Genomic DNA, 57127 nt, shown 5'->3' on the forward strand with positions numbered 1-57127 from the left:
TTCAGCCTCGCCGTGTTCAGCGGTTGGGCGTTGTTCAAGCTCGCGCAGCAATGTCGCAAGCACGTTTGATGCAACGCGCGCATGGAAGGCGGCATGACCGGTCAGCTGTGGCGCTGCCGCCTCATCTATGAATCTTTTGACCGAGGCAATCAATTCGGAAGGAGAGGGGGCGTCATGCATATTAAAGCGCCTTTTCGAGCAGGTTCAGCAAGTCGATCTCTGTTTCCGAAACACGCCTGCCAATGGCGGCGCGCTCGACGCTCGGGTCACCACCAGACCGGAAAGCTTCATACATGATCATGCACATGATGCCCCATTTCAGGCTGCCCAACATTTCCCACCAGTCGATCTCTCGCGCTTCGAAGCGCGCGCCACCAGCTTTGGCATATGCGTCCAACAGCTCCTCGAGTTTTCCAAACCCGCCGACGCGGTTTTCAATCTGGCCAAACCGCCAGGAATTCACGCAAATCCAGGCGATGTCTTCGCGCGGATCACCGATATGCGCGAGTTCCCAATCGAGAACCGAAGCCAGTCCATGCGGGTCGACAATCAGGTTGCCCAGTCGAAAATCGCCATGCACCAGTACAGGCGCTTGGGGTGTGGGTTCATTCGCCTTCAGCCAGGAAAACGCCAGTTCAAACACCGGCCGAGGCAGGTCAAACCCCCGGTATATGTCTTCGTATTTCCGTATCTGGTCTGCGCCATTGCTATGTGGCAAATCAGGCAAGGCAGCCAAGTCGACCGCATGAATTCCCGCCAGCGCTTTACCACATTGTGCTGCGAGCAAAGGCCGCGCCGACTGATAGGCTTCGTCACGAAGGACTTTCCGGCCGATGGTTTCCCCTTCGATGCGATTCATAACGAACGCCTCGCCAAGGTTGCTACCTGGCGCGAAAACGCCCAGCACGCCGGGAACAGGCACACCGGCACGCTGGGCGCAACCTAGCAAAGCTGCTTCTGTCGCCAGGGTCACGGCTTCGGAAGACCGGGCTACAGATTCACCTCCCGGTACACGGCGCAGGATCAGGCGATGATTGGTCCCGCCTTGCGCGACTTCAAAGGCCCATGTTTCCTGGCTGGCGCCGCCGGATAATCGTTTCAAGGCTGCAATACGGGCACTTTCGCCAAAATCGCGCTGTGCCCAGCTTTCCAAAGCTCTTTCAATCTGATCTGTGCTTCCCATCTTTGACACAATCGCGCGGAACAAGAGGCAGGCCAAGGTCTTACGCAGAGTAACCTTGAGCCATAAATCGGGAGGGGCCTTATGGCTCGACGGAATGACCACGATGGCGGCCCTTTGTCGCCTGAAAAGCCACATCCTCAAAGCCTGTTTGCGTGGCTCAGAGGACGCTTTTTTGCCGGCATGGTCATTGCCGCACCCATTGCGGTGACGTTCCTGATTCTTCAGTTCCTTATTGGTGAAATCGACAAGCGCGTCGTACCGCTCATTCCGGCCGCGCTGAATCCCGAAACATATCTCAAATATGCAGTTCCAGGATTTGGACTGATCGTTCTCGTGGTTTTCCTGACCATTCTGGGCGCGATTGCAACCAACCTGATAGGGCGCTCAGTCATCTCTGTTGGCGATCGCATCCTGGGCCAGGTTCCGATCGTTCGGTCCCTCTATTCGGCTTTCAAGCAATTGGTGGAAGTCTTTGCCAAGGACAACACGGATCAGTTCAGCGAAGTGGTCCTCGTAGAATATCCGAAAGCGGGAACATGGTGCCTCGGATTCGTATCATCCTCTGCCAGGGGAGAGATCGGGGCCGCTTTGGGACAGGATTTCCTCGGCATTTTTGTCCCGACAACGCCAAATCCGACATCGGGATTCCTGATGTACCTGGACGCCCGCGAGGTAATCCGTCTCAGCATGACCGTTGAAGAAGGCGCAAAAATGATTCTGTCTGCCGGCCTTGTTGTTCCCGAATTTCCTCCACCGCCCAGGCCTGAGCCAAAGTCCTCCAAGACGCAGACATCTCAATCCGGCAAATAAGGCTAGCCAGCACGGCCCATTGGAACGCGCGGCGTCAGTAGCTCGCGGACGAGCCGAAGGGCCTGCCCGCGTGGACCGGCAAGATCGGGATCTGTTTCAATCACGGCCATAGCGTCCTTCTTGGCGATCGCCAGCAAGTCGGCATGACGTGACAGGTCTATCACGCGATAGTCGGTTGCGCCCGCCTGACGTAACCCGAGCATGTCGCCCGGGCCGCGCAACTTGAAGTCCGCCTCCGCGATCTCGAATCCGTCGTCGGTTCGCCGCAGTGTTTCGAGGCGTTCGCGCGCCATGTCTCCCAAGGGGGGGCGATACAGCAAAAGGCAGAATGAAGGCTTGTCACCACGCCCGACCCGGCCTCGCAACTGGTGCAACTGGGCCAGGCCAAAGCCTTCCGCACGCTCGATGACCATGATCGTCGCTTCGGGCACATCAACGCCGACCTCGATAACGGTGGTCGCTACAAGTATTTTTGTTCGGCCTGATCGGAAGCTCTCGAGAGCGGCGTCCTTTTCGGTCGGCTTCAATCGCCCATGTACCAGGCCAACCGGAACACCCAGCTGCTCTCCCAAGACCGCATGGCGGCCAACCGCCGTGGAATCGTCATCATCGACATCGACCTTGGGACACACCCAGAAGGCCTGCTCGCCACGCCGAACCGCGCGGCCAACGGCGTCGACGACTTCGTCTATCCTCGTATCGGGCACGGCCCTCGTCTCGATCGGCTTTCGGCCCTGCGGTTTTTCATCCAGAATCGTGACGTCCAGATCACCATGCACCGCCTGGGCCAGCGTTCTCGGTATCGGCGTTGCACTCATCACCAGCATGTGCGGCGACGTGGCCTTGCTCACCAGCCGCATGCGATCCTGCACACCAAAGCGATGCTGCTCATCCACGATGATGAGGCCGAGATTCCGAAAGCTGACCGATTCCTGAAACAGGGCGTGCGTTCCGGCAACAATATGGATCGACCCGTCTGCGAGCCCGAGAAGTGTGCCTTCCCGTATCGCGCCTTTGTCTCGTCCGGTCAGCGAAGCTACGACATAGCCTTGAGGTGAAAGCAGCTTGTCCAAGGTTTCGAACTGTTGGCGGGCCAACACCTCGGTCGGCGCCATAAATGCGGACTGGAAGCCACCGGCCGCAGCCTGGACGGCGGCCATTGCACCGACAAGTGTCTTGCCTGACCCTACATCGCCCTGCAGCATCCGGCGCATAGGGGACTGGCGCGCCATGTCTTCGCTAACCTCGGCGACGGCCCGAACCTGTGCTCCAGTCTGTCGATAGGGAAGGCTGCGCGCCAGACGCGATTGGGCAACTTGAGCTTGGGGTATGGGTGGCGCATTCCGGCGCTTGCGACTGGCCCGGGCAAGGGCAAACGCCGACTCGCGGGCCAGGGCCTCGTCATAGGCGAGCCGCTCTCGTCCCAGGTCGAACGCCGTCTCGTCATAGACTGGGGGATTATGCAGTCCGATCAAGGCATCCTTGAACCCTACCCACCCTTTTTGCATAATCAGATGCGCATCGCCCCATTCGGGCAAGCCATCTGGTACACTGCTCAGCGCCTGAACGGCGAGGCTGTGTACTCTTTTGTTGGTGAGACCTGCGGTGAGACCGTAAATGGGTTCGACCTCTGGGGGATGGTCTCCCTTGGCTGGATCCACAATGTAATCAGGATGAGTCATCTGGCGCTCACCCTTGAAGTCCTCCACGCGACCCGAGACGATCCGAACCGAGCCAATCGGGAACTGGCCCTGCAGCCACCGGCCGTCGGCCCGGAAGAAGGCGAGTGTGAGGAATCCGGTCCCGTCAAACAATTGGATGCGGTGGGGTGCCTTGTCAGAATAAGGCGCTTGATAAGCGTGAACTTCGCCCTGGACGGTGGCGACTTCTCCGAAAGCAACCTGGTCAAAGCTCGCTCGGACCCTGCGGTCGACCCAGCGTTCAGGCAGGTGGAGCAACAAGTCCCATATTGTTTCACCATCGACGAGCCGCTCAAGCAGGGGCTTCATCTTGGGCCCAACACCCGTGAGCGTATCCAGCCCGGCAAACATTGGAAAAAGTCGCTCGTCCCGCATGGAGTGACTCTAAGCGTGCGCATCAAGGCGCACAATGCGTGGTTTACGCTTCGTCCCTGAAGCCTATATCTGCGATAGACAAACAATTTCGGAGATTATGATGGAAACGCGGCGCCGCAAATTGACGTTTCGAGCCTGGCGACGCGGATTTCGCGAAATGGACCTGTACATGGGATCTTTCGCTGACAAATATCTCGCTGAGTTCAATGACGCCGAGCTGGATGAGTTTGAGCGGATATTGTCGGTCCCCGATTGGGAAGTTTACGCATGGCTGATCGGGCAGGCGGACGTACCTGCCAATCACAAGGGTCCCGTGCTGGACCAGCTTGTCGCTTTCCGCTACCCCGCGCAGGGCGGTTGAACGAGTCAGCCGCGTCCTGAAACCAATCTGGCTGTATCGCGATGACTCCCGTCGACCTTCTCAAATCCTTGAGCGGCCCGGCCAGCTTTTCTGGTGCGCCTTTTGGTGCTGATCTCATTGCGTTTTGCCGTGGTCTTGAGGCGCGCGGCGGGGTCGGCCTCTACATTGCGCGTGACGACAAGAGTGCGACGACGGCACGACGCCTCGCCCAGTTCATATCACCGCGTCTCGACAGCGTTGATCTGCCGGGATGGGACACGCTTCCCTATGACCGGGTCAGCCCGACACCCAGTGTTGCAGCTCGCCGCTGCGCAGGGCTGGCGCGTCTCGCGCGCTATGATCGCTCCCAAGGGGCGCTTCTGGTAATCACGACTGCGACTTCGCTGGTCCAGCGTGTACCGCCAGTATCGACTTTGCGTCGCGCATCATTCTCGGTCTCCATTGGCCAGACGGTCAGCCAGAAGGATCTGACCGGGTACCTCTCGGTCAACGGCTATGTTCGCGCCAGCACAGTGCGGGAACAGGGCGAGTTCGCCATTCGCGGTGGCATTATCGACATATTCCCGCCCACGGCCGGCGAGCCCTATCGCCTGGATTTCTTCGGCGACACGCTCGAGACGTTGCGCACGTTCGACACAGAGAGCCAGCGATCAACGGGCGATGCGAAATCTGTCGCCTTTGCGCCTGTCAGCGAAATACTGTTTGACGACACGATCCTTAGTGGTTTCCGCGAACGCTACCTTGCGACGTTCGGACCTCCGTCGGGTGATCAGATGTACGAATCCGCGCGCGCATCGATCCGGCGACAGGGTGTTGAATCCTGGCTGGCCCTTTTTCACGATCACCTCGAAACCCTGTTCGATTATATCGGTGACGATGCGCTCATAGGGTTTGGACACCTATCGCCGGAATCTGCGGCTGAACGCCTCACTCAGGCGCTGGATTACTTCAATGCCCGCCTCGACGCAGCCGGTGGAGATGCCAACGTTGCGCGTGTTCTTGCCCCGTCATCGCTTTACCTCGAATCGAATGAACTCGACCAGTATCTCTCGACCCGAGCGGTTGTCCGCTTCAATCCGGCAGAAGCAACAGGTGGAGCGTTCGATATGGGCGCGCGTTTGGGGAGGAATTTCGCACCAGAGCGGCTGCGGTCCGACGAAAATATCTTCGAAGCGGCAATTGCGCATGCCAAAGCGCTCTATGCATCGGGCAGGCCAGTAGCGTTCGCGGCCTGGTCCGCCGGGTCTGCCGACCGCTTGAGCAATGTCATGGCCGATCACGGCCTTCCCAACCTGGTCCAGGTTCACTCGCTTGAAGCCGTTCGCAAAACCGATTTCACGATCGTCGAAGTCCCGCTCGAAGCCGGATTCGTCACCACCGACCTCGCCGTCATATCCGAGGCCGACATATTGGGCGATCGCCTCGCAGCACCGCGACGCCGTCGCAAGTCAGCCAGCTTCATCACTGACGCATCCGCACTGTCACCAGATGATCTTGTCGTCCATGTCGACCATGGCGTTGGCCGCTACATCGGTCTGAAAACACTGGACCTGACCGGTGCGCCACACGACTGCCTCCAGTTGGAGTATGCCGGTGGCGACATGATTTTCCTACCGGTCGAAAACATCGACCTGATCAGCCGCTATGGCTCAGAGGAATCTGAAAGCCAGCTGGACCGGCTGGGTGGGGCAGGTTGGCAGACGCGCAAGGCCAAGGCCAAGAAGCGCATCCTGGAGATGGCTGCAGAGCTGATGGCGATCGCGGCCGAGCGTGCCTTGAAGCGCGCAGACGCGCTTGCTGCCGGGCAGGGGATGTATGAGGAATTTGCGGCGCGTTTCCCCTACGAGGAAACCGACGACCAGCTGAATGCAATCGAAGACGTCCTCGGTGATCTTGCGTCAGGCAGGCCGATGGACCGCCTCGTGTGCGGCGATGTGGGTTTCGGAAAAACCGAAGTTGCCTTACGCGCTGCATTCATGGCGGCGATGAGTGGCAAGCAGGTTGCCGTTATCGCTCCGACCACGCTGCTCGCGCGGCAGCACTACAAGACATTCTCGGAGCGTTTTGCCGGCTGGCCGCTGAAAGTCCGCCAATTGTCCCGGCTGGTCGGACAGCGTGAAGCAGTCGAAACCCGTGATGGCCTGACCGACGGCAGTGTCGACGTCGTTATCGGCACACATGCCTTGCTCGCCAAGAGAATCGACTTCAAGCGCCTTGGCCTTCTGATTGTCGATGAAGAGCAGCGTTTTGGCGTGAAGCACAAGGAACGTTTGAAAGAGCTAAAGGCGGATGTGCACGTGCTGACGCTCTCGGCCACACCGATCCCGCGTACATTGCAAATGGCGCTCACGGGAATTCGCGATCTGTCGATCATCGCGACGCCGCCTGTCGACCGGCTGTCGGTTCGCACTTACATCACCGAAGAAGACACAGTCACTTTGAGAGAGGCGCTGTTGCGCGAGAAATATCGCGGCGGTCAGGCCTTCTTCGTTGCGCCGCGCATCCAGGATCTGGATAAACTGGAAAACTTCCTGTCGACACAGGTGCCGGAAGTTTCCTTCATCGTCGCGCATGGCCAGATGGCGGCGGGGGAACTGGAAGACATCATGACCGCTTTCTATGATGGAAAGTATGATGTGCTCCTGTCGACAACGATCGTGGAAAGCGGCCTGGACATTCCACGCGCCAACACACTCATTATTCACCGCGCCGACATGTTCGGCCTGGCTCAATTGTACCAGCTCAGAGGTCGTGTCGGCCGCTCGAAGTTGCGAGCCTACGCCTATTTCACGACACCACGCGACCGGGTCGTAACAGAAATGGCTGAGAAGCGCCTGAAAGTCCTGCAATCCCTTGATAGCCTGGGGGCTGGCTTCCAGCTTGCCAGTCATGACCTCGATATGCGCGGCTCAGGCAACCTGCTGGGCGATCAGCAATCGGGACAGGTGCGGGAAGTCGGGGTCGAACTGTATCAGTCCATGCTGGAGGACGCCGTAAAGGCATTACAGGCAGGCGCGCGTGGAGAGGATGACGTGGTTGACGACTGGTCCCCTCAGATCAATCTCGGCGTGGCTGTCCTCATCCCGGAAGACTATGTCGAGGACCTGACAATTCGACTGTCCCTCTATCGTCGCCTGGCCGAGATCAGTACGGCGCCAGACAGGGAATCGTTCGCTGCCGAGCTTATCGACCGGTTTGGGCCTTTGCCGGAAGCGACGCGGCAGCTCCTTGAGGTCACCGCAATCAAGGTGCAGTGCAAGGCATTGGGAATTTCCAAGCTCGATTCCGGTGCAAAAGGCGCCGTCTTCGCATTCCGCCAGGACACAGTGATGGATCCAGCCCGATTGATGGAGCTTGTGCGGACACGTCCGAATGTCTTGAAGCTTCGTCCGGATTCGAAGCTTGTGCATTCAGGCCTCGGTGGTGAGCCGGAACGTCGGCTTGTCACCGTCAAGGCATTCCTTAAGGAACTGGAATCCGTATCTGGTCTGGTGACTGTCTAAGCGGCTTCCAGGCGCATGAACGGGCCGGTCAACCCCGCCTCCAGGAATGTCTGTGCCGTATGGAAAGCGCGCTTTTCAACGACACGCCAGTTCAGGACAAGCTCGGCGAGCCGATCTTCTTCCGCAATGGTTGTCGCAATGCGCTTGGCAAGCTGAACGCCGCCACGATACGTCGTCAGCGGAAGTGAAACGGCAATCGTTCCAGGTTCCACAACCGCTGCACAATCAGTTTCCCGCATCAGGTCCTGCGCGCATCGCGCGAGTGATGCCAACGCGTCTGTGTCAGCGCGCTGGTCGCCAATAAGCTTAAGGGTCATGACCGACAAGGATTCCGATCGCGTGTCCGCGATAGCGATCTGCCGTTCCAGATGCACTTCGAGGAAACGGCGAGAGAAAAGGCCTGTTATCCGATCGATCGCGCCTGCCGGTGTGGCTGCAGATGGTTGCAGGGGGATCGCCACCAGATACTTTTCGCTCAAGTCTACGATCCGATCAACAAACGCAGGCTCGCTATCCTGGCATTCAATAATATCGTCGCATTGCGAAAGAATGGAGCGAACGTCGCCAGGCTGGTGCGCATGGCCATCTATCAATGCCACGACAGGCAAGCCATTCAGCCAATCACCGGGAGCGAACTGATCCAGGATCCTGGAGTCGCGGTCTGTTGGGGTCATGTCCAGAAGTGCGGCTGTAAACCGACGATCGGTGAGGTATTCGCGGGTTGCTGTCCGGGTCAGCGCGGAGGTGAGAGATATGCCGCGCGCTGTCAGAGCTGCCTGCAGTGATAGGAACAGGGGAGAACTCTGACCTAAAAATATTAAGGCTGGGGTTTGCCGGCCAAGCGCAATGGTCTCAGCTCCGAAATCGCTGGCCGTTTCAGCGCGAATTTTTACTTCGAGCGCTCGAGCAGCGCGTCTCGCCATTGCGTTCAGACGCCCTTTGATCAGGGGTATATCCCGGTCTCGGCGAACTGTGATGGCGTCGGACAGGTTCAATCCTGAGTTTGCGACATCAAGAATAATAAGGGGACGCGAAAGCCCGGTCATACAGGCGTCCCGGCAGCTTTCAAGCGCTTCCACCCCAACACTCGCTATGTCGACAAGCAGCGGATCAGTTGAGCGAAAATCGATTACATCTGTGGCCTCGTAAGGACGCATTCCCCCGGTACGCAACCGCGCAGCGATAATCTTCAGCCGCGTGCCCGTTGCGGCAATTTCGATTGGTGGGTCCATGTAGGATGTATCAGACATGAATTTCTCTCGTCGTGACTTCAGTCGACGTTGGGACACCCCTTTCTTTTGCCCGGTTCGCTCTTAAGGTTCCGCTAATCAGGCCAGGTGGCCAATGTAATCAGGGAGAATGTGATGGCGAGTGGTCCACTTGACGGAGTCAAAATTGTCGAATTTGCAGGAATAGGTCCCGGGCCGTTCTGCGGGATGTTGCTCTCCGACATGGGCGCGGATGTCATCCGCATCGACCGGCCGGGAAACGGCAAGCCGGGCCGGGCCGCTGATGTCATGAGCCGCGGACGTCGTTCGATCAGCCTGAACCTGAAAGATCCTGCCGATGTCGAAACCGCGATGAAGCTGATCGAGAAAGCGGATGGCTTGATCGAGGGCTTCCGTCCCGGTGTGATGGAGCGTAACGGGCTCGGTCCCGATGCTGTCCTCGCGCGCAATCCAAAGCTCGTCTACGGTCGCATGACGGGTTGGGGCCAGTTTGGTTCGCTGTCACAGGCCGCAGGTCACGACCTCAACTACATCGCCCTGACGGGCGCCCTCCATGCGATGGGTCGTAAGGGAGAGCGCCCAAGCCCGCCGCTCAACCTGGTTGGAGACTATGGCGGCGGCGCGCTTTATCTTGCGATGGGCCTGTTGGCCGGGATCATCAACGTGAAGAATGGTGGCAAGGGCCAGGTTATCGACGTAGCCATGACAGATGGGGCCGCATCGCTTGCCACCATGTTCTTTGGCATGAAGGCCATGGGCATATGGACCGATGACAGGGAATCCAACCTGCTGGATGGCGGTGCGCATTTCTACGATACGTATGAATGCAGCGACGGGAAATGGGTGTCGATCGGCTCAATTGAACCGCAATTTTATGCCCTGCTTCTGGAAAAGACGGGCATCACGGACCCTGAATTCAACTCCCAGATGGATCGGTCGAAATGGGGCTCTCTGAAAGCCAAGCTGACTGCTCTGTTCAAGACGAAGACGCGGGATGAATGGTGCGCTGTCATGGAGGGAACCGATATCTGTTTCGCACCTGTCCTTTCGATGGCTGAAGCGCCAGGCCACCCGCACAATGCTGAACGAAAGACGTTTGTCGAAGTGGAAGGCGTTATCCAGCCCGCCCCGGCGCCGCGTTTTTCCGAAACCCCGCCTGAGATCCAGCGTCGACCTGCGGGTGTCGGCGAACATACCGATGAGATCCTGCGCGACTGGCAAGTCAGCCGCTAATGAGCGCACTGCCTGGCACCACAGGCCGGCGGCGGATCTACCTGATGCGCCACGGCTTCGTGGACTACACATCTGAAGCGGTCCGCAAGGCGCGGGATCCGTCAATTGCGGTGCTGACACCGCAAGGGGAGGATGAGGCCCGCGCTGCCGGTATCGCACTATCGGAGGTGCACTTCGATCTGGCGATCTGTTCCGGTCTGGCTCGCACGCGGCAAACCGCAGAAATCGTTCTTGCCGAGCACCCTGATGCGCCCGCTCTTGAAGAAGAATGCCGTCTCGAAGAGGTGCGTTCAGGTCAATACATCGACTTCCATTCAGCTGCCCATCTGGCTGCCACAATGACATTCATGTTCGAACAGGCTGGTGAACCCGGAGCCAGCTTTCTTGAGGGCGGTGAAAAGTTTTCTGACGCCCTGGCACGAATTCAAAGCGGCCTGAGTGATTTGTTATTGCGTCCTGGCTGGGCCACTGCGCTGGTGGTGGCTCATGAAGTTGTGAACCGAATGGTGCTGGCATCTGTTGTCGGGGCGCCGCTTGGGGCAAGCGCCGGTTTCGAGCAGGATACTGGCTGTATCAACATCATTGATTTCGATATGGTGCCGGACGAAAGCGGACAGGGGACACGCATTGAACGGGGAGTGATCAAAGCGGTCAATCTCACGCCAGCAAACTATCTGAAGAACGGCATGAACCTAAGAAGTCTGGAAGCGATATTCACACGTCCGAACGCCGCCGATTAGACGCTTGCGCAGACTCGCCTCTCAGGTGAACAGAACATAACAATGGGGCACGGATCGGTTCAGGTAGGACCAGTTATAAGCATTCTGTCGGTGCCGCGTTTTAAGGCTTTTTGCCGGGACAAAGTGCCGACGTCCTTCTTGCTTTACCTTGGCCGCCCTTAGGGGCGGCCATTTTCTTGCGCGGCTCGCTTTGCGCGATAAGGTCGCCAGAACGAATTCAATGGCGAGGGCGACAAATTGAGAATTGCACTGACAAGCGTACTGGTTCTGGCAGCGGCGGCGTGCTCGCCCAAGGCTGTTGAGCCTGAAATGGCTCCGACCACGGCTCCGGAGACAGCTTCCGAGCTTCATGAACGTCTTCTGGTGATGGATACCCATCTCGACACGCCTGCAAACTTTTCAAAGCCCGATTTTGACATCCGGGCTGACAATCCGAGCGTGCTCGGCAGCGTTCAGGTTGATCTTCCGAAAATGCAGCGTGGCGGCCTGGATGGCGGCTTCTGGGTCATCTTCACGCCGCAAGGGCCGCTGGACGCGGATTCCTATGAGGCCGCAAAGCAGGCAGCACTCACCCGCAGCGATGAAGTACAGGCAATGGTTTCTGCCAATCCAGATTCGTTTGAGCTGGCCTACACAAGCGCCGACGCAGCCCGTATCGCAGCGTCCGGCAAGCGAGTCGTCTATCAATCCATGGAAAACGCATATCCCATCGGTACCGATCTTGCGCTGGTTGAGACCTTCTATGACCGGGGTTTGCGCATGATCGGGCCGGTTCATTTCCGGGACAGCCAGTTTGCCGATAGCGCGACAGACCTTTCCGCAAATGACTATGGTGGCCTAAGCCCGCTCGGCGAAGACCTCGTCAAGGAGGCGAACAGGCTCGGCATGATCCTTGATGGTTCCCACGCTGCTGATTCGACGGTCGACGACATGATCGCTCTGTCGACAACGCCGCTCATCCTGTCTCATACTGGTGTCAAAGACGTCTATGACCATCCGCGAAACATCGATGATGCCCTGATGCGCAAGATTGCAGACGACGGAGGCGTCATCCAGATCAACGCTTATGGCGGCTATCTAGAACCACTTGAGCCTACAGCGCAGCGGCAAGCTGCGCTGGATGCGCTCCAGACGGAGTTTGACGGTATCTCACCGTTGACGGCGGATGACGAGACCCGCGAGCGGTATTTCGCGCGCATGGAGGAGGTTGACGCTGCCTATCCTGCGCCGCAGTCGACATTCGAAAAATTCATCGAACATCTGTTGCATGCTCTTGAGGTGGTCGGCCCCGACCATGTTGGTATGGGCGCCGACTGGGATGGCGGTGGCGGCGTCAAGGGAATGGAAGACGTGTCTTTCCTGCCTAAAGTGACAGAACGCCTGCTCGCTGAAGGGTATACAGAGGCCGAGATCCAGCAATTTTGGAGCGGGAACATGCTACGCCTGATGGAGCAGGCCGAGAAAGCCAAACAGGGTGCCTCTGTCGAATAGGGCAGGGGAATGCATAATTCGCGGACTTGGTGATGTTCAGACCTTGCAAAGCCTGTTGGGCGTCTGTAATAGGCCCGTTCCAATTCACACGCTGAAATGCGCTTTAATCCGGATACCTGTCATGGCAGTTCCAAAGAGTAAGATCTCCAAGTCCCGTCGCGGCATGCGCCGCTCGCATGATCGGCTTGATTCCAACACTTATATCGAAGACGCCCAGTCCGGCGAGCTTCGTCGACCACATCACATCGACCTGAAGACCGGCATGTACCGCGGCCGCCAGGTTCTTGAGCCCAAGGACGACATCTAGTCAGGTTGCGCATTTGCACGCACAAGACTATGGCTTCCAGCGCCTCCCGCCATACGGCAGGGGGCGCTTTTCACATCTGACGCTGAAAACTTAATGAGGGGCACAAGCTGGCCATGAGCGAGATCATCGATATTCACGCACGCGAAATTCTCGACAGCCGGGGTAACCCGACCGTGGAAGTGGACGTAACCCTCGAAGACGGTTCCATGGGCCGCGCGGCTGTGCCATCCGGCGCATCGACGGGCGCTTATGAAGCCCATGAACAGCGTGACGGCGACAAATCGCGGTACGGCGGCAAAGGTGTCCTCAAGGCTGTCGACGCCGTGAACGGCGAAATTGCCAACGAACTTGAAGGCCTGGATGCTTCCGACCAGCGCCTGATCGACATGATGATGATCGATCTGGACGGGACGGAAAACAAGTCACGCCTTGGCGCCAATGCCATTCTGGGCGTGTCTCTCGCTGTTGCAAAAGCGGCTGCCGAAAGCGCTGCCATGCCCCTTTACCGCTACATTGGCGGCGCCAATGCGCGCGTCCTGCCGACGCCGATGATGAATATCATCAATGGCGGCGCACACGCCGACAACCCGATCGACATTCAGGAATTCATGATCATGCCGGTCAGCGCGGAAAGCCTTGCTGATTCAGTGCGTATGGGCGCCGAAGTCTTTCATGCACTGAAAAAGACGCTTAGCGACGCCGGTCATAACACCAATGTTGGTGATGAGGGGGGCTTCGCGCCGAATATCGGCTCCACTGACGAAGCAATCGGCTTCATCATGAAAGCCATCGAGAAGGCGGGCTATGCCCCGGGCGAAGACATCGCCCTGGCGCTCGATGCCGCGTCCACTGAATTCTACAAGGACGGCAAGTACAACCTCGCCGGCGAAAGCAAGGTTCTCGGCTCCGAAGAGTTTGCCAAATATCTCTCTGACCTTTGCGGACGCTACCCGATCCTCTCCATAGAAGACGGCATGGCTGAAGACGACTGGGATGGCTGGGTTGCCCTGACCGAAATGATCGGCGACCGCATCCAGCTGGTCGGCGACGATCTCTTCGTCACAAATCCGGAACGTCTCTCCACTGGACTCCAGAAAGGTGCGGCCAACTCCATCTTGATCAAGGTCAACCAGATCGGCACCCTGTCTGAGACGCTCGATGCTGTCGAACTTGCCCATCTCCATGCCTATACGGCCGTCATGTCTCACCGGTCAGGCGAAACCGAGGATTCGACAATTGCGGATCTGGCGGTCGCCACGAATTGTGGGCAGATCAAAACCGGGTCGCTCTCCCGCTCCGACCGGATCGCAAAGTACAACCAGCTGATTCGCATCGAGGAAGAACTCGGACCGATCGGAATCTACGCTGGCCGGTCGCGTATCAACGCCGAATAGCGCAAACGGGCGGTTAACCAATCGCCACTACAGATTTGCACCATGGTATCCCGCCTCGAAGCCCTCGGGCTCAGTCTGCTTGTGCTTTACTTCGCCTATCACGCGTTTGCGGGGGAGAAGGGACTTGGCCGTTGGTCTGACGCGCAGTTGGAACTGGAAGACCGCAAAGCCGTTCTTGACCAACTGGAGGCGGACATTTCCCGCTTGCGGACGGATATCCGAAGGCTGACCCCGGGATCGGTTGACCCAGATTTCGTCGAAGCTTTGGCGCGTGATAAGCTGGCCTTTGTATATCAGAATGAAATCGTTTTGATGGCGTCAGACCGTAGCATTGCAAATTGACATAGATGTTCTGACTTGTCGCCGCGGAAACGCGCATACATAAGACGGGTAAGGGATGGAGTATCTAATGGCCACAAAACCCAAGAGTGCTAAAAAAGCACCCACAAAAGCAAGCAAGACAGAGATGCTCGAATATTATCGGGCGATGCTACTTATCCGGCGTTTTGAGGAGAAGGCCGGCCAACTTTACGGCATGGGCAAGATAGCCGGCTTCTGCCACCTCTATATCGGACAGGAAGCGGTCGTTACCGGCATGCAGGCCTGTCTGAAGGATGGCGACCAGGTTATCACCGGTTATCGCGACCACGGACATATGCTTGCCTGCGGGCTCGATCCCAAGGGCGTCATGGCCGAGTTGACCGGACGTAGCGGCGGCCTGTCCAAGGGCAAGGGCGGCTCCATGCACATGTTCAGCCGCGAAAAGAGCTTCTTCGGTGGACACGGCATAGTTGGTGCGCAAGTGCCGCTCGGAACGGGCCTCGCCTTTGCGAACAAGTACAAGGGCAATGACAATGTAAGTCTCGCCTATTTCGGTGATGGGGCAGCCAATCAGGGGCAAGTGTATGAGGCCTTTAATATGGCCTCCCTCTGGGATTTGCCTGTCGTCTACGTGATCGAAAACAATCAGTACGCCATGGGTACGAGCGTGGCGCGAGCGTCTGCGGAAGTGGAGCTTTTCAAACGCGGGATTAGCTTTGAAATCGAGGGTGAGGCCGTTGACGGCATGGATGTCCTTGCGGTTCGGGAAGCTGGTGAAAAGGCGGTCAAATATGCGCGCTCCGGCAAGGGTCCCTACATACTCGAAATGAAAACCTATAGATACCGCGGTCACTCGATGTCTGACCCCGCCAAGTATCGCAAGCGAGAGGAGGTCGATGATATCCGCACACATCATGACCCCATCGAAGGCCTAAAGGGGCAGCTGATCGACGCCGGACATGCGACCGAAGACGACCTGAAAAACATCGACAAGGAAATCAAGGCCATCGTGAAGGAAGCGGCTGACTTTTCCCTTGAAAGTCCCGAGCCCGATGCATCCGAACTATGGACTGATGTCCTGCGCGAAGTGGAGTCTGTCTAGATGTCCGTTGATATTCTCATGCCCGCCCTCTCGCCAACGATGGAGGAAGGCACACTCTCCAAGTGGCTCAAGAAAGAGGGGGATAGCATCTCGTCCGGCGACATCATTGCCGAGATCGAAACTGACAAGGCGACGATGGAAGTCGAAGCCGTCGACGAAGGCATTCTGGCAAAGATCCTCGTTGCCGAAGGCACCGAAGGCGTAAAGGTGAACGCCATCATTGCCGTCCTGGCCGAAGACGGCGAAGATGCTGGCAGCGTCAGGCCATCGACGAACGGATCAGCCGCTCCAGAAGCGGACGCGCCAAAACGTGCGACGACCGAATCGCAGGAATCATCATCAGACGCGGAAACAGACTCGCCGGAATCGAATGACGCGCCGGCCGCAGCTGTCCTTTCAGACCCCTCCATCCCGGAAGGTACGACATTTACTGAAACGACTGTACGCGATGCCTTGCGTGATGCGATGGCCGAAGAAATGCGCCGCGATGAAACCGTCTTCGTCATGGGCGAGGAAGTCGCCGAGTACCAGGGCGCCTACAAGGTCACGCGCGAGCTGCTCCAGGAATTTGGCGCGCGCCGCGTCGTCGATACACCGATTACGGAACATGGTTTTGCCGGCCTTGGCGTCGGGGCAGCATTCGGCGGGCTGCGTCCGATCGTTGAGTTCATGACATTCAACTTCGCTATGCAGGCCATTGACCACATCATCAACTCGGCCGCCAAAACCCTCTACATGTCAGGCGGGCAGATGGGTTGTCCCATTGTCTTTCGTGGCCCCAACGGTGCTGCCAGCCGTGTCGGCGCGCAGCACAGCCAGGACTACGCCGCCTGGTATGGCGCCATTCCAGGCCTCAAGGTCGTCGCTCCCTATGATGCCGCCGACGCCAAGGCGCTACTGAAGGCGGCCATCCGCGATCCGAACCCGGTTGTCTTCCTCGAGCACGAACTCGTCTACGGCACCAGCTTCCCCGTTCCGGACCTCGATGACTATGTTCTTCCCATCGGCAAGGCGGCCGTGAAACGCGCCGGCACGGATGTCACGCTCGTGGCCTATTCGCGAATGGTCGGTTTTGCACTTACTGCTGCTGAGGAACTGGCCGAGCAGGGGATAGATGCCGAGGTCATTGACCTTCGATCCATCCGACCGCTTGATACTGCGACCGTGATTGAAAGCGTCAAGAAAACCAATCGCCTCGTCACATGTGAGGAAGGCTGGCGCTATATGGGCGTCGGCGCGGAAATCGCCGCATCAGTCGTGGCGGAGGCTTTCGATTATCTCGACGCCCCGCCGGCCCGCGTGCACCAGAAGGACGTTCCTCTCCCATACGCTGCCAACCTCGAGGCCATGAGCCTTCCCGGCGTCGCCGACATCGTCGCAGCAGCCCGCAAGGTCTGCTACGCGGAGCAGGAGTAGCGCCATGAGCATCAACATTACCATGCCCGCACTGAGCCCGACAATGGAAGAGGGCACGCTCGCCAAATGGCTTGTAAAGGAAGGCGACACCGTCTCGTCCGGTGACATCATTGCCGAGATCGAAACCGACAAGGCTACGATGGAAGTCGAGGCCGTCGATGAAGGCACGATCGCAAAAATTCTGGTTTCCGAAGGCACGGAAGGCGTGAAGGTGAACGCCGTCATAGCCGTGCTCGCCGAAGAGGGCGAAGACGCATCATCGATCAAGACGCCCAAAGAGTCCGCTTCCCCGGCGAACGCCGGGGCCCCGGGCAACCAGGAAAAGAAGCCGACGTCGGAGACTGAACCCAAATCTTCCAAGCCGGAGCCGAAATCTGCCGCGCCTGCGAAATCCGAAACGGCGCCCAAAACCGAAAAACTCGCTTCCACGCCTCTCCCAAGCGCCAACACATCAGATGGCCGCATCAAGGCGAGTCCGCTTGCCCGCCGCATTGCTGACATGAAAGGCATCGACCTTAAGGCCCTCAAAGGCACTGGCCCACGCGGACGCATCATCAAGCGGGATGTGGAAAATGCCAAGCCAGGCGCCGCCGCGCAATCGGCCGGCAAGGGCGCGCCCGCGCCGGATGGGCTCATCCTGCCGCAAATCCTCGATGATCGCGTCTATGCGCCAGACAGCTATACGCTGGAGCCGCTCGACGGCATGCGCAAGGTTGTCGCCAAGCGCCTGACGACCAGCTTCATGCAGGTGCCACACTTCCCGCTGACGATTGACCTCGAACTCGATCATCTCCTTGCGAGCCGCGCGGCCATCAATGCGGCCGCGCCGGATGGCATCAAGGTCTCGGTCAATGACCTGCTCATCAAGGCCAGCGCCATGGCCCTGATGGATGAACCCGATTGTAACGCATCGTACACGGACAAGGGTATCGCATATCACAAGCATGCAAACGTCTCGGTCGCCGTGGCCATCGATGGCGGGCTCATCACGCCTGTCATCTTCAATGCCGAAACCAAGGGGCTTGCCGAGATTTCCGAAGAGATGAAGGACCTCGCCACCCGCGCCCGCGAGCGCAAGCTGAAGCCGCAGGAATATTCCGGCGGTACATTCAGTATCTCCAATCTGGGCATGTTCGGCATCCGGAACTTTGCCTCGATCATCAACCCGCCCGAAGGCATGATCCTGTCGGTCGGGGCAGGGGAGAAGCGCCCGGTCGTCAACGCCAAGGGTGACCTCGCCGTCGCGACGGTGATGAGCGTCACACTCACCTGCGACCACCGCGTCGTCGGAGGCGCGGAAGGGGCGAAGTGGTTGCAGGCCTTCGAGCGCTATGTCGAGACGCCGGAAGCAATGCTGCTCTAAGCGGCGTAAGGATATCTTATGAGTACCCAATACGACCTCATCGTTATCGGATCCGGCCCTGGCGGCTACGTTTCTGCCATCCGCGCCAGCCAGCTTGGCCTGAAAACGGCCATCGTCGAACGCGAGGCCCTGGGCGGTGTCTGTCTCAACTGGGGCTGCATCCCGACAAAGGCACTGCTGCGTTCGGCTGAAGTCATGCACCTCGCCAAGCATGCCAAGGATTTCGGCCTCAAGATCGACAAGGTCGAGGTTGATCTTGATGCTGTGGTCAAACGCTCGCGCGATGTTGCCGGTCAGCTTTCGGGCGGCGTCAAGTTCCTGATGAAGAAGAACAAGATCGACGTCATCGAAGGCACGGCCCGCCTCGAAAAAGGCACACCTGCGCCGAAGGTCATCGTCAAGGGCAAGGACGGCAAGGACACAACCCTCCAGGCGAAACACGTCATGCTCGCCACCGGCGCCCGCGCCCGCGACATTCCGCAGGCTGGCCTCGTTGCCGATGGCAAGCTGATCTGGACCTATCGTGAAGCCATGACGCCTGACGTGATGCCCAAGCGCCTCCTCGTCATCGGCTCCGGCGCCATCGGCATCGAGTTTGCCAGCTTCTACAACGAGCTCGGCGCCGAGGTAACCGTCGCTGAGGTCCTGCCGCGTATCCTGCCCGTCGAGGACGCCGAAATCTCCGCCATGGCGGAAAAGGATTTCAAGAAGCAGGGCCTCAACATCATTACCGGCGCCAAAGTTGAAAACCTGAAAGCCGGCAAGAACACGGTCACCGCCGATATCACCAACAAGGACGGCAAGAAGGAGTCGAAAGAATTCGACCGGGCCATCCTTGCCGTCGGCATTGTCGGCAATGTCGAAAATCTTGGCTTGGAAGCGCTTGGCGTGAAAGTCGAAAAAACCCACGTTACCGTCGACGGCTTCGGCAAGACCGGCGTACCGGGCCTCTATGCCATCGGTGATCTCACCGGCCCGCCATGGCTCGCCCACAAGGCCAGCCATGAAGGCGTCGTGTGCGTTGAAGCCATTGCCGGCAAGGGAAAGGACCATGCCGAGCCTTTCGACGCCTCCAACGTGCCCGGGTGCACCTATTCACACCCCCAGGTCGCCAGTGTCGGCCTCACCGAAGCCGCTGCGAAGGAAAAGGGCTACGACATCAAGGTTGGCCGTTTCCCCTTCATCGGCAATGGCAAGGCCATCGCCCTTGGCGAAACGAATGGCATGGTCAAAATCGTGTTCGACAAGAAGACCGGTGAGCTGCTCGGGGCCCACATGATCGGCGCGGAAGTGACCGAACTGATCCAGGGCTATGTCATCGCCCGTCAGGGCGAACTCACCGATATTGATCTTGCACACACCATCTTCGCGCATCCGACCATCTCGGAAACCATGCATGAAGCGGTGCTCGACGCTGACGGCAGAGCCCTGCACATCTGACCCGGCACTTGCCCCAGCACGCTGTGGGCTGGTACGCATGATGATGCCCGTTCATCATCGGAGGATATTGCGTGATACGCTACCTGGCCATGGGCCTCGCCGCCTGCCTGCTTGCTGCCTGTGCGCCCGCTCCTGCGCCTGAAACGGATGTCGCGCCACCCGCGCCAGCGCTTGTCCTCCCGGACTCCCGGGAAGGGGTCGTAACCGATCGCTTTGCGCGTCTGGCCTTGCATTGCGTCCACCGCGAGTACCCCAACAAGATCAGTCACGTCATGAACAGCGATGCGGATGCGGCAACGCCGCGCGAACTCTATCCGGCATTCTATGGCTGCTTCGACTGGCATTCCTCGGTGCATGGCCATTGGCTGCTTGCCCGCATCCTGAACACTGATCCCGCCACGCCCTATCGCGACGCCATTATCACGGCGCTGGGCCACAGCTTCACGCCCGAAAACATTGCCGGCGAGGTCGCCTATTTCAGGGCTGAAGGCCGGGCGAGCTTCGAGCGTCCCTATGGCACCGCCTGGTTCCTCCAGCTGATGACCGAATTGCGGGAATCCGATCTTCCCGAAGCCAATACCTGGGTGGGCGCACTGGAACCGCTGGAAGCGCTCATAGAGGCGGAGACATCCACTTGGCTCACCAAGCTCGCCTATCCGATCCGTCTCGGTACTCATAATCAGACCGCCTTCGCCTTCGGCCTGATGCTGGATTGGTCGAAAGCCAGCAATGCGGGCGCCTTCAACGCTCAGCTGACCCGCAAAGTGCTTGAATTTCATGCCAGTGATGTGAATTGCCCGCTTGCCTATGAGCCGTCCGGCGAAGACTTCCTCTCACCCTGCCTGATGGAAGCCGACCTGATGCGCCGCGTGATGCAGGCGGACCAATATGCGACCTGGCTCCAGGCCTTCCTGCCGCAAATCCCGACAAACGCAACGGGCGACTGGCTGCTGCCCGGCGTCGTGCTTGACCCGTCCGACGGAAAGCTCGTTCACCTCGATGGCGTGAACCTGTCACGTGCCTGGGCACTGGAGGGCATTGCGAGCGCCCTGCCTGAAGGCGACGCGCGTATCCCGTCTCTCCTTGCTGCCGCAGAGCTGCACAAGGAAGCGGGTATCGCCGCCGTCAGCGACACGCATTACTCCGGCAGCCACTGGCTCGCGAGTTTTGCGACCTATCTCGAAACCCGACGCGGGATCAGCCCGCAATGAAACTACCCATTGGCCCCGGCGCACTCGTCGCAGCGGCCTTCATTGGTCCAGGCACAGTTACCACGTGCACGCTTGCCGGCGCAAACTTCGGTTTCGCGCTGATCTGGGCACTGGCCTTTGCAACGATCGCGACCATTATCCTGCAGGACATGTCAGCCCGGCTCGGAGTCATGGGCCGCGTCGGCCTCGGCGAGGCGCTGGTTAGCGGAACGGGTAACCGGTTCGTCAAATGGGGCGCGGCCGGGCTGGTTCTCGCCGCGCTTGCATTGGGGAACGCCGCCTATGAAGCCGGCAACCTGTCCGGCGGCGCACTTGGCCTTGAAGCCATTTTCGGGGCAGGGGAGCAATCCCGGCGGATCATCATTCTGGTTCTTGCTTCTATTGCTGCCGCCGTCCTCCTGTTCGGTCGCTACAAGCTGATCGAGCATGTTCTCGTTGCGCTGGTCATCGTCATGAGTCTCGCCTTCGCCGGAAGCGCCATTCTGGTGAGGCCGGATCTCGCCGCGATGATTGGGGGGCTCGTACCGCGCGTGCCGGAGGCAGGTCTTCTGACATCTGTCGCCCTGATCGGCACGACCATCGTGCCTTACAATCTCTTCCTGCATGCTGCCTCTGCGCGCGAGCACTGGCCCGAGGCAACGCCGCAGGCCCTCGAAGAGGCCAAGCGCGATACGCGTGTGTCTGTCGGACTCGGTGGCCTGATCTCCATCCTCATTCTCACCACAGCCGCATCCAGTCTGTTTGGCTCTGCCCAGCAGATATCCGGCGCGGCCGACATGGCCGCCGCTATCGCACCTACCTATGGCGAGGCCGCGCGCTATCTCGTTGGCATTGGCCTTTTCTCGGCAGGCCTGACCTCGTCCATCACGGCGCCCCTCGCCACCGCCTACGCCCTTAGCGAGATTGCCCGGAAACCCCGCACGGGCAACCTCTTCAAGGGCGTCGCCCTCACCATCCTGCTGACCGGTACGGTTGTCGCATTGATGGGCTATCGCCCGGTGAGCATCATTTTCGTGGCGCAGGTCGCCAATGGCCTGCTGCTTCCCATCGTGGCTGTCTTCCTGCTCCTGGCCATGAACCGACGGTCGCTGCTGGGTGACCAGGTCAATGGTCCGATCGCCAATGCACTCGGCGCGCTTGTCATTCTGATCACATTCGGACTGGGACTTCGCATCATCCTGCGCGCTTTCGGAGTGTGGCCATGATGCGGGAAATCTGTCTCAATGCGGATATAGGGGAATTGCCAGGCACCCATGGACGGGCGCTGGATCGGGCAATTCTCGACGTGGTTACGCGTTGCAGCATTGCGTCGGGTGGGCATGCCGGCGACCCGGAAAGCATGACGGCAACGGTCAAGGCGGCTGATGCGCGCAACGTGCTCATCGGCGCACACCCATCCTATCCTGACAGGGAAGGGTTTGGCCGAAAGACGATGGCGATGTCACAGATCGATCTCAGCGCCACCTTGCTGCAGCAGGTGCGGGCGCTGGCTGCCATCGCACGTGAGCGGGGCGTGCCGCTTGCCCACCTGAAACCGCACGGCGCACTCTACAATACAGCCGCACATGATGAAGATGTCGCGCGGACCATAGTCGACGTCACGATCCAGTCGCGTATCCCGATGCTGATTGGTCCGCCCAACTCCCAGTTGGCGCTAGCTGCGCGCCAGGCGGACCTGCCCTATCTGGCCGAAGGCTTTGCTGACCGGGCCTATGAGGCCTCGGGCGATCTCACACCGCGCACAATAGAAGGCGCCGTCATTGCCGCCGACGAAGACCGCGTCCGCCAGGCGGTCCAGATCGCGTCCACCGGGCAGGTCACGACCCGTACGGGCGAGACAATCCAGCTGCCTGTCCGCACGATCTGCGTTCACGGTGACTCGCCTGGAGCCTTGGCCAGTGCACGCTCTATTCGCGCCGCGCTGATCCGTTCTGGCATTGCCGTCGCCGCTGTCGTCCCATGAGCCACCCAGTCATTACCTTCTGCGGCGACGATGCCTTGCGCTTCGTCGTGACCGATCAGGAGACGCGCCTGGCACGTGTTCGCCAGCTGCTCGCCACGGACGACTGGTGCGAAGTCGTTCCCGGGCGCAAGGACATCAGCGTTCAGTTCAACCCGCACGAGCACACCCCTGCCACCGCCATGGCGCACCTCTCGCGCACCCTTTCCACACCCGCCCCCCACCTCTCGGGCACCCCTGAGACGATCAAACTGCCTGTCCATTTTGGCGGAGCAGACGGTCCGGACCTCAAGGACATTGCCGCTCATATTGGCCTGTCAGACGCGAATATCATCGCGCGCCTGCTGGCGGCGCCGCTGACGGTTGATATGCTCGGCTTCACGCCCGGCTTTGCCTATATGTCAGGCCTTCCCGAAACGTTCGAAATTTTACGCCTTGTGCAGCCCCGACAGCAGGTTCCAGCAGGATCAATCGGCCTTATTACCGGCCAGTGCGGGCTTTATGCGCTGGCAGGCCCGGGCGGTTGGCCAATCATCGGGCGTGCATCTGTTTCGCTGTTCAATGCCTCATCGTCAAACCCATTCCGTCTTCGGGCCGGAACACGGGTCCAGCTCGTCGACGCAACCGAGTCATGAGTCTCACAATCCTTCAGCCCGGTGTACAGATGACGCTCCAGGGCGCGCCGCGCGTCGGTCATCGCCATCTTGGCGTCCCGGTGAGTGGCCCGGCCGATCCCTTGTCCATGGCGCTGGCCAATCGTCTTGTCGGAAACGCCAGTGTCGCGACAGCCATCGAGGTCACCTTCGGCGGCGCTGCGATCCGGTTCGACACGCCCGTCAGCTTTGCGATAACTGGGGCGCTGTCTGATCTGACACTCGCAGGTCAGCCTGTTGCGGCCCACATGACCCTTTCTGCTCAGGCAGGAGATACGCTCAGGATAGAGCCTGCGCGGCAAGGTTGCCGGGTCTATATCGCCATCGCGGCCGCTTTGGAGGCGACGGATTTTCTCGGTTCGACATCGACCTATCTTCCCGCTGAGCTCGGTGGACACGCGGGCAGGGCGTTTAAGCCGGGTGATACGGTCGGGTTTGGCGATGCACGCAATGTTCCCGAACTGGCAACGCCTCGGGACCTTCAGCCCGTCTGCAGCAACAGCTACACGTTGCGCGCCATCGAAGGGCCGGATTATCCGGCCGGGGCGCATGGCTTGTGGGACAGTGGTTTCACCGTCACCCAACGCGCCAGCCGCATGGGTATCGAACTGGAAGGTGAATTCCCGTGCTCGGCTGAAGGTGTAAGCCGCCCCAGTTCGGCGATCTTTCCGGGCGCATTACAGCTTCCTCCGGGTGGGCGCGGTTTCCTGCTCCTCGCAGACGCGCAGACGACCGGTGGCTATCCGCATATCCTGCAGGTCGCGCGGGCCGACCGCCACCTCCTCGGGCAGGTCCGTCCCGGGGATCGGATACGCTTCCTGCATAGGACACGACAGCAGGCGACAGATGCCCTGCGTGCAAAGCAGGCCTTGCTGTCATCGTGGCTGCCAGATTTTTTCCTTTGAATCCGTCATGCGGCGGGGGCTTAACTTGACTCTGAGGCAAAAGAACAAAATAAGAACATATGGATCTCGCAACCCTCAAGGCGAAAGGTATCGTGCGTGCCCATTCGGCGCGCACGCCGATACGCGCGCACTTTCCGTTCGGACTTGCCCAGGCTGGTGTCCACGAACTGGCAGAGGCGCGTTTCGGGGACATGCCGGCATTGACTGGCTTCGCCCTTGCGGCGCGTGCCGAAGGAGGGGACGCAAGCAAGGCAGGCGCTATCCTCTGGGTGACGCAGGCTAAATTGGGTCTTGAGCATGGTTGCGTCCCCGACAGCGCGCTGCACGGCTTCTCTACGCACCATACACCCCGGCTGGTCGTTCATCCGGGCAAGTTGAGCGATGCGCTCTGGACAATCGAGGAAGCCATTGCCTCCAGCGCTGTTTCACTCGTGGTCGCGGACGTATCCGGTGCGGATTTTACCGCGACACGCCGCCTCGCGCTCGCCTCGGGGCGCCACGGCGTGCCTGTCATCCTCCTCATGCCGTATGGCCGGGAAGGGGCGACGGCGGCCGAGGCGCGCTGGCGCATCGCTTCCAGGCCCTCCTCACCCAACCGCTACGACCCCCGCGCGCCCGGCGCACCCCGCTGGCATGCCGTACTCGAGCGCTCCCGTACGGCCCCGCATTTCGCAGGGCACAGCTTTGATCTTGAGTGGAACGATGAAACGCTATCTCTCACTGTGGTTCCCGGACTGGCCGCTGGACAGGTTGCGCCGCCAGCGCCTCCACACGGCGGGGCGCCCGATGCGTCCGGCATCCGCCAGACCGGTTAACCCGCCGCCTTTCGCCCTGACGGAAAGCGGACAGGCCGGTCTTGTCATTGCCGCCGCCAATTGCACGGCCCTGAAACACGGCATCAGTCCGGGCTTGCGCTTCACCGATGCCCGGGCCCGTGTGCCGGAACTCCTGTACGACGAGATCGACCGCGAAGCCGATGCGCGTGGCCTGCGCGCGCTGGCTGGCTGGATGGTTCGCTGGACACCTTTGGTAGCACTTGATGGTGCGGATGGCCTGATGCTTGAGACAACGGGTTGCGATCACCTGCATGGGGGCGAGGCCGCCATGGTTGGAGCTCTGTCCCAACGGCTAGCCCGGTCTGGTTGCGCCCACAGGATAGGTCTGGCCGGCACGCCCGGCGCGGCATCGGCCCTCGCACGCGCAGCAGCGAGGGAAGGCGTTCCAGTCTTGCTGCCCGAAGGCGCCGAACGGGATGGCCTTGCCGACTTGCCCGTCGCCGCACTACGCCTCTCGGCAGAATCCGTGACCCTGCTGCGCCGTTTTGGCCTTGTGCGGATCGGTCAGCTCTATGGCATCGACCGCAAGGCGCTGGCCCGCCGCTTCCAGTCACGTGAGATGTCAGATGCAGTTTGCCTCCGGCTCGATCAGGCGCTCGGCCTGCGCCTTGAGCCCTTGCGGCCACGACTGCCGCCGCCTGCACATGCCGCCCGGCTGCCATGCCCTGAGCCCATCGCCAGCAGCGATGGCGTGGCGGACGGGCTCCGGCAACTCACGGAAACCCTTTGCGCTGATCTTGGTCGCCTTGGCCAGGGCGCGCGCAGTTTTACCCTCCACGCCTTCAAGTCGGATGGAGACTTGTCCAGCCTGTCCGTCAGAGCTGCCCGGCCTGTCCGCAACCCGTCTCATATCCTGCGCCTTTTCCGCGAAACATTGGACAGCGTCGATCCCGGATTCGGCATCGACCTGCTCCTTCTGGAAGCCCATCGCGCAGGACCGATGAGTATCAGCGCTGTGGCCCTGTCGGGAGATCTCGCGGCGAGCGACACGGACGAGGCTGCATTGGCTGCGCTCGCTGACCGGATCGTCGCGAAACTTGGTGAAGGCAGTGTGCTCGTAAACAGTCCGCAGACAAGCCATGCGCCTGACCGCGCCGAATGCTGGCTACCCTATGAAGGTACCCTGCCACCTCCTTCCTGCCCCCCTGCCACTACCGGGCTCCGCCCCGTCCGCACACTCTCCCACCCCGAGCGTGTCGACGTGATCGCCGAGGTGCCGGATGGTCCGCCCTTGCGCTTTGTCTGGCGGCGTATCGTGCGAACCGTCTCACGTGCGGACGGACCGGAACGGGTCAGTCCCGAATGGTGGCGCAGCCTGCCTTCTGCAGGCGCCAAAGCGAGAAGCCTGCCACGTGCCCGCGATTATTACCGGGTTGAAGACAGCAGGGGCGCGCGCTACTGGCTCTTCCGCGAGGGCCTGTATGACGATGATCGCGGCGCTGCGCCTGAATGGTATGTGCAGGGCCTTTTTGCATGACCCCATATGCCGAACTTGCCGTCACCACGAATTTCTCCTTCCTCCACGGCGCTTCTCACGCTGTAGAGCTGGTCCAACGGGCCCATGAACTCGGTCTCGCCGCCATCGGTGTTGCGGACCGCAATACGTTGGCCGGTGTGGTGCGGGCGCATCTTGCGGCCAAGGCGGTTGGCATGCGCCTTCTTGTGGGCGCGCGACTTGTGCCGGAAGATGGTCCCGAACTTCTTTGTTACCCCACGGACCGCGCGGCCTACGGACGCCTCTCCCGCCTTCTGTCAGAGGGAAAGCTGCGGGCGGGGAAGGGCGACTGCAACATCCGTCTCTCCGATATTGCGGCCGCAAGTGAAGGGCAGATTTTCATCGCGCTTCCGCCAGAACGCTTCGGTCCGGGGTTTGAACAGGCCCTCCGGCGCATGGCCGGCCTCTGGCCGGGATGCATCTACCTGGCTGCGCGCTACAGTTTTCATGGACGCAACCATGAAAGGATCGCCCGGCTTGCCGATCTCGGCGCACGTTGCGGTGCCCCGATGATTGCCATCAATGACGTCCTGTATCACTCGCCCGTACGCCGACCCTTGCAGGATGTCATCACTTGTATCCGCGAGCATTGCACCATTGATACGGCCGGGTTCCGTCTTGAATCAAACGCTGAGCGGCACCTGAAATCGCCAGAAGAAATGACGCGTCTTTTCAAGGGATTCAGCCCCGCACTGAAGCGGACGCTGGACATCGTAGCACGCTGCAATTTCGATCTCGACGCGCTGGCATATGACTATCCGGACGAACCTGTGCCAACCGGCTCGACGCCGCAGCATCATCTGGAACACCTGACATGGAAGGGAGCAAACTGGCGGTATCCTGACGGAATCCCACCTCATATACAGGCCCAGTTGGCCAAGGAACTCAGCCTTATGGAAGAGCTGTCCTACGCACCATATTTCCTGACCGTCCACGACATTGTCGCCTGGGCGCGCTCGCAAGGTATCCTATGCCAGGGGCGTGGCTCGGCCGCCAATTCAGCCGTCTGCTTCTGCCTTGGCATCACCAGCGTCGACCCTGCCGAGACCAGTCTGCTGTTCGAGCGTTTTCTCTCACGTGAGCGCAAAGAACCCCCTGACATCGATGTCGATTTCGAGCATGAGCGGCGCGAAGAGGTAATCCAGTACATCTATCAACGCTATGGCCGCCACCGGGCGGCGCTGACGGCAACCGTGATTTCCTATCGACCTCGCTCAGCGGTTCGTGAAGTCTGTAAGGCACTTGGCCTTACCGAGGATATTTCCACGGCACTGGCCGGCTGTGTCTGGGGGAGCTGGGGCAATGATATTCCAGCGCCTCAGATCACCCAGGCGGGCCTTGATGCCTCAAGCCCCATGATCCGCCGCGCCATCGCCCTGACGCGCCAGCTGATCGGGTTTCCGCGTCACTTGTCCCAGCATGTCGGCGGGTTTGTCCTGACACGCGGGCCGCTCGTGGAGACCGTTCCGATCGGTAATGCGGCAATGCCCGACCGCACCTTTATCGAGTGGGACAAGGATGACATCAATGCGCTGGGTATCCTGAAGGTCGATATACTGGCTCTGGGCATGCTGACCTGTATCCGCAAGGCGTTCGATTCCCTGGAGGCCCATAAGGGACTGCGCTTCAATCTCGCCACCATCCCTTCGGACGACAAGGCGACCTATGACATGCTGTGTGAGGGCGACAGTCTAGGTGTGTTCCAGGTGGAAAGCCGGGCGCAGATGAATATGCTGCCCCGTCTCAGGCCGCGCACATTCTATGACCTTGTCATTGAGGTTGCGATTGTTCGCCCCGGTCCCATACAGGGTGACATGGTGCACCCTTACCTGCGACGCAGGAAAGGGCTGGAGACCGTCCGATACCCAAGCCCGGCACCCGAACACGGCCCGCCAGACGAACTCGCCAACATTCTGAAACGTACGCTTGGCGTCCCGCTGTTCCAGGAGCAGGCGATGCAGATATCCATTGATGCCGCCAAGTTCACACCCGACGAAGCCAACGGTCTGCGCCGTGCCATGGCCACCTTCCGCAAGGTCGGGACGATCCAGAATTATGAGGGCATGATGGTGTCACGCATGGCGGAGCGTGGTTACCGGCTTGAGTTTGCGCAGCGTTGCTTTGATCAGGTGAAGGGTTTTGGTGAGTACGGTTTTCCTGAAAGCCACGCGGCGTCATTCGCCCTGCTTGTCTATGTGTCGTCCTGGCTGAAATGCCACCACCCGGACGTGTTCTGTGCGGCTCTGCTGAACAGCCAGCCAATGGGCTTTTATGCCCCCGCCCAGATTGTACGGGATGCGCGCGAGCATGGTGTCGACGTGCGCTGCGTAGACGTGAATTACTCAGACTGGGACAATACACTTGAGCCTGCGGGCACAGGCAGCGGACTGAGAGCGGTGCGACTTGGATTTCGGCAAGTCGATGGTGTGCGCGAAGATGAAATGGAAGCGCTGATGCGTGCGCGGGGGCAGGGCTTCGATACGCTCGATGAGGTGCGCTTGCGCACGGGATTGACGCGCCGTGCGATGGAGTTGCTTGCAGCCGCAGACGCTTTCGGATCGTTGGGGCTCTGTCGGCGGGACGCTTTGTGGGCCGTGCGCGGCGATACGGCTGGCAGCACCTTGCCCCTGTTCGAAGCGGCCAAGCTCGCCGAACAAGGCAGGGATTCTGTGACACAGCTCCCCCGGATGCCGGATTCCGAACAGGTGATCCAGGACTACCAGACAACGCGGCTTTCGCTAAAGGATCACCCTTTGCGGTTCCTGCGCCCGTTCTACGACTCGCAGCGCATTCTTACGACGGCTGAAGCGGTTGCCATGCCAGACGGGCAGCGGGTGGAGACCTGCGGTCTGGTGCTCGTACGGCAACGTCCAGGCTCTGCCAACGGCGTTGTGTTCATAACAATCGAAGACGAGCTGGGTATTGCCAATATCGTTGTCTGGAAACGTGTCATGGAGCGATTCCGGCCAATCGTGATGGGGGCACGAATCCTGTCCGTTCGCGGGCGTGTACAGTCAGCCGATAGTGTCACGCATATCGTAGCCGAGCAGCTAATCGACCGCAGCGCCGACCTGGCACTGCTCTGCGAGGAATACATGACCGATCCGCTAAAGGGTGTCCTTGCCAATGCAGACGAAGTGAAGCGCCCGGTACCGGAAGGGCGATGGCCAGCCGCTGAGGAGGGCGACATGCGGCGTCACCCAAGGAATCTCAGGGCTATTCCTCGGAGTCGTGATTTTCACTAGGAGGGAGCGGGCGGTCTTCATCAACCAGAATGCGGGTGGCGGCGCCGTCTGGATCGTCAAACTGGCCCGATCGGGCGGCCCACAAGAATGCGATCAGGCCAATCAGGCCCATGCCAAGCGCGATGGGGATGAGAAGCAACAAGCCCGACACTAGAGACGCTCCGACATCGTGTTCAAGCGCAATGCATTGAGCGACACCAGAATGGACGAGGCTGACATGGCGATTGCGGCAACAAGTGGCGTTGCGTGGCCACTAATGGCAATCGGGACCGCAACCAGATTATAAGCCGCAGCAAACCCGAAATTCTGCAGCATCACGACACGTGCCTGCTTGGCCACCGAAATCAGCCGGGGGAGGGAGGTCAGGCCGCCGGAATAGACTGCGTCGCTTGCCGAACGACTGATATCCATGGCGCCGCCTGGCGCGACGGACGCATGAGCCAGCGCCAGGGCACCTGCATCGTTCAAGCCATCACCAACCATCAGGACCCGATGTCCTTTGGCCTGCAACTCTTCCAGTCGTTGAACCTTGTCGCGAGGCGATGCCTTCGCGCGCCACTTGGTGATGCCAAGCGTCTCTGCGACATCGCTAACAGCTTCTTCGCGATCACCGGAAAGGACTTCCATCCCGTAACCTGCGCGTTGCAAAGTGCGGATGGTCTCAATCGCATCATCCAGAATATGGTCGGCGAAATGAAACTGGATCGGTCGTTCGTCATCTTTCGCAAACCAGAGGGAACTGCTCGTGGTATGGCTTGGATTCACACTGACCCATTCGGCAGATCCCAGCCTGCATGTGACGCCGTCTATCACACCCTCGAGGCCGAGCCCGGGAAACTCCCGAACACCTGTTGCGATTGGCCCCGGACCAGCAATTTCGACCAAAGCCCGTGAAAAAGGGTGTCGGCTCGCGCGCGCCAGTTGCGCCGCATTGCTGAGTATATCTGGCGCGATCTCATCCACGAGGCGGGGTGTGCCGAGCGTGAGGGTGCCGGTCTTGTCGAATATCACGTAGTCGCATTGGGCCAGGCGCTCCAGGGCATCGCCCGACTTCAGGAACGTGCCGGACCTGAACAGGCGTCCCGAAGCAACGACCTGTGTCACCGGCGCCGCGAGCGCCAAGGCACATGGACAGGTAATGATGAGCGTTGAGACGCCGATCAGCAACGCATCGTTCACCCCCAAGCCTGCCATGAGCCAACCGAGGAATGCCAGCAACGCGGATGTATGGACGAACGGGACATAGAGGGAGACCGCGCGGTCTGCGATCTTCCGGTAAGTTGACCGACGCTGCTCCCCGGCGTCCAGCATCCGGGCAATATCCGAGAGTAGGGAGTCACTCGCTGCGCCGATGGCCCGGCCCTGCAGCGGCTGGGAGAGGTTCACGGTGCCGGCGAGCAGGCTCATACCGACAAATGTCGTTCGTGGAACGCTCTCTCCGGTCACCAGGCTGTCATCCACTTCTGAAAGCCCGGAATCGATTTTCATGTCGACCACGGCGCATTCGCCCGGCGACAAGAGAATTCGGTCTCCGGGCTCGATCTCACTTGCCCGAACGGATTTTGCTTGGCCGTCTTCGGCCAACCGCGTCACTGTTCGATTGGCCATCGCTGCGAGTTCACGCGCAGAGACATAGGCTTTCCTGCGCACGCGAGCATCCAGAAAGCGCCCGATCAACAGGAAGAAGAGCAGCATGACGGTTGCATCGAAATAGGCATGGTCGCCGCCCCTCACGGTTTCCGATACGCTCACGCAGAACGCAATTATCACCGCCAGCGAAATGGGTACATCCATATTGGCGTGCCCCCGTTTCAGAACGTTCCAGGCGGAACGAAAGAATACACGACCTGAAAACAGGATTGTCGGAAACGCGATCAGGCCGGAAATACCATGCAACATCCGGCGAGTGGCCTCGCCCATTTCTCCGTGGCCAGCCCATACCGACACCGAAAGAAGCATGATGTTGGCCGTTGCGAATCCGGCGACACCCAATGCAATCAGCAGACTGCGTTCTTCGCGTTGCTCATCGGAAACATTGCGGCTTTGATCCTGTGGCGAGACACCATAGCCGAGCGTACTAACCGCTAGAACAATCGTGTTTGCGCCGAGGTCCCCGCGCCACGCCACGTCGAGTGTACCAGTTGACAGATTGAGTCGCGCCGTCTCGACATCAGGCAATGCCTTCACGGCCGATTCGATCCGATTGATGCAGGCACCGCACTTGGCGCCGCGTATGGTGAGGCCGAGACGATTTTGTCCGCCGACGCGCCGTACAAAGGCAGAAGAGTCCGGTGCGTTTGTGGTCTCGGGTGGCGCAAGCCCTGTTGGACAACCGGCCGAAAGGCTGTCGTTAAGCGCCATCATTGCACCGTGAGGACCTTGGCAGCCGTGAATGAGCCAATCTCGCCTTCACCGGTGACGTCGGCATTTATCGTAACGTGCCATGCGCCAGATGCGAGCACTGGCAGAGTGCCTTGAAACTCACCCGCGCCAACGGGCGTAAGCTCCAGGCCAAGGTCGCTTTCCTGTGTTGCCGCGCGTCTTAACTCTCCTTTTACCGCGCGGGCGGGAAGGGGATTGCCATCGCCATCAAATAAGCGCGCAACGAGAATCTGCCCAGCATCTGTTTCAACAAGTCCGACTTCTGCTGTCCACATCATGTTCTGCTGATACGAACGCGATTCGATCGTCTTGTTGTATTGAAGGCCCTGCAAGTAGGAGTGTTTGACATGTTCGCCAGGAAAGGAAGTGATGGCCGCCCAAAGAAAGATGCCGTTCACGACGAACATCAATCCGAAAAAGCCGAGCATCCAGACGAGGACGTGGCGTCCTTTGAGCTGTTTAGGCGTGATCGACAGGGTTGGAGGGACGACTGACATCATTTGGCTCCGGCTGTAACAAATGCGGTTGCGCTCGTGTGGCTCTCGCCTGTCTCTGGGTCGGTTATGGTGATCTCCAGTGAAGATCTGTGTGGAAGAGAGGCCGCGGGGGCCGTTACCAGTATACGGAACCGATCGACGCCGTATTGCTCCAGGGGGAGTATCGTACTGACGGCATCTTCAGGTTTTGGCACACCTATAATCTCGAAATCGGCACCAGGTATTCCGGAAATGGAGATAACAGTTTCGCGTGCGGTTGTCGCCTTGTTGATCAGCTTGAGCGTGTAACCATTTCGCACATCTCCACCTGCGAGTTGCACGAAAGGCGGCGACCTGTCCTTCAGGACATTGACCTGGAACGTCGGCTTGTTTGCCAATCCAAACAGGATCAACCCGCTGATCGCGAGCATGAGAACCGCGTAGAGAACGGTCCGTGCCCGCACGAGTTTATATGTTGGCTTCTGCCCGGCAGCGCGGGCGGCCACAGCAAGATCGGTATCGTAAGCAATCAGGCCTGTCGGGCGATCGACCCGTTTCATGATCTCATCGCAGGCATCAATGCAGAGTGCGCAGTGGATGCATTCCAATTGGGCGCCATCGCGAATATCAATACCCATTGGACACACCTGCACGCATTGCTTGCAATCTATGCAGTCACCGCGGCCTTCGAATCCCTGCTCCTTGCGCAGTGCGCCGCGCGGTTCCCCGCGATCATAGCGATAGGTGACATTCAGGGCATAATCGTCGGTTAGAGCGCCCTGGATGCGGGGCCAGGGACACATATAGGTGCAGACCTGCTCGCGCATCCAGCCGGCTAGAAAATACGTCGTGAGGGTTAGAATTCCCGCAAAGAAATAGGCGGTGAGTGGGGCCTCACCTATGAAGAAGGTGCGCGCGATGGTCGGCGCATCATGCCAGTAGAGTACCCAGACTCCCCCCGTCAGGAACGCAATGATCAGCCAGACAATGTGCTTGCCGATCTTCCTTGCAGCTTTGTTGAAGGACCATGCAGCCTTGTCGAGGCGCATGCGCGCTGCGCGGTCGCCCTCAAATGCGCGTTCGACCCAGATATAAAGGTCGGTCCATACAGTTTGCGGGCATGTGTAGCCACACCATGCCCGGCCGAGCAGCGATGTCACGAGAAACAGGCCCAGGGTTGCGACAATCAACAGGCCCGCAAGGTAATAGACTTCCTGCGGCCATATCTCGATGAAGAAGAAGTAGAACTTCTCGCTCGAAAAATCAGCCAGAACCGCTTGGTTCGGAATGCCTTCTCCGCGTTCCCAGCGAACCCATGGAAGCAGGTAATAGATCCCCAGTGTCGCCGCCATGACGATCCACTTCACCATCCGAAACTTGCCGTGGGCGAGTTTCGGATAGATCTGCTTGCGCCCTTCGTACAGGGATGGCGGCCTTGGCGCTGCGCCAGCAGTATGTGCGGGGTTCGAAATCTGGTTCATGACTGCTCTTATTCACCGCCACCGAGTGAGTGGACATAGAGTGCCAGCGCCTTGATTGTCGGGTCGTCCAACCGTCCTTGCCAGGCCGGCATGTGGGCGTTGCGTGCATTGGAAATGCTGGCCGTGATATCCGATGGTTCTCCCCCAAACACCCATTCATCATCTGTCAGGTCCGGAGCGCCAACATCGCGGCTGCCTTTGGCATCATCGCCGTGACAGGAGGCGCACTGACTGGCAAAAAGTGTCGCGCCTTGCGACGAGGCGTCCATATCGGTCGCGCGGCCTGAAAAGCCCAATACGTGCTGCACCAGGTCGTCGATCTGTGACGATGTGAGGAGCTTGTCGCGCCCGAATGCCGGCATGGCTGAGAAGCGGGTCGCGTCGTCACCTTCATGCCGGATGCCGTGGCGGAGCGTGTATTCGATGCCGTCAAGTGTGCCTGACCAAAGCCAGACATCGTCAGCAAGCATCGGGTACCCTTTGGCACCGCGCCCGCCTGCGCCGTGGCATGTGGCGCAATTGTCGCCAAAGGCACTTTCTCCCATCGCCATCGCGAATTGCTGAAGGTTCAGGTCGTTCTGGATTTCGGTGAGTGAGGCTGTCAGCAGACGCTGAGAAGCAACGCTGCGCTCCGTCTGCATCGTCGCGACCTTGCTGGCGACCATCGCGCGGTCTGAATGCCCCAGAACACCCGGTGTATTCGTGCCGCCAAATCCCGGAAGTGCAGGAAGGGCCGGCATGAAGATCATGTAAACAATGGCCCACGCGATGGAAATGTACCAAACGATCAGCCACCAGCGTGGTAGCGGATTGTTGAGTTCCTTGATTCCATCCCAGGTGTGGCCAGTCGTTTCCACGCCGCTATGAACATCGACTTCTTTAGGCTGATCACTCATCGCCGGGCTCCTTGTCCTCGAGAGGCAAATAGGCTGCTTCGCGAAACTTGTTTCTGTTTGATGGCCAGAGGGCATATACGAGTGCGACGACGAACATCGCGACGAACAGTCCGAGGCCCCATGTTTGGGCAAATTTTGAAAGTATCTCGTACATTTTCGGCTCCTAGCGGCGGTTGCTCAGATCATCGGCCTCGTACGTCGAAAAATCGACGAGCGTGCCGGTCATCTGGAGATAGGCAACCAGGGCGTCCATTTCGGTGATGCGGGTTGGATCCCCATCATAGTCACCGATCAAAACAGTACCGGTGCGTTCGGCAGCCGCCTCGTAACGCGCTACCAGTGCATCCTGGTTGTCATAGTCCGCAGCCGGGTCGGCCTGGGCGATCAGGTCTGCCTTCGCATTCTCGACCATTTCGTCAGTGTAAGGTGTCCCTTCCATTCGCAGTGCTTTCAAATGGTCAGCTATGTCGTCAAAACGCAGGTCCTTGTCAGAAAGGAAGGCGTAGGGAGGCATGATTGACTCTGGCACAACCGATCTGGGGTCCTTCAAATGGTCCACATGCCACTCGTCGGAATACTTGCCTCCGACGCGCGCCAGATCCGGACCTGTCCGCTTTGACCCCCACTGGAACGGGCGGTCATACATGCTCTCAGCAGCGAGGGAGTAATGCCCGTAACGTTCGACTTCGTCCCGCAGTGGCCGGACCATCTGGGAATGGCAAGTGTAACAGCCCTCCCGGATGTAGATATTCCGCCCTGTCAGCTCGAGGGGTGTGTACGGGCGCATGCCCTTTACCTTCTCGATTGTATTTTCGAGATAGAAGAGCGGGGCGATCTCAACGATGCCGCCGACGGCGACAACCAGCAGAATGCCGACAGTCAGAAGCAGTGAATGGCGCTCAAGGGCCTGGTGTTTTTGGAACAATCCCATTTTTTCCGTTCCTATTCAGCAGGTTGAAGGGTGGCGGCGTGAGCCGGCGCGGATTTGGAGGCGTCTGCCGCCTCGCCGTGTCCCAGCGCCGTTCGCACAAGATTGTATGCCATGATCAGTGCACCCACGAGGTACAGGCCACCACCTGCAGCGCGGATCATGTAGCTGATATGCTTGGCTTCGACGGTTTCAATGAAGCTGTATTCAAGGAAGCCGTATTCGTTATAGGCGCGCCACATCAGGCCTTCCATGATGCCGGCGAAGTAAAGCGCCACGATATAGAAGACGATACCGATCGTCGCGAGCCAGAAATGCCACTCGACGAGGTTTCTCGAATAGAGTGCCGGACGTTTCCACAGCCATTGTGTGAGGCAGTAGAGCGCACCGAACGAGATGAACCCGACCCATCCGAGTGATCCGGAGTGCACGTGTGCAATTCCCCATTCGGTATAGTGAGACAGGGCATTGACGGCGCGCACACTCATCAGCGGGCCTTCAAATGTCGACATGCCGTAGAATGCGAGCGAGACGACCATCATGCGGACGACAGGATCCGTGCGCAATTTGTCCCACGCACCGGAAAGGGTCATGACGCCATTGATCATTCCGCCCCAACTCGGCATCCACAGCATCACCGAGAAGGTCATGCCCAGCGTCTGGGCCCACTGCGGCAGAGCGGTGTAATGCAAGTGGTGCGGTCCGGCCCAGATGTAGATGAAAATCAGCGACCAGAAGTGAACGATGGACAGGCGGTAGGAGTAGACCGGCCGCTGGGCACGTTTCGGAATGAAGTAGTACATGATGGCCAGGAAGCCGGTGGTCAGGAAGAAACCGACGGCATTGTGCCCGTACCACCATTGTGTCAGTGCATCCTGTACGCCCGCGAACAGTTGGTAGCTTTTCGAACCAGACAGGTTCACAGGAAGCGACAGGTTGTTGACGATGTGCAACATCGCGATTGTCACAATGAAGGACAGGTAGAACCAGTTGGCCACGTAGATGTGGGGTTCCTTGCGCTTCCACAGCGTGCCCAGGAAGACCAGCAGATAAGCCACCCATACGATCGTCAGCCACAGGTCAGCATACCATTCCGGCTCTGCATACTCTTTCGACTGGGTTACGCCCATCAGGTAGCCTGTGCCTGCGATGACGATGAACAGGTTGTAGCCCCAGAACACGAACCATGGCCAAAGGCCGCCAGCGATGCGCGTGCGGGACGTGCGTTGGACGACATAAAAACTGGTCGCAATCAACACGTTGCCCCCGAAGGCGAAAATCACCGCAGAGGTGTGCAGCGGGCGAAGCCGGCCAAAATTTGTCCAGCCAAGGTCAGGAAAATAGAACAGGCCAGGCCAGGTCAGCTGCAGCGCTATTATGAGGCCGACGAGGAACCCCGCAATACCCCAGAACATCGCCGCCGCGACCCCGAACTTTACAATCGTGTCTTCATAGTAGGTTTCGTCAAACGGGTTGCGGCCGTTAAGTCCGCCCGCCCAGATGCCAATTGATACCAGCGCAAATGCCGTCAGGAAGAAGAACAGCCATGCATGGGCCTCCATCATTGGGTCCACGGCATTGGCCGCGATCAACAGCGACCCCAGACATGCGATGGCGACGAATGTAGCGACGCTGGCGATACTGCCAGCTGCCGACGCTCGTGGCTTAGTTAGAGTGCTCACCGGATTTGCCCCTTTTTCAGACCTGCTTCAATTGGGTGCAAAATGCAGGGAGCCGCGTGCGGGTTGTATAGGGGTAAATACGGATGGGCTGGGCTGTCGCACCTTTAATAGTATCGGGGAACGCTATAGGAGGTTGGCATGAACAGAATTGCCTTGTTTATTCCAGGAATCGCAATGCTCGTCGTGGGGGCCACAAAGGTATGGATGCATACGCAATCCCTGCAGGCTCTCCTGTCAGTCCGCTGTGGACCAGAGGGGCTGTCGTCAGCCGCAAACGGCCCCACATTCTGGACGAGTATGTTTGCTGGTCATTGCTGGGGCTGCCCGGTCTCTTTTGCAGGGATTGCCATTATTTTCCTAGCGGCGGCGATTCAATTCAATCCGTTGGATAAGGTCGCCTTGCGCGCGCGCTAGGCTGGCCCGAATTAGGGCCGCTATGTTTCTTGCTCGCGACAATGAATTAGCTTGTGCATATGGAGTATAACCTGAGCCGAAGGAAACGACAGCATGACAGAGCCAGCTGATGGATCAGGACAAGTCTCGCTGTCGGCCGCCGATGTCGCCGCACTCCAGTCCCATCTGAAATCCATCCTGGAATCGGTACCCGACGGCATGATCGTGATTGACGAAACGGGTCAGATCCTGGCCTTCAGCAAAGCAGCAGAAGTCCTGTTCGGCTATAAGGCCGACGATATTATCGGCCGTAATGTGCGTCAGTTGATGGCGGGTCGGGACGAAACCAATCACGACCAATATATCAGCAATTATCTGAGGACCGGCAAGCGGCAGATCATTGGTGTCGGTCGGGTCGTGACCGCGCGACGGTCGGACGGCACCCTGTTCACCATCGACCTCAAGATTGGCGAAGCGAAAATCGGCGACCATTGGCTATTCACCGCATTCGTACGCGACCTGACCGAACAAATGCGCGCAGAGATGAGGATGCGCGAGATGCAGTCCGAGCTGGTGCATTTCTCGCGGTTGAGCGCAGTTGGCACGATGGCGTCTGCACTGGCTCACGAACTCAATCAGCCCTTGACGGCCGTAGCCAACTATCTTGAGGCAGGGCGGGATATCCTCGACAGCCCGGGAGAACAAAATCATGCACTGCTGCGTGAGGCGCTGGACGAGGGGGCAAGACAGGCTGTTCGCGCAGGCGACATCGTTCGCAAACTACGCGGATATGTCTCTCGAGGAGAGATAGACGCACGTTCGGTCGAGCTTCAGCCGCTGCTGAACGACGCCGCCGCCTTGGCGCGTCTGTCGTTGAGTTCCAAAGATGTGCCAGTCACACTGGACGTCGCACCTGACGTTGGAAACGTCCTGGCTGACCCAATTCAAGTCCAGCAAGTTGTGATCAACCTCGTGCGTAATGCGCAGGACGCGTTATCGACAACGCCAAATCCGAAGATCAGGATAAACGCGCAGCGCGGAGAGGATGGGCTGATTGAAGTTTCGGTTTGCGATAATGGCGCCGGTCTGGACGAGGACGTGAAGAAATCGCTCTTCAAACCGTTCACGACATCCAAGTCTGGAGGCATGGGGCTCGGATTGTCGATCTGCCAGACGATTGTCGAGGCTCATGGCGGCTCCATCTGCGCTGATTTGGCTCCGGACGGGGGTACGTGTTTCAGGTTCACACTTCGGTCTGATCCGGCTATCAATGCCGGATGAATGATCAACGCCTGATACATTTGGTCGATGATGATGAGGCTGTCCGCCACTCGGCCAGCTTTATGCTTCGCCACGCCGGGTTTTTGGTCAAGACCTATGCTGACGGGGTGCAATTCCTGGCGTGCGCCAAGGACGCCGATCCTGGATGCGTCCTGCTTGATGTCCAGATGCCACATATGGATGGGCTGGAGGTGCAGGAGCGCCTCAACGAGATCGGAGTCGCCTTTCCAATAATCGTGCTCACCGGTCATGGAGACGTCGAGGTGGCCGTCAAGGCAATGAAGGCCGGGGCGGTTGATTTTGTAGAAAAACCTTATGAGAAACAGACGCTTGTCGATGCGATTGCGCGCGCCTTCGACCGTATGGATGCCCGCAGCCTGAAGGATGTTCTCTCGGATGAAGCCAAAGGACGCGTTGAGCGTCTTACCCCTCGGGAGAAGGACGTTCTCGTGGGTTTGGTCGATGGTTTCACCAACAAGATGATAGCGGAAACACTCGATATATCGCCACGCACAGTCGAGATTCATCGCGCGAACCTGATGGAGAAACTCGACGCAACCAGCCTTTCCGGTGTGTTGAGAATAGCGTTTGCGGCTGGAATCGGCATGGAGCGCTCGCAGTAGGGGCTTCTACTTAAAGACAGCCCCAGCGGCGTATTTCAGACTGTCTGCTCATCTCATTTGCGCGGTAGGGCATGACTCAGGAACTCCGACAGGCAAGAACTGCTCAGATCGCGATCGTTGACGACAATGATGCCGTGTGCCGGTCATTGTCACTGCTGTTGCGCGCGAAAGGTTACGGTGTGTCGGTTTATGATAGCGGCCTGAATTTTCTCAACAGAAGCGAGGCGCCTGAATTCGATTGTGTGCTCATCGACTTCAAGATGTCGCCTCATGACGGATTCGATTTACTACGGGAGATCAGGGAGCGCGGGGAAACAATGCCGGCGATCATGATTACAGGCTGGCAGTCCAGTGACCTGATGGACCTGGCAAGAAAAGCCGGGTTCGAGGATCTTATCTATAAACCAATGCTCGATGATAAACTGATCGAAGCCCTGGATCAGGTCCTGTCCCACTGAACTGTCCAGGCCATGTGTGTTTTGAGGGAAGGGGCCCTGGTAGGGGCGACCAGGCCGACTCGTTAACAAGACCTTGCCAGCCTTTTTTGATAAGTACGTGGAGAGTGGATTGGCAAATGGGGGGCGGCATAAATGTCAGGTCTGATAAGACATTTCGGGTTCGCAGCCAGCCGACCGGCTAGAAAGCCTTGGGATTGAGCATGTTTCAAACCCGTGAGTCGCATAATCATCATTATGGGAAATAATGATGAGACGTATCATGCTGCGACATGCAGCTTCATGCCGTCAAAGCCGGGCTCCACACCGCCCGGAAGGTCCCTCTTGAGGGTCTGATAATCCATATCCACATGCATATTGGTCAGGATCGCACGCTTTGGCTTCAGTTTGGCAATCCACGCCAGGGCTTGCTCCAGATTTGCATGCGTTGGATGCGACGTGTAACGCAGCGCGTCTATGACAAATGTGTCGAGCCCTCTCAATCGATCAAGTGTTTCGTCCGGTAACACATTCACGTCGTTACAATATGCAAGTCCACCAATCCGGAAGCCGAGGCAGCGGATCCGTCCATGCTCCATATCGAGCGGCATGAATTCGATTTTTCCCCCGGGTCCGTCAACGGTAAACGGTTCGCCAGGTGTAATGTCGGGCATGGTATCAAGAATCGCTGGGTATCCGCCCATACCCTCAAAGCAATACTTGAACCTGCCGTGCAGCGACATACGGGTTGCTGCGTCCATATAAGTCGGGATCGGGCGTCTCATGGAAATCACCAGCGGCCGTACGTCGTCTATTCCATGCGTCTGGTCTGCATGATCGTGCGTGTAAGCAATCGCATCGAGATGGCGCACATCGGCTGCAAGCAATTGCTCGCGCATGTCCGGCGATGTATCAATCAGGATCCGGGTCCTGGCTCCGTCCGGCCCGATGCGGTCTATCAGTGCAGAGCACCGCGTTCGGCGATTGCGGACTTCTGAAGGATCACACGCGCCCCAGTCACCGCCAACACGAGGTACGCCTCCAGAGGAGCCGGTTCCGAGCAGCGTAAACTGATAGCCGTACTCCGTCACGTATCGGCCTTTGCGAAGAGCGCTCGCGCATTGGCGTCTGTGATCTGCTTCACGTCCTCCACATCCATGCCCTTGAGCCTTGCAAGCGCCTCGGCGACGTGGACGAGAAAGGCCGGCTCGTTGCGGCGCCCTCTCATCGGCATGGGCGCCAGATAGGGACAATCCGTTTCCAGAATGATCCGTTCCATCGGTATGTCTGTAATTACGTCACGAACTTCACTTGCGCTCTTGAAAGATAGGATGCCTGACACCGATACATATGCGCCGAGCGCCAGGCCGCGCTGCGCCAGTCGGGCCCCTCCGGTGTAGCAGTGCAGAAGCGGCTGGAAGGCCCCTTTGCTGTATTCGGCCTCAAGGATATCTCCCATCATGTCATCTGCTTCTCGCGTATGGAGGATCAAAGGCAGGCTGGTAATGCGAGATGCCTCAATGTGCTTTTGCAAGCTGCGTATCTGTGCATCTTCCGAGCTGTAGCCGTAATGAAAATCCAGCCCCGTTTCACCGATCGCCACCACGTCCGGACGCGCAGCAGCTTCGACAAGGTCGTCTACAGAAATATCGGGAAAATCTTTGCTATGATGCGGGTGCACACCAACTGAACACCAGATGTCCTTGTTTGCTGCCGCAATCGCGTGGACAGCGTCGAAATTGTCAAATCGGTCACAGATCGCCAGAAACCGTCTGACGCCGACCGTACGCGCGCGTTGCAGCACGTCTTCGAGATCGTCAGCGAATGCATCGCCGTGCAGGTTCACATGCGTATCAAACATGCGCGTTGCCTTAGCCTCGTCCTACTGAGGAATAAAGCCCGGCAATCATCTTCGCAGCGGTCTGCGAGGCTTCCATGTTCAACGCGTCGGCCTCGCCCAGCAGGCGCGATGTCCGCAACCATGCCTCGGCGGCTTCGGGGTTGTCGTTCGCCCGATCCGCAAGCCAGTTCAGCACTTCCTCGCTAAAGGCCTGCAGGGCGGTAGAATCCGTATTGGCCGCCTGCACTGCTGCTGTAAGCAAGGCATCATTTGGCTTGGGCATGGATCTTAGCAAAGCGCGCGCAGCGTTGGATGCCTGAAGGCCATTCGGAGTGGACAACCGAATTCCCAGTCCAGGGCGTCCGCGTGCCAATGTCCTCGCTTCATTCGGAGCATTCACCATCTCAAGGACACGCGCCGTATCGTCAGTCGATAGTGGATTGAGCCGCAGCGTTCTGCAGCGCGACCGAATGGTTGGCAGGATCGGCTTCGAGCCGTGATTGACAAGAAACATGATGCTCGACGCAGGAGGCTCTTCCAGTGTTTTCAGCAAGGCATTTGAAGCGTTCCGGTTTAGCTCATCCAGCGCATCGATGATCCCGACGCGCCAACCGCCCATCGCGGGTTTCAGCGTGAAAAAGTGATTGAGGCTGCGTACCTGGTCGATCGTGATGTCTTGCCGTGGCTTGCCCTTGTCGTTGAGTTCAAGCTGGACGATGCGGAGATCGGGGTGACCGCCGGCGAGAAACTTCTGCATGACCGGTTCGTCTTCAGGCGCATCAAGCGGCGCATCGCCTGGCCCTCTCGCGCCCAGGATGAAGGCTGCGAGACGAAAGGCCAAACGCGACTTTCCAATTCCGGTCGGTCCTTCGATGAGCCATGCATGGTGCAGCTTACCGCTTGAGTGGGCCGCAAGGAATGCCTGTTCGGCCGCCTTATGACCTACCAGGGGAAGTGCGACACTCATCGGGCGCTGATCTTCTGGGACAAGAGCCCCTGAATGTCCGACCAGACAGTGTCTGCGACCACAGCGGCTGGTTGGGACGCATCAATCAAGCGACACCTTTCGGGTTCCGATTTTGCGAGATCAATGAATGCCGCGCGCACCTCGGCGTGGAAGGCGCTGGAGCGGGTCTCAAACGAATCCTTCGCCTGATCACGGCTCAGCCTCCGCGCGTCCGTCGTTGACGGCGGAGCGTCCAGCACAAAAGTCAAATCAGGCTGAGTCTCCCCGATCACCCACTCTTCAAAGCCCTTCAGGACATCAATCGGGACTCCGCCTTTCACGCTCTGGTACACGCGTGTCGAGTCGGAAAATCGATCACAGATGACCCATTTTCCGCTCTCAAGCGCTGGCCTGACGACTTTGTCCAGATGGTCACTTCGCGCTGCATTCATCAGCAAGGCTTCTGCCATCGGCGACCAGTTGTTGCCGCGCGGTGGATGAAGAGCGAGCTCTCTGACCAGTTCTGCGAGTGGCGTTCCGCCGGGCTCGCGCGTGGTAACCACCTCCAGACCAGTGGCTGCGAGTCGCGCAGCCAAAGCGCTCTGCAAGGTCGACTTCCCGACACCTTCGCCGCCTTCAAGCGTTATGAAATGGCCACGCTTCCTGTCAGCCATCGTCGCCCGAAATCATTGCGCTCAATCCGTCTATGGCGCGGCCAAAGAAGCCAAGTTTCTTCACGGACGCTTCTGCAATTACAGGCGCTTCCACCGGTTCACGTCCGGTGAGCGTAATCACCAGCCGCCCGACGCGGTCGCCCTTCGCGATGGGGGCCTGCAGTGCTTGATCGAGAACGATCTCAGTTCTCGCCTTGTCAAAGGCGGCCTTGTGTCCGGCGATCAGCATGGGCTCTGCGAGTGATACCGGAACGGTGCGCTGCTGGCCGAGCCAGACCTGTTGGTCGGGCAGGACAATGTTTTCAGGCGCTATGGTTTTCAGCTCAAAGCTCTGGAATGCGAGGCGGAGCATGCGTTCGGCTTCGGAGGATCTTGCAGCCATCGAATCCAGACCATTGATCACGATCGTTCTGCGCACGCCGTCACGAATAGCTGATCCGGTCAGACCATAGCCCGACGCTTCCAGATGGCCGGTTTTGAGCCCATCAGCACCTTCCACGCCGAGAAGCGGATTTCGGTTGGGTTGCGTATATTCCCGCCAGGAATACGCGGGCAGGTCATACCATTCATAATATTCCGGGAAGTCATCGATCGTTAGCTTTGCGAGCCGCGCGAGGTCTTCGGCAGAAATGACGTGCCCAACATCTTCAAGGCCGGTCGAGTTGAGGAAGTTTGCCGATTTAAGGCCTTTTTCATGTGCGAGTTGGGTCATGCGGTTTGCAAACGCTTCCTCCGATCCGGAGATACCTTCGGCCAAAACGATACAGGCGTCATTGCCGGACATGACGATGACGCCATGCAGGAGCTCTTCGATGGTCGGGGTGTCCTTCGGAACGAGCCCCATCGTGGATGTACCGGACGGAAACCCACCACGCCGCCACGCGTCCGCGCTGACCGTGAGGCGATCCGTCAGTTTCAATTCGCCACGCTTCACCATGTCGAAGACGAGGTAGGCGGTCATCATCTTTGTCATGGAGGCGGGGACCATCGGCTGCGATCCATCCTTCGAATAAAGAACTTCGCCCGTGGTATGATCCATGATGACAGCGTATTGCGCCGGCGTGTCGATGATCTGCGCCTTGGCGGGCGCAACCAGAATCGAAAGCAGCGCCACGATGGCCAGGACAGGTGATTGGCGCTTCATGATGAGAGGGCCTCCATTGCAAAAGATGTGGGCGTCACGACGAGCGGCCCTTTTTCCCGTTTAATTGGGAAAAAGGGCCGGTTTGTGGTCAGCGTCAATGGGGTGTTCTGTAGCGGTAGCTAGTCGGCTGAAACAACCCGGCCATTGGCGACACCGCGAAATGCCAGATCGTCACGCATTTCTGACGCTGAATGCCGGTCGTCGAAAGGCCCGACACGAACCCGGAAATAGTCTGCGCCATTCACGCGGGCTGGAATTATCAGGACAGAAAGGTCGCTTCCGAGAGATTTTTGAAACGTCTGCGCATTCCCGATGTCGGAAAATGAGCCAACCTGAACGAAATAGCTGCCCTGCCCCGTTTGTGCCGGAAGCTTGAATTGCGCATCGCCGCCCGTGTTCGCCGATGCATACTGAACCGGTGCGGTCAAAGCCCTATTTTGATCAGTTCCAACACTATAGGTCGCAGGAACAACACGTTCCGGCGCAGCAGATGGACTAAACGCGACAGTTTGGCTGCTGACCGGCGCGGCCCCGAGGTAGCGAACCCGGATATTGGCGCGACCGTCGGATCCAAACGCCAGCGCGCTTGCTGCGCGCTTCGAAAGTTGGAGTGACGCGCCATCGTCAAAGGGCCCGCGGTCATTTACCCGCACGACCACCTCTTTCTGTGTATCAACATTGATAACCTGGATCAGGCTGGGCAGAGGCAGGGTCGGGTGCGCGGCTGTCAGGCCCTCTTGATCAAAAACCTCGCCGTTCGCCGTTGGAAGGCCGGAAAATTCGTCGCCATATGTGACGCCAACGCCCGTTTCGTCGAACACAGGCCCGGATTCCGGGGCCACGAGAATCCCGCCGGCCGATGCGGCGTTCGCCTGTGACACGCCCGAATTTTCCGGCTCGTCGGCGCGAGGAGCCGGCTCCATGGCGGCTAGAGCTTCGGATTCAACGCGTGCCGCCTGGCGGTTCGCCGCGATCCGGGCCGCTGCCGTTTGCCCATCAAAACCATCAGGCGCCAGCATTTGCGTCGCTGCGCTCGACGGGGCTGATAATTGTGGCGCGCTTGTGCTTGCATAATTCCGGGTTGCGACGGGTGCAGGTGCCATTGCACTGCCCTGCCCCGGATAGCGGAACGCGATGCGTTTTCCTTCTTCGCCTGGCGCGGGCGCAGTTATCCGCTGCTGGGATCCAGCTGCAGACATTCCGCTTTGAGGAACCGGCGCGCTTTGTCCCGCATAGATGATCGGCGCAGGGTTTCTCTGGCCCGCATGGGCTGGGCCACTCGCCGCGAGTGCGATCGCGCTGACGGCAAGGAAACAACGAAACTGGACGGATTGACGCTGTGTCATCAAACGCATTGCGAAACCTAAACCTCATTCTGTGGTCCCGGACTCGACCTTGAAGTCGCTTCCAACGGCTGTTCTGCCGTTTTCAGTTGCCATGGTTACTACAGTAAGATGCACAGCCAATGAACCCGGAATTCAGGATTGGCCGACCGCGGCAAGAGGGCGTTAATGTTTGGTCAAGCCAAGAGCGTGCCCCGCCGCGCACATGGGGACTTGCAAATCGGCAATCATTATATCAAACACGGCGCTCCGGAGGAGTGGCAGAGTGGTTGAATGCGGCGGTCTTGAAAACCGTTGAGCCTTCGCGGGCTCCGGGGGTTCGAATCCCTCCTCCTCCGCCACTTTTCGACACCGGAAAACCCCTAAGACCCAGAATACAATGGTTTTTAATTGCGATCTGTTGCGCCCGTTTGCATACATTGAGACTTGTTCGACAATTCAATTGGCGGCACATTTTTCTGCACCAAGAGGAGGAAACCTGTGTCGATCTTCAAGCGTAGCAACTGTTACCAGCTCAGACGACGGGTCCCGCGCCGCTATCGGAGCGTTGAACCGCGGGGCACGATCTGGGTCAGCCTGCACACCGATTCAGAGATTGTTGCCCGCAGCAAGGCTGACCGGGTCTGGAGCCAGTTGATCGAAGCCTGGGAGGCACGCCTTGCCGGTGACACCGCCGCGGCCGAGAAATGCTACGAGGCCGCGCAGGAACTCGCCCGCATCCGGGGCTTTCGATACCTCGATATCGACACGATCCCAATTGCGAATCCCACACCGCGCCCAATCCGGGCATAGATGGCCCAAAGCCGCCGGATTGGAGTGGCCGGTTGAGCGGCCAGTTGATCTCGTTGGGAGACATACTTCGCGCACAACTCGGTCGATGCGAACCCTCCCGCATCAGAGAACCCGCTTTATCTCCGAATACTCGCCTCGCACGCGCAGCGTCATCGTCACGGAGACCTCCGATCGGTTGCGCCAGAACCAGCCATGAGTGCCATCAAAAGCGGCCTCAAGGCCGCCCGCGTGGCTGGTTTCTGCCCGGCCATTCCTGTAGGTTGTTGTTTCTCGCCGCGTACCGTCGCCGTGTAGGGCTGAGTTGAGATGCCCTGGTTCTGCCACCCACTCGAAGGACACGACATCTCCGGCCAACATCGCCAGCTTCAGTTCCGCGGCCTCGCCAGGCGCCAGCACAATGCTGACTTCGTCGCTCCAGGCATTCGTGTCGAAGGCGGGTTTGGTGGTCGTGTCCGAAGCAGGCGTAGCCGGTCGTGGAACGGTTTCGACAGGTCCGACTTCGGTGATGGTCGTGTCCGGAGCAGGCTCCAGGGTAATCGCTCCCGCCAAGGCGTCAGTCTCGGCTTCTTGAGCCAGCTGCTTTTTGATCTCACCCATTTCAGTCAGCCCCAGAATCCGGCCCACGCCTGTGGGGTCAATGGCGTACTCTGACGGAAGGATGATGGTGACGAGCAGGACGATCGCGGTGACCAAAGCAATCAGCGTCGATCGAACAAGTTGCCGCGTGCCGGGAAGTTCAGCGCGGGTTGGCAAGTCGGTATTATACATCGCGGTATCTCTCCTCATGCGCTGACGAAATAGCCGACAAGCTGATAGCCCATCAGCATGAAGCCCGCCGCCATCATGGCGGCATTGGCTGTGTAGGCATGTTTTAGGAAGCTCGGCGTGCGGCGCCGATATCCCATGATGATCAGGATCGCGCCGAGGGCTAAAAGCTGGCCAATCTCTACGCCAACATTGAACGCCAGCAGATTGGGCAGCAACCCATCGGGCGAAATTTCATAATCGATGATCTTCGACGCAAGCCCAAAGCCATGGAAAAAGCCGAAGATCAAGGTGGCGGCTTTCGTGTTGGGTTGAAAACCGAACCAGCGCTGATATGCGCCCATATTGTCGAGCGCTTTGTAGACCACTGACAGGCCAATGATCGCGTCGATAATGTAGCTGTTGATCCCAAAATCGAAATAAACGCCCGCCAGCATGGTCAAGGAATGGCCGATCGCAAACAGGCTCACATAGATGCCGATGTCTTTCATGCGATAGAGGAAGAAGATCACCCCCAACAAGAAGAGGATGTGGTCATATCCGCTAACCATGTGCTTGGCCCCGAGATACAGAAACGGGATTAGATGGACCCCGGTGATCTCTTGGATGTAGCCCTTGTCGCCGTCTGCCACGGCATGGGCGGCGGCCTCGCTTGGCAAAAGAAGCGCTGCGATAACGCATAAAGCGATGACGATAAAAAACCTCATCAGGCGACGCCCTTCAAATAGTGGATCAAACCTCTGTCCATCGCACAAGCTACTAAGTAGCCCCCGAGATCAATCGACTTGAGACCAGTCTTGGGGGAAAGCGAGCCTTCCTTTTCACAAGCCAATTCTGAGCTTCGGCCGAGACGCGTTATCGATCGTACTTGCCGCCCCTTATCAGACACAAGAGACAATTTCACGAGTGGCGTTTGTGGGATCAAGCAGGCGTGGCGATTGGCAGATGTGGCAGGCCGCACGTTCACTTTCTTTTGTGCCCCTGCCGTCGCTTCCAATTTATGAGATTTGTGACGCGCTTCCCGAGCGGAACGACTTGCCTGTCGTTTGAGGGCAGTGGTGACGCGATCGACTGAGATGGATTGTCTTGCGATTGCAAAGACAACTCATCGGGTGACGATGTCTCGTTTCATTGGGGCCAATTTGGCAACCAACTTGTTCTGCATTGCGAAGGGAACCCCCTCTGTGTCCATGGCTGCCTGTAAACTCTCGACAAGTGCGTTGAACTCGCGTGTCGAGATCCCCTGGTCCCTATGGGCGTCCATCATATTGCGGCCAGTATAGGCGCAAGGCCCGCCAAGCAGGTAGCAAAACTGTTCCTTCAGTGTCCGGCGCAGGCGAATGAGGTCAGAAGCGCGAAAAATCCCCTCGATACGCGGGTCGACAATTATACGATCCACCAGATCATCCACGATGCGGTCTATACCGTCCTGTCCGTGAAATGCAGCGAAGACATCCGGGTTTTCGATAGGTTGCGCCCCTGCATTGTCGTTTGACTGTTCATAGGCATCCACAGGGAGTTCACCGGGCAAGACTTCACCGGTCGCGACGAAAGCTGTCAGGGTGGAAATGAGTAGCGCGATTACGGGACGTAACATTTCAGAATCCCACCTGAACTGAGAGATAGAGACCGCGCTGGTCATCAAATGTGGCGATCGATCCGAGGTCGGCATAGGCCGCCGATAGCGTAATCCCCTCATTCACTGCATATGCTGCGAACAGGTCGAACCAGTCATTCTCTTCTGCAAAGGCGAGTTGATCGGGTTTGACACGATACTCTCCGCCGACGATCAGTCGTTTGCTTATCAGGTATCCCACTGAGACTTCGGGGTAGAGGCCAGCGTCTGTTGTGCCGCCAAATCCCAGCAAGCCGTTCTGGTTTGCGTCTGTGTAACGCAACGTAGCGCTAACAAGCAGGCTGTGGGCCAGCAGCAGCTTTGTTGCGGAGGCGTACAGCTCGATCCCATTGTCGGATTCCGCGCCCAGTGCAGACAGGAGGTCGCCATCGTCAGCGCTCTTGTACGCAAGTCCGACTGCAACCTGGGGAACCCATTTGTCCTGATCATAGATCGCATCTCCTGCGACGCGAAGCTTTGCCGCAAAAACATCCTGTGCAAATGAATATCCATCCGTCAGGCCGAGTTTCGGCCCCGTGCTCCCTGTATCGAAGGACTGATGTGTGTAACTGACTTCGAGACGGTCGTGCAATCCGACAGCGCCACCGTAAGAGACAAGTTCAAAATCGGGTAGCGAGACATGTGCGGCATGAGCTGTCGCGCCGATTCCGAGATTTGTTTCATTTCCCGCAATGAGTGCCCATGGAACGATGCCGCCACCGCCCATGCCATCAACCGTGGAAATGCCGCGGGTCAATAGCAGCTTTCCGCCTTGTTCAAGGCCTTGCGCATTCGCCGATGCGGCGAAGATCAATGCCACAGAAGTCAATGCAAGTGCGGAAAGTGAGCTTATCATTTGCGCCGCCGCTCCGGGCATTTGTTAGCCCCATTCGTAAATTGCTTATGCTGTACGTAATGGGATCTAGACGATGAACCTTAACGGGATCGTAAACCATATCTGGGACATACGAGTATGCGTATCCTGCTTTCTTTATTGGCCATTTCGCTCTTGGGTCTTCCAGCATTTGCTCATGACCTTCAGCTTGCCGTTGTCGATGCGGCGGGAGAACCTGTAGCACATGCCGTTGTGCTGGTGCCGGCATCAAAAGACTTGCAGGCGCCACGTTCCTTCGCCTGGCCGAGTGTAATGGAACAGAAGAATATTCAGTTCTCGCCTTATATTCTGGTCGCGCCAGTTGGAAGCGAAGTGCAATTTCCAAATCGTGACCGGGTGCGTCACCATGTGTATTCGTTCTCAAGGGGTAATCGTTTCGAGCTCAAGCTCTATGGGCGCGAGGAGACGCGCTCCATTGCATTCAGCGCCCCCGGCATAGTCGCGGTGGGCTGTAACATTCACGACAACATGATCGGCTATATCCGGATCGTGGACACGCCATTTGCCGTGCGAACTGGCGCAGACGGGAAAGCTGTCCTGACAGACCTGCCGACGTCCACAGGAAACGTGACGGTCTGGCATCCGGATCTTTCCGGCGGCAAGGATGTGATCACGGCATTCGACACGCGTTTATCGCAATTGAAGATCACCATGAGTGGTTCCCTCGCAAACTCCTCACGCACGCCTCATTAAGCGACGCGCAAGTCATGTTTCGCAAGCTCAAAACAAAACTGACTGTGGCCTATGGCGGACTGCTGGGATTGATTCTCATCGCGGTCGCCGGCGCTGTTTACCTGTCCGTCCAGCACACGGCAAAGGAGAATGTGCGCGCTGAACTCAAGGCGACTGCGTCGGTCTATGAGCGTCTCTGGCAAATCAACCAGCAACAGCTCGCCGAGAATGCCGATATTATGGCTCGTGACTTCGGGTTTCGCGAAGCTGTCGCGACTCAGGATGCTGGAACAATTGCGTCAGCGCTGGACAATTTGCGTAATCGGCTCGGCCTTTCACGCGCGTTCCTTGTATTCGAAGACGGGAGCGGACTTGAAGCTGGAAACAGTGCGACTTTCGAAACGCCCGCGATCGTAATGGATGCGGTCAAGACGAATAATCATGCAAGCGGCCTTATCCCGATTTCCGGCATACAATACCAGGCGGTTGCGGCGCCGGTCATGGCACCTGCGCGCGTTGGCTGGGTCATTTTTGCGACAGAGCTTGATGCGGCGGAACTGCATGAACTCGAGAGCCTTTCGCCTATCAATCTGAAGGCTTCAATCGCCGCGGCAGATTCTAATGGTAACTTCAGCATACCGGACCATCCTGTCCATGCCATTTCGGCGCGAACGCCGCTCGACGGATTCGGCGAACTGCCTGCTGGTGTGCTTCTGCTCGACTACCCAATGTCTGCTGCCATGGCGCCCTTCAAGCCCATGCTTTTCGCCATTGCTGCACTCGCCCTTGCGGGGCTCGTGGCATTGATTGGTTGCAGCTGGTTCATATCGAACAGCCTGACCTTGCCGATCACGCGCCTTGATCGGGCTACGCGTCAGCTCGCTAGCGGCGTGCCGGTCGATTTCGAAGTGGAAAGCATTGATGAAATTGGCCGTCTCGCGAAAAGCTTTCTACAGATGGCGCACGAAATTGAGACGCGCGAGCGAAGCATCGTGAAGATGTCGCTTACGGATTCCGAGACACTTCTGCCCAACAGACGGGCATTGCAGCAGGCGATAGACCAGCTCAGAGTGCACGACGATAGCGACCCTAAGTTTTGCGTTGCAATTGGCATTGACCGGTTGATGCATATCAGCACGGCGATTGGCCAATCAGCAACGAATGAGCTTTTGGCGAAATTTGGTGCTCGCCTTGAAAAGCCAGACTTCATTCATTCCATCGGGCTTGTTGGCGCCGACATGATAGGTGTACTGATTACGGCTTCTGATGGGGATTCGGTGGCCAAACAGGTCTCCGATCTGCTTCATGCAGCTTCCGATCCCATACTGGTTGCAGGAGAAAAAATCGACATCACGTTGAGCGCTGGCATCTGCCAGATCGGCCTCCACGATATGCCCGGTCCAGTGGACGAAGCGATTGTTGCGCTTCAGCAAGCACGCGCCCAACGCAGGCAGCTGCAAATCTTTGATGCGGAGGCGTATGGGGATCCTGGAGGAACGCTTTCTTTGATGAGTGACATGGTGGCCGGGCTTTCGGATGGATCGGTCTTCCTTGCCTATCAGCCGAAATATGATTGTCGTCAGCAAGCGGTGCGAGGCGTGGAAGCGCTGCTTCGCTGGAATCACCCAATACGAGGATCAGTCACACCAGATAAATTCGTGGAATACGCAGAAGAAACCGGACATATAAGACCTCTGACCCAGTGGGTGATTACCCAGTCCGTATCCGATCGCGAGCGTATGAGACTTGCCGGACACGATCTCAAGATGTCCGTAAATATTTCAGGAAGGCTTCTCGGCGATCCGAACTTTCTTGACTGGGCAATCAAGGAAATCGGCCAGGCCAGCGATCGCTTCTGCTTCGAGGTGACGGAAACAGCGGTTATTGACGACCCGGAAACGGCCCTTGCGAATATCCAGCGACTGCGAAACGCTGGTGTCGAAATATCGATCGATGATTATGGGTCAGGGCTTTCATCCTTGTCTTACCTCAAACAAATTCCCGCCCAGGAACTGAAGATCGACAAGAGTTTCGTGTTGGGCCTTCAGAGCGGGTCATCAGATGCCTTGTTGATCAAGTCAACCATCGATCTGGCGCACAGTCTGGGAATGAGTGTGACGGCGGAAGGGGTAGAGACCGAAGACGTTCTGCGACTGTTACAAGTGATGGGCGCGGATGTCGTACAGGGATACTATATCGGACGCCCGCAGACACGCGACCGAACGCTGGCTCTGTTGAACAGCTTGTCAGGAGAAACCGGCCTTGAGGCAATCGGGCGGGCCAGGTAGCATTCAAGGCATGCTTTTTTATGTCAGGCCTGTTTGCGCGGCACCTGACGACTGGCCCGATGAGGTCCGCTTCCGGGCTTCCTCAAGTCTATCGAAGTAAGACGTCGTGACGGCACCGCCAGCTGATCGAAGCGGTAATGGATTGTCTTCCAAAAGCGTCCTTGAAAATGGCTTTTGATGTCGCGTTATCTGCTATGATGACAATTCGGCTTCTGCCGATCAACGCGCCGTGAGTGGATTGCAGCACACTTCTCATCCACGAGGCTTCAAACGAACGCGAGAGGTGGTCGCTGGAAACAATGACCAGTTTACGCTGATCATTGACGATGCCAATGACAAGCTCAACCACCTTCGAATACCCTTCAGGCAGGTAGAGATTTCGACCGCTCTGCTTGAGCCCTATCAGCACGGTCTCGGCGTCAGCTTCCAACGCGGCGTGAGTGACGAAAACATCGCGCCTGGAGTCGGCAAACCCATTATCAGACAAGTTGAACTTTTCGTTCTCAATCGCATTCTGCCGAAGCACCCGGACGTCTCCGTCAGCGTCTCGGAATATAATGTCGACATCAGAGCGGCCCTCGATGGTGCGTCGAACTTGATTGACTTCTGATTGGAAGCGGGCCGCTTCAGGAGAAAGTTTCGCGGCCTTGGATGCATCTTCGCCAGATCTGGCGGCCAGTTCCACCAAATGGCGTATTGCGCCTAGCTGCCTCCACGTGTTGGTATATCCTTGAAGGGAACATCCTTGTCGACACGGATGTCGCCCGGTAGTCCCAGCACGCGTTCGCCGATGATATTTCGAAGAATTTCATCTGAACCACCCTCGATACGTGTTGCGGGTGAGCGCATCAGCATCGCCTGAAAACGCCCACGCTGCGGGCTGTCTTCGCTCCAGAGAACCCCCGCTTCACCTTGTATATCCAGCGCAAACATAGCCAGTTCCTGCATGGTCGCACCCGCTACGAGTTTGCCAATTGAATTTTCCGGACCTGGCGTATCGCCCTTGGACAGAGCGGTAATTGCTCGCATACCTGTATACTTCAGGCCACTCTGCTTCACGGCGAACTGTGCGAGCCGGGACCGCACGCCTGAATCCTCTATGGCAGGCCTGCCGTCGATTTGAGCTTCCATGCAGAACCTGAACAGCTCCGGAAATCCAGTGGACATCCCGGAACCAATGGAAAGGCGTTCGTTCATGAGGGTCGTCAGAGAGACTTTCCACCCCTGCCCTACATCCCCGAGCCTTTGGCTGTCCGGGATACGGACATCCGTAAAATAGACCTCATTGAAACCGGAAGCGCCATTGGCCTGCTTGATTGGTCGCACTTCGACGCCAGGCGTCTTCATCGAGAGGAAGAACATCGTCAGTCCCTTGTGCTTGGGCACATCGGGATCGGTTCGCGTTATCAGCAATCCCCAATCAGATATCTGGGCGCCACTGGTCCATATCTTCTGGCCATTGATAATCCAGTCGCCCGAACCGTCATCGGCCCTGACTGCACGTGTGCGCAGCCCAGCAAGGTCGGATCCGCCTGCCGGCTCAGAAAAAAGCTGGCACCAGATTTCTTCGCCGCTCGCGAGCGGGGGAAGCAGTTTTCGGCTCTGGTCTTCGTCCGCCCAGGCCATCACTGTGGGGCCGCACATCCCATGACCGATCGTGAAGGCGCCTGAGAGAACGGCATAAGGGCCTTCCTCCTGACCCCATATCACTCGCTCAATCGGTGTTCTCGCCCCACCACCATATTCTTTCGGCCAATGCAGGCATGCCCACCCGGCGTCCGCTTTCTTCTTCTGCCAGGCCTTGCCAGCAGCAACAGGGTCTTCACTTATCAGTCCGCTTGATCCGAAACTGGCGCGTTTCAACTCTGCCTCAAGGTGCTTCGGCGCATTGGCATCGATCCACGCGCGGGCCTCGGCGCGGAAAGCAGCTTCTTCTGGCGTATCCTGGAAATCCATCATGCTATTCCTTTTGCTCAGGCTGCGGATTTTGCGTTACCGGCGCTCATTCGCTCAATCAGCAGGCTCTCCCATGTGGATAGCCCCCCCAGAGCGAGGGAGAGTGCATTCGATCTGCGATAGTAGAGGTGACAGTCAAAAGCCCACGTAAACCCCATCCCTCCGTGGACCTGAATGTTATTCTTGGAGCATTGCTGGAACGCCGTTGTAGCTGAGACTCTCGCAGTGGCTGCGGCAACCGGTCGTTCCGAGGTGCCTGAAACCAGCGCCCACGCGCCGTAGTAACAATTGGACCTCGCCAAGGTCGCCGAAACATACATATCGGCCAGCATATGCTTGATCGCCTGAAAGGAGCCAATCTGTCGTCCGAACGCGATGCGTTCCAATGCATAATCCCTGGCCATTTCCATGGCCCGGTCTGCACCACCCAGCTGCTCGAATGCCAGCAAGATTGCAGCGCGGTCCATCACCACGCTCGCAATGTGCCAGCCATCTCCCTTGGCACCGAGCAATTCCGCCGGGCATCCACTGAAAGTAATGCGGGCCTGATCGCGTGTCGGATCAATCGATTCGAGCACGTCCCTGCTAACGCCCTCGCTATCGAGCTCTACGATATACAGCGAGACGTCATCCGATTCATCGCGGGCGGCGACAATGGCAAAGTCAGCGATTGACCCATCGGCAACTGGAACCTTTGTGCCGGTGATCATTCCACCTTCAACGCGCGCTTCAACTGTATTGGGCGTCATTCGCCCTTGCCCTTCATTGAAGGCAAATGTTCCGATTGCCTCTCCCGATGACAGTTTCGGAAGCCAGTACGCTTTTTGCGCCTCCGAACCGGACATGAGCAAAAACTCTGCTGCGAGATAGATTGAGGATGACACAGGTACCGGCGCCAGGACACGACCGAGTTCCTCCGCAATCACACACAATTCCAGGTCACCCAGCCCGACGCCGCCGTATTCCTCTGGAATTGCCGCGCCCAAAACGCCCAGTTCAGCAAGACCAGTGTAAAGATCCCTGTCAAACGCGTCCGGGCCTTCAAGGATCCTGCGAACTGCCGTCGGCGAACATTTCTCTCCCAGAAAGCGCCGCACCTGATCACGTAGTTGTTTCTGCTCATCTGAGAAATCGAGATTCACGAAATGCCTCCAGGCCTCAAGTTGCGTGCTACCTGATCCGAACGCTCGGAGCAGAATACCAACAAACACTCGAAGGCGGCCTGGCTTTGGTCAACCCCTCCCCCTGAGGCATACGGTGACAAGTTTTCTGAAAAGACGCAAAGTTTCCGCGAGAGTGTCCACCTTGCCTTCGTCATTGGGCTTCAGACCCGGTCAACCATCCTCTT

General features: G+C 58.4%; 53 protein-coding genes and 1 tRNA gene (1 of these 54 running past the window's edge). 29 read left to right on the forward strand and 25 right to left on the reverse strand.

Annotated features, from left to right (window positions below; genetic code table 11):
* Together ACQ66M_RS16010 and ACQ66M_RS16015 are read right to left on the reverse strand one after the other, a co-directional pair.
* Positions 1-180, reverse strand: partial view of a DUF6285 domain-containing protein gene (locus ACQ66M_RS16010; RefSeq protein ID WP_350172185.1) — the 5' portion only. It extends 204 nt beyond the left edge of the window; only the first 180 of its 384 coding nucleotides appear in the window; it begins with the start codon at positions 178-180; its stop codon lies beyond the left edge, outside the window.
* A 1-nt stretch (position 181) separates the two neighbouring features.
* Positions 182-1183 (reverse strand): phosphotransferase family protein, encoded by a 1002-nt coding sequence (locus tag ACQ66M_RS16015; RefSeq protein ID WP_430404998.1) that lies wholly within the window; start codon positions 1181-1183, stop codon positions 182-184.
* An 81-nt stretch (positions 1184-1264) separates the two neighbouring features.
* On the opposite strand from ACQ66M_RS16015, the gene ACQ66M_RS16020 reads away from it, so the two are divergent.
* Complete coding sequence (locus tag ACQ66M_RS16020) at positions 1265-1993, forward strand: DUF502 domain-containing protein (protein ID WP_350172189.1); 729 nt, start codon at positions 1265-1267, stop codon at positions 1991-1993.
* A 2-nt stretch (positions 1994-1995) separates the two neighbouring features.
* Here ACQ66M_RS16020 and recG read toward each other — a convergent pair whose 3' ends face one another.
* A complete protein-coding gene (recG, locus tag ACQ66M_RS16025) occupies positions 1996-4068 on the reverse strand; it encodes an ATP-dependent DNA helicase RecG (protein WP_430405000.1) in 2073 nt (690 codons plus the stop codon).
* A 100-nt stretch (positions 4069-4168) separates the two neighbouring features.
* On the opposite strand from recG, the gene ACQ66M_RS16030 reads away from it, so the two are divergent.
* Positions 4169-4429 carry a succinate dehydrogenase assembly factor 2 gene (locus tag ACQ66M_RS16030; RefSeq protein WP_350172581.1) on the forward strand — a complete coding sequence of 87 codons (261 nt, stop codon included), beginning with the start codon at positions 4169-4171 and terminating at the stop codon, positions 4427-4429.
* 41 nt (positions 4430-4470) lie between these two features.
* Complete coding sequence (gene mfd / locus ACQ66M_RS16035) at positions 4471-7932, forward strand: transcription-repair coupling factor (RefSeq protein ID WP_430405002.1); 3462 nt, start codon at positions 4471-4473, stop codon at positions 7930-7932.
* On the opposite strand, the gene ACQ66M_RS16040 is transcribed toward mfd, so the two are convergent.
* Positions 7929-8978, reverse strand: a complete 1050-nt coding sequence (locus tag ACQ66M_RS16040) for a hypothetical protein (protein WP_430405004.1) — start codon at positions 8976-8978, stop codon at positions 7929-7931. The two genes, mfd and ACQ66M_RS16040, sit on opposite strands and share 4 nt — an antisense overlap.
* A 318-nt stretch (positions 8979-9296) precedes the next feature.
* Between ACQ66M_RS16040 and ACQ66M_RS16045 the strand changes: the two genes are divergently transcribed.
* The 18 genes from ACQ66M_RS16045 to ACQ66M_RS16130 all read left to right on the forward strand — a co-directional run bounded on the left by ACQ66M_RS16045 (position 9297) and on the right by ACQ66M_RS16130 (position 30273).
* Positions 9297-10394 (forward strand): CaiB/BaiF CoA transferase family protein, encoded by a 1098-nt coding sequence (locus ACQ66M_RS16045; RefSeq protein ID WP_350172197.1) that lies wholly within the window; start codon positions 9297-9299, stop codon positions 10392-10394.
* Positions 10394-11134, forward strand: coding sequence for a histidine phosphatase family protein (locus tag ACQ66M_RS16050; RefSeq protein WP_430405005.1), 741 nt, complete (start codon positions 10394-10396; stop codon positions 11132-11134). Before ACQ66M_RS16045 ends, ACQ66M_RS16050 begins: the two co-directional genes overlap by 1 nt.
* Positions 11135-11371: 237 nt before the next feature.
* The gene (locus ACQ66M_RS16055; RefSeq protein ID WP_430405007.1) at positions 11372-12625 is read left to right on the forward strand and encodes a dipeptidase; all 1254 of its coding nucleotides are present in this window, start codon (positions 11372-11374) and stop codon (positions 12623-12625) included.
* 121 nt (positions 12626-12746) lie between these two features.
* Complete coding sequence (gene rpmF, locus ACQ66M_RS16060; protein WP_045697375.1) at positions 12747-12932, forward strand: 50S ribosomal protein L32; 186 nt, start codon at positions 12747-12749, stop codon at positions 12930-12932.
* A gap of 113 nt (positions 12933-13045) precedes the next feature.
* On the forward strand, positions 13046-14326 hold the full coding sequence (gene eno / locus ACQ66M_RS16065; protein ID WP_350172203.1) for a phosphopyruvate hydratase: 1281 nt from the start codon (positions 13046-13048) through the stop codon (positions 14324-14326).
* Positions 14327-14368: 42 nt separating this feature from the next.
* The gene (locus tag ACQ66M_RS16070; protein WP_350172205.1) at positions 14369-14668 is read left to right on the forward strand and encodes an FtsB family cell division protein; all 300 of its coding nucleotides are present in this window, start codon (positions 14369-14371) and stop codon (positions 14666-14668) included.
* Positions 14669-14735: 67 nt separating this feature from the next.
* Entirely contained in the window at positions 14736-15749 is a 1014-nt protein-coding gene (pdhA, locus tag ACQ66M_RS16075; protein WP_430405008.1) for a pyruvate dehydrogenase (acetyl-transferring) E1 component subunit alpha, read from the forward strand.
* On the forward strand, positions 15750-17165 hold the full coding sequence (locus tag ACQ66M_RS16080) for a pyruvate dehydrogenase complex E1 component subunit beta (RefSeq protein WP_350172209.1): 1416 nt from the start codon (positions 15750-15752) through the stop codon (positions 17163-17165).
* 4 nt (positions 17166-17169) lie between these two features.
* The gene (locus ACQ66M_RS16085) at positions 17170-18528 is read left to right on the forward strand and encodes a pyruvate dehydrogenase complex dihydrolipoamide acetyltransferase (RefSeq protein ID WP_430405010.1); all 1359 of its coding nucleotides are present in this window, start codon (positions 17170-17172) and stop codon (positions 18526-18528) included.
* An 18-nt stretch (positions 18529-18546) separates the two neighbouring features.
* Positions 18547-19968: a dihydrolipoyl dehydrogenase gene (gene lpdA / locus ACQ66M_RS16090; protein ID WP_430405012.1), complete on the forward strand. Its 1422-nt coding sequence runs from the start codon at positions 18547-18549 to the stop codon at positions 19966-19968.
* Positions 19969-20042: 74 nt separating this feature from the next.
* Positions 20043-21179, forward strand: coding sequence for a DUF2891 domain-containing protein (locus ACQ66M_RS16095; RefSeq protein ID WP_430405191.1), 1137 nt, complete (start codon positions 20043-20045; stop codon positions 21177-21179).
* Positions 21176-22384, forward strand: coding sequence for an Nramp family divalent metal transporter (locus tag ACQ66M_RS16100; protein WP_350172215.1), 1209 nt, complete (start codon positions 21176-21178; stop codon positions 22382-22384). The genes ACQ66M_RS16095 and ACQ66M_RS16100 overlap by 4 nt, the downstream gene beginning before the upstream one ends.
* Positions 22381-23142 (forward strand): 5-oxoprolinase subunit PxpA, encoded by a 762-nt coding sequence (pxpA, locus tag ACQ66M_RS16105; RefSeq protein WP_430405013.1) that lies wholly within the window; start codon positions 22381-22383, stop codon positions 23140-23142. The genes ACQ66M_RS16100 and pxpA overlap by 4 nt, the downstream gene beginning before the upstream one ends.
* A complete protein-coding gene (locus tag ACQ66M_RS16110; protein ID WP_430405015.1) occupies positions 23139-23774 on the forward strand; it encodes a 5-oxoprolinase subunit B family protein in 636 nt (211 codons plus the stop codon). Before pxpA ends, ACQ66M_RS16110 begins: the two co-directional genes overlap by 4 nt.
* A complete protein-coding gene (locus tag ACQ66M_RS16115) occupies positions 23771-24697 on the forward strand; it encodes a biotin-dependent carboxyltransferase family protein (protein ID WP_350172220.1) in 927 nt (308 codons plus the stop codon). The genes ACQ66M_RS16110 and ACQ66M_RS16115 overlap by 4 nt, the downstream gene beginning before the upstream one ends.
* A gap of 59 nt (positions 24698-24756) precedes the next feature.
* The gene (locus tag ACQ66M_RS16120) at positions 24757-25512 is read left to right on the forward strand and encodes an ImuA family protein (protein ID WP_430405017.1); all 756 of its coding nucleotides are present in this window, start codon (positions 24757-24759) and stop codon (positions 25510-25512) included.
* Entirely contained in the window at positions 25400-27010 is a 1611-nt protein-coding gene (locus ACQ66M_RS16125; protein ID WP_350172224.1) for a Y-family DNA polymerase, read from the forward strand. The genes ACQ66M_RS16120 and ACQ66M_RS16125 overlap by 113 nt, the downstream gene beginning before the upstream one ends.
* On the forward strand, positions 27007-30273 hold the full coding sequence (locus ACQ66M_RS16130) for an error-prone DNA polymerase (RefSeq protein WP_430405019.1): 3267 nt from the start codon (positions 27007-27009) through the stop codon (positions 30271-30273). Before ACQ66M_RS16125 ends, ACQ66M_RS16130 begins: the two co-directional genes overlap by 4 nt.
* Here the strand turns inward: ACQ66M_RS16130 and ccoS are convergent.
* The 8 genes from ccoS to ccoN are packed head-to-tail and all read right to left on the reverse strand — an operon-like array spanning position 30245 to position 37998.
* Positions 30245-30424, reverse strand: a complete 180-nt coding sequence (ccoS, locus tag ACQ66M_RS16135; RefSeq protein ID WP_350172228.1) for a cbb3-type cytochrome oxidase assembly protein CcoS — start codon at positions 30422-30424, stop codon at positions 30245-30247. The genes ACQ66M_RS16130 and ccoS overlap by 29 nt on opposite strands.
* Complete coding sequence (locus ACQ66M_RS16140) at positions 30424-32637, reverse strand: heavy metal translocating P-type ATPase (protein ID WP_350172230.1); 2214 nt, start codon at positions 32635-32637, stop codon at positions 30424-30426. Before ACQ66M_RS16140 ends, ccoS begins: the two co-directional genes overlap by 1 nt.
* Positions 32634-33152: a FixH family protein gene (locus ACQ66M_RS16145; RefSeq protein ID WP_350216433.1), complete on the reverse strand. Its 519-nt coding sequence runs from the start codon at positions 33150-33152 to the stop codon at positions 32634-32636. The genes ACQ66M_RS16140 and ACQ66M_RS16145 overlap by 4 nt, the downstream gene beginning before the upstream one ends.
* Complete coding sequence (ccoG, locus tag ACQ66M_RS16150; RefSeq protein ID WP_430405021.1) at positions 33152-34612, reverse strand: cytochrome c oxidase accessory protein CcoG; 1461 nt, start codon at positions 34610-34612, stop codon at positions 33152-33154. The genes ACQ66M_RS16145 and ccoG overlap by 1 nt, the downstream gene beginning before the upstream one ends.
* 8 nt (positions 34613-34620) lie before the next feature.
* On the reverse strand, positions 34621-35508 hold the full coding sequence (ccoP, locus tag ACQ66M_RS16155; protein WP_350172236.1) for a cytochrome-c oxidase, cbb3-type subunit III: 888 nt from the start codon (positions 35506-35508) through the stop codon (positions 34621-34623).
* Positions 35501-35662, reverse strand: coding sequence for a cbb3-type cytochrome c oxidase subunit 3 (locus ACQ66M_RS16160; RefSeq protein WP_350172238.1), 162 nt, complete (start codon positions 35660-35662; stop codon positions 35501-35503). The genes ccoP and ACQ66M_RS16160 overlap by 8 nt, the downstream gene beginning before the upstream one ends.
* Before the next feature lie 9 nt (positions 35663-35671).
* Complete coding sequence (gene ccoO, locus ACQ66M_RS16165) at positions 35672-36439, reverse strand: cytochrome-c oxidase, cbb3-type subunit II (protein ID WP_350172240.1); 768 nt, start codon at positions 36437-36439, stop codon at positions 35672-35674.
* Positions 36440-36450: 11 nt separating this feature from the next.
* Complete coding sequence (gene ccoN, locus ACQ66M_RS16170) at positions 36451-37998, reverse strand: cytochrome-c oxidase, cbb3-type subunit I (RefSeq protein ID WP_430405193.1); 1548 nt, start codon at positions 37996-37998, stop codon at positions 36451-36453.
* Between the two features lie 258 nt (positions 37999-38256).
* Between ccoN and ACQ66M_RS16175 the strand changes: the two genes are divergently transcribed.
* The 4 genes from ACQ66M_RS16175 to ACQ66M_RS16190 all read left to right on the forward strand — a co-directional run bounded on the left by ACQ66M_RS16175 (position 38257) and on the right by ACQ66M_RS16190 (position 40873).
* On the forward strand, positions 38257-38532 hold the full coding sequence (locus ACQ66M_RS16175; protein ID WP_350172242.1) for a hypothetical protein: 276 nt from the start codon (positions 38257-38259) through the stop codon (positions 38530-38532).
* A 93-nt stretch (positions 38533-38625) separates the two neighbouring features.
* Positions 38626-39792: a sensor histidine kinase gene (locus tag ACQ66M_RS16180; protein WP_350172244.1), complete on the forward strand. Its 1167-nt coding sequence runs from the start codon at positions 38626-38628 to the stop codon at positions 39790-39792.
* Positions 39789-40415 carry a response regulator transcription factor gene (locus tag ACQ66M_RS16185; RefSeq protein ID WP_350172246.1) on the forward strand — a complete coding sequence of 209 codons (627 nt, stop codon included), beginning with the start codon at positions 39789-39791 and terminating at the stop codon, positions 40413-40415. Before ACQ66M_RS16180 ends, ACQ66M_RS16185 begins: the two co-directional genes overlap by 4 nt.
* A 71-nt stretch (positions 40416-40486) precedes the next feature.
* Positions 40487-40873, forward strand: coding sequence for a response regulator (locus tag ACQ66M_RS16190; RefSeq protein ID WP_350172248.1), 387 nt, complete (start codon positions 40487-40489; stop codon positions 40871-40873).
* A 257-nt stretch (positions 40874-41130) separates the two neighbouring features.
* On the opposite strand, the gene ACQ66M_RS16195 is transcribed toward ACQ66M_RS16190, so the two are convergent.
* The 6 genes from ACQ66M_RS16195 to ACQ66M_RS16220 all read right to left on the reverse strand — a co-directional run bounded on the left by ACQ66M_RS16195 (position 41131) and on the right by ACQ66M_RS16220 (position 46556).
* Entirely contained in the window at positions 41131-41940 is an 810-nt protein-coding gene (locus ACQ66M_RS16195; protein WP_430405022.1) for an MBL fold metallo-hydrolase, read from the reverse strand.
* Positions 41937-42710, reverse strand: a complete 774-nt coding sequence (locus ACQ66M_RS16200) for a TatD family hydrolase (protein ID WP_350172252.1) — start codon at positions 42708-42710, stop codon at positions 41937-41939. The genes ACQ66M_RS16195 and ACQ66M_RS16200 overlap by 4 nt, the downstream gene beginning before the upstream one ends.
* Before the next feature lie 10 nt (positions 42711-42720).
* Positions 42721-43656, reverse strand: a complete 936-nt coding sequence (locus ACQ66M_RS16205) for a DNA polymerase III subunit delta' (RefSeq protein ID WP_350172254.1) — start codon at positions 43654-43656, stop codon at positions 42721-42723.
* The gene (tmk, locus tag ACQ66M_RS16210; protein ID WP_430405024.1) at positions 43653-44309 is read right to left on the reverse strand and encodes a dTMP kinase; all 657 of its coding nucleotides are present in this window, start codon (positions 44307-44309) and stop codon (positions 43653-43655) included. Before tmk ends, ACQ66M_RS16205 begins: the two co-directional genes overlap by 4 nt.
* Positions 44302-45453, reverse strand: coding sequence for a D-alanyl-D-alanine carboxypeptidase family protein (locus ACQ66M_RS16215; RefSeq protein ID WP_350172258.1), 1152 nt, complete (start codon positions 45451-45453; stop codon positions 44302-44304). Before ACQ66M_RS16215 ends, tmk begins: the two co-directional genes overlap by 8 nt.
* 119 nt (positions 45454-45572) lie before the next feature.
* Positions 45573-46556 (reverse strand): septal ring lytic transglycosylase RlpA family protein, encoded by a 984-nt coding sequence (locus ACQ66M_RS16220; protein WP_430405026.1) that lies wholly within the window; start codon positions 46554-46556, stop codon positions 45573-45575.
* A gap of 491 nt (positions 46557-47047) precedes the next feature.
* Here ACQ66M_RS16220 and ACQ66M_RS16225 point away from each other — a divergent pair.
* Both ACQ66M_RS16225 and ACQ66M_RS16230 read left to right on the forward strand, forming a co-directional pair.
* A tRNA-Ser gene (locus tag ACQ66M_RS16225) sits at positions 47048-47137 on the forward strand.
* 139 nt (positions 47138-47276) lie between these two features.
* Positions 47277-47588 (forward strand): DUF6538 domain-containing protein, encoded by a 312-nt coding sequence (locus ACQ66M_RS16230; RefSeq protein WP_430405028.1) that lies wholly within the window; start codon positions 47277-47279, stop codon positions 47586-47588.
* A gap of 102 nt (positions 47589-47690) precedes the next feature.
* On the opposite strand, the gene ACQ66M_RS16235 is transcribed toward ACQ66M_RS16230, so the two are convergent.
* The 4 genes from ACQ66M_RS16235 to ACQ66M_RS16250 all read right to left on the reverse strand — a co-directional run bounded on the left by ACQ66M_RS16235 (position 47691) and on the right by ACQ66M_RS16250 (position 50788).
* Positions 47691-48356: a transmembrane anchor protein gene (locus ACQ66M_RS16235; protein ID WP_430405030.1), complete on the reverse strand. Its 666-nt coding sequence runs from the start codon at positions 48354-48356 to the stop codon at positions 47691-47693.
* A gap of 14 nt (positions 48357-48370) precedes the next feature.
* Positions 48371-49060 carry a HupE/UreJ family protein gene (locus ACQ66M_RS16240; RefSeq protein ID WP_430405032.1) on the reverse strand — a complete coding sequence of 230 codons (690 nt, stop codon included), beginning with the start codon at positions 49058-49060 and terminating at the stop codon, positions 48371-48373.
* Between the two features lie 398 nt (positions 49061-49458).
* A complete protein-coding gene (locus ACQ66M_RS16245; protein WP_430405034.1) occupies positions 49459-49950 on the reverse strand; it encodes a group I truncated hemoglobin in 492 nt (163 codons plus the stop codon).
* Position 49951: 1 nt separating this feature from the next.
* On the reverse strand, positions 49952-50788 hold the full coding sequence (locus ACQ66M_RS16250) for a DUF3034 family protein (protein ID WP_430405036.1): 837 nt from the start codon (positions 50786-50788) through the stop codon (positions 49952-49954).
* 153 nt (positions 50789-50941) lie between these two features.
* On the opposite strand from ACQ66M_RS16250, the gene ACQ66M_RS16255 reads away from it, so the two are divergent.
* Together ACQ66M_RS16255 and ACQ66M_RS16260 are read left to right on the forward strand one after the other, a co-directional pair.
* Positions 50942-51556, forward strand: a complete 615-nt coding sequence (locus tag ACQ66M_RS16255; protein WP_430405038.1) for a methylamine utilization protein — start codon at positions 50942-50944, stop codon at positions 51554-51556.
* A 14-nt stretch (positions 51557-51570) separates the two neighbouring features.
* The gene (locus ACQ66M_RS16260) at positions 51571-53823 is read left to right on the forward strand and encodes a putative bifunctional diguanylate cyclase/phosphodiesterase (protein ID WP_430405040.1); all 2253 of its coding nucleotides are present in this window, start codon (positions 51571-51573) and stop codon (positions 53821-53823) included.
* Between the two features lie 88 nt (positions 53824-53911).
* On the opposite strand, the gene ACQ66M_RS16265 is transcribed toward ACQ66M_RS16260, so the two are convergent.
* Genes ACQ66M_RS16265 through ACQ66M_RS16275 form a run of 3 tightly spaced genes read right to left on the reverse strand, consistent with a single transcriptional unit; the run spans position 53912 to position 56921 of the window.
* The gene (locus ACQ66M_RS16265) at positions 53912-54511 is read right to left on the reverse strand and encodes a hypothetical protein (RefSeq protein WP_430405042.1); all 600 of its coding nucleotides are present in this window, start codon (positions 54509-54511) and stop codon (positions 53912-53914) included.
* Positions 54512-54525: 14 nt separating this feature from the next.
* Positions 54526-55779: an acyl-CoA dehydrogenase family protein gene (locus tag ACQ66M_RS16270; RefSeq protein WP_430405195.1), complete on the reverse strand. Its 1254-nt coding sequence runs from the start codon at positions 55777-55779 to the stop codon at positions 54526-54528.
* Positions 55780-55796: 17 nt separating this feature from the next.
* The gene (locus ACQ66M_RS16275; RefSeq protein ID WP_430405044.1) at positions 55797-56921 is read right to left on the reverse strand and encodes an acyl-CoA dehydrogenase family protein; all 1125 of its coding nucleotides are present in this window, start codon (positions 56919-56921) and stop codon (positions 55797-55799) included.
* Positions 56922-57127 lie beyond the last annotated feature (206 nt).

Source organism: Hyphomonas sp., from assembly GCF_965284475.1.
Classification (GTDB): Bacteria; Pseudomonadota; Alphaproteobacteria; order Caulobacterales; family Hyphomonadaceae; genus Hyphomonas.

What these genes read in the sequence shown, in the direction of transcription:
- ACQ66M_RS16015 (WP_430404998.1), bottom strand. Translation starts at nt 1,183, where the DNA reads ATGGGAAGCACAGATCAGATTGAAAGAGCTTTGGAAAGCTGGGCACAG.
- ACQ66M_RS16020 (WP_350172189.1), top strand. Translation starts at nt 1,265, where the DNA reads ATGGCTCGACGGAATGACCACGATGGCGGCCCTTTGTCGCCTGAAAAG.
- recG (WP_430405000.1), bottom strand. Translation starts at nt 4,068, where the DNA reads ATGCGGGACGAGCGACTTTTTCCAATGTTTGCCGGGCTGGATACGCTC.
- ACQ66M_RS16030 (WP_350172581.1), top strand. Translation starts at nt 4,169, where the DNA reads ATGGAAACGCGGCGCCGCAAATTGACGTTTCGAGCCTGGCGACGCGGA.
- mfd (WP_430405002.1), top strand. Translation starts at nt 4,471, where the DNA reads ATGACTCCCGTCGACCTTCTCAAATCCTTGAGCGGCCCGGCCAGCTTT.
- ACQ66M_RS16040 (WP_430405004.1), bottom strand. Translation starts at nt 8,978, where the DNA reads ATGACCGGGCTTTCGCGTCCCCTTATTATTCTTGATGTCGCAAACTCA.
- ACQ66M_RS16045 (WP_350172197.1), top strand. Translation starts at nt 9,297, where the DNA reads ATGGCGAGTGGTCCACTTGACGGAGTCAAAATTGTCGAATTTGCAGGA.
- ACQ66M_RS16050 (WP_430405005.1), top strand. Translation starts at nt 10,394, where the DNA reads ATGAGCGCACTGCCTGGCACCACAGGCCGGCGGCGGATCTACCTGATG.
- rpmF (WP_045697375.1), top strand. Translation starts at nt 12,747, where the DNA reads ATGGCAGTTCCAAAGAGTAAGATCTCCAAGTCCCGTCGCGGCATGCGC.
- eno (WP_350172203.1), top strand. Translation starts at nt 13,046, where the DNA reads ATGAGCGAGATCATCGATATTCACGCACGCGAAATTCTCGACAGCCGG.
- ACQ66M_RS16070 (WP_350172205.1), top strand. Translation starts at nt 14,369, where the DNA reads ATGGTATCCCGCCTCGAAGCCCTCGGGCTCAGTCTGCTTGTGCTTTAC.
- pdhA (WP_430405008.1), top strand. Translation starts at nt 14,736, where the DNA reads ATGGCCACAAAACCCAAGAGTGCTAAAAAAGCACCCACAAAAGCAAGC.
- ACQ66M_RS16080 (WP_350172209.1), top strand. Translation starts at nt 15,750, where the DNA reads ATGTCCGTTGATATTCTCATGCCCGCCCTCTCGCCAACGATGGAGGAA.
- ACQ66M_RS16085 (WP_430405010.1), top strand. Translation starts at nt 17,170, where the DNA reads ATGAGCATCAACATTACCATGCCCGCACTGAGCCCGACAATGGAAGAG.
- lpdA (WP_430405012.1), top strand. Translation starts at nt 18,547, where the DNA reads ATGAGTACCCAATACGACCTCATCGTTATCGGATCCGGCCCTGGCGGC.
- ACQ66M_RS16100 (WP_350172215.1), top strand. Translation starts at nt 21,176, where the DNA reads ATGAAACTACCCATTGGCCCCGGCGCACTCGTCGCAGCGGCCTTCATT.
- pxpA (WP_430405013.1), top strand. Translation starts at nt 22,381, where the DNA reads ATGATGCGGGAAATCTGTCTCAATGCGGATATAGGGGAATTGCCAGGC.
- ACQ66M_RS16110 (WP_430405015.1), top strand. Translation starts at nt 23,139, where the DNA reads ATGAGCCACCCAGTCATTACCTTCTGCGGCGACGATGCCTTGCGCTTC.
- ACQ66M_RS16115 (WP_350172220.1), top strand. Translation starts at nt 23,771, where the DNA reads ATGAGTCTCACAATCCTTCAGCCCGGTGTACAGATGACGCTCCAGGGC.
- ACQ66M_RS16120 (WP_430405017.1), top strand. Translation starts at nt 24,757, where the DNA reads ATGGATCTCGCAACCCTCAAGGCGAAAGGTATCGTGCGTGCCCATTCG.
- ACQ66M_RS16125 (WP_350172224.1), top strand. Translation starts at nt 25,400, where the DNA reads ATGAAACGCTATCTCTCACTGTGGTTCCCGGACTGGCCGCTGGACAGG.
- ACQ66M_RS16130 (WP_430405019.1), top strand. Translation starts at nt 27,007, where the DNA reads ATGACCCCATATGCCGAACTTGCCGTCACCACGAATTTCTCCTTCCTC.
- ACQ66M_RS16140 (WP_350172230.1), bottom strand. Translation starts at nt 32,637, where the DNA reads ATGATGGCGCTTAACGACAGCCTTTCGGCCGGTTGTCCAACAGGGCTT.
- ACQ66M_RS16145 (WP_350216433.1), bottom strand. Translation starts at nt 33,152, where the DNA reads ATGTCAGTCGTCCCTCCAACCCTGTCGATCACGCCTAAACAGCTCAAA.
- ccoG (WP_430405021.1), bottom strand. Translation starts at nt 34,612, where the DNA reads ATGAACCAGATTTCGAACCCCGCACATACTGCTGGCGCAGCGCCAAGG.
- ccoP (WP_350172236.1), bottom strand. Translation starts at nt 35,508, where the DNA reads ATGAGTGATCAGCCTAAAGAAGTCGATGTTCATAGCGGCGTGGAAACG.
- ACQ66M_RS16160 (WP_350172238.1), bottom strand. Translation starts at nt 35,662, where the DNA reads ATGTACGAGATACTTTCAAAATTTGCCCAAACATGGGGCCTCGGACTG.
- ccoO (WP_350172240.1), bottom strand. Translation starts at nt 36,439, where the DNA reads ATGGGATTGTTCCAAAAACACCAGGCCCTTGAGCGCCATTCACTGCTT.
- ccoN (WP_430405193.1), bottom strand. Translation starts at nt 37,998, where the DNA reads ATGGAGGCCCATGCATGGCTGTTCTTCTTCCTGACGGCATTTGCGCTG.
- ACQ66M_RS16175 (WP_350172242.1), top strand. Translation starts at nt 38,257, where the DNA reads ATGAACAGAATTGCCTTGTTTATTCCAGGAATCGCAATGCTCGTCGTG.
- ACQ66M_RS16180 (WP_350172244.1), top strand. Translation starts at nt 38,626, where the DNA reads ATGACAGAGCCAGCTGATGGATCAGGACAAGTCTCGCTGTCGGCCGCC.
- ACQ66M_RS16185 (WP_350172246.1), top strand. Translation starts at nt 39,789, where the DNA reads ATGAATGATCAACGCCTGATACATTTGGTCGATGATGATGAGGCTGTC.
- ACQ66M_RS16190 (WP_350172248.1), top strand. Translation starts at nt 40,487, where the DNA reads ATGACTCAGGAACTCCGACAGGCAAGAACTGCTCAGATCGCGATCGTT.
- ACQ66M_RS16200 (WP_350172252.1), bottom strand. Translation starts at nt 42,710, where the DNA reads ATGTTTGATACGCATGTGAACCTGCACGGCGATGCATTCGCTGACGAT.
- ACQ66M_RS16205 (WP_350172254.1), bottom strand. Translation starts at nt 43,656, where the DNA reads ATGAGTGTCGCACTTCCCCTGGTAGGTCATAAGGCGGCCGAACAGGCA.
- tmk (WP_430405024.1), bottom strand. Translation starts at nt 44,309, where the DNA reads ATGGCTGACAGGAAGCGTGGCCATTTCATAACGCTTGAAGGCGGCGAA.
- ACQ66M_RS16215 (WP_350172258.1), bottom strand. Translation starts at nt 45,453, where the DNA reads ATGAAGCGCCAATCACCTGTCCTGGCCATCGTGGCGCTGCTTTCGATT.
- ACQ66M_RS16220 (WP_430405026.1), bottom strand. Translation starts at nt 46,556, where the DNA reads ATGGCACCTGCACCCGTCGCAACCCGGAATTATGCAAGCACAAGCGCG.
- ACQ66M_RS16235 (WP_430405030.1), bottom strand. Translation starts at nt 48,356, where the DNA reads ATGTATAATACCGACTTGCCAACCCGCGCTGAACTTCCCGGCACGCGG.
- ACQ66M_RS16240 (WP_430405032.1), bottom strand. Translation starts at nt 49,060, where the DNA reads ATGAGGTTTTTTATCGTCATCGCTTTATGCGTTATCGCAGCGCTTCTT.
- ACQ66M_RS16245 (WP_430405034.1), bottom strand. Translation starts at nt 49,950, where the DNA reads ATGTTACGTCCCGTAATCGCGCTACTCATTTCCACCCTGACAGCTTTC.
- ACQ66M_RS16255 (WP_430405038.1), top strand. Translation starts at nt 50,942, where the DNA reads ATGCGTATCCTGCTTTCTTTATTGGCCATTTCGCTCTTGGGTCTTCCA.
- ACQ66M_RS16260 (WP_430405040.1), top strand. Translation starts at nt 51,571, where the DNA reads ATGTTTCGCAAGCTCAAAACAAAACTGACTGTGGCCTATGGCGGACTG.
- ACQ66M_RS16270 (WP_430405195.1), bottom strand. Translation starts at nt 55,779, where the DNA reads ATGGATTTCCAGGATACGCCAGAAGAAGCTGCTTTCCGCGCCGAGGCC.